Annotated in this window: 55 protein-coding genes (1 of these 55 only partly in view); 25 read left to right on the top strand and 30 right to left on the bottom strand. The window is 67.7% G+C overall.

Translation table 11 applies throughout. The features are described from left to right. The 5 genes from IQ292_RS13410 to IQ292_RS13390 all read right to left on the bottom strand — a co-directional run. Positions 1–326, bottom strand: partial view of an ATP-binding cassette domain-containing protein gene (locus IQ292_RS13410; protein ID WP_203310824.1) — the 5' portion only. 301 nt of this gene lie to the left of the window's left edge; the window shows 326 of its 627 coding nt (coding positions 1–326); the start codon lies at positions 324–326; its stop codon lies beyond the left edge, outside the window. Beyond that, on the bottom strand, positions 316–1,005 hold the full coding sequence (gene modB, locus IQ292_RS13405) for a molybdate ABC transporter permease subunit (protein WP_203310823.1): 690 nt from the start codon (positions 1,003–1,005) through the stop codon (positions 316–318). Before modB ends, IQ292_RS13410 begins: the two co-directional genes overlap by 11 nt. Positions 1,006–1,090: 85 nt before the next feature. Further along, positions 1,091–1,864: a molybdate ABC transporter substrate-binding protein gene (modA, locus tag IQ292_RS13400; protein WP_203310822.1), complete on the bottom strand. Its 774-nt coding sequence runs from the start codon at positions 1,862–1,864 to the stop codon at positions 1,091–1,093. Positions 1,865–1,869: 5 nt separating this feature from the next. Next, positions 1,870–2,628, bottom strand: a complete 759-nt coding sequence (locus IQ292_RS13395) for a hypothetical protein (RefSeq protein ID WP_203310821.1) — start codon at positions 2,626–2,628, stop codon at positions 1,870–1,872. A 39-nt stretch (positions 2,629–2,667) separates the two neighbouring features. Continuing rightward, positions 2,668–4,953 (bottom strand): S9 family peptidase, encoded by a 2,286-nt coding sequence (locus IQ292_RS13390; protein ID WP_203310820.1) that lies wholly within the window; start codon positions 4,951–4,953, stop codon positions 2,668–2,670. A 192-nt stretch (positions 4,954–5,145) separates the two neighbouring features. On the opposite strand from IQ292_RS13390, the gene IQ292_RS13385 reads away from it, so the two are divergent. The 6 genes from IQ292_RS13385 to IQ292_RS13360 all read left to right on the top strand — a co-directional run bounded on the left by IQ292_RS13385 (position 5,146) and on the right by IQ292_RS13360 (position 11,303). Then, the gene (locus IQ292_RS13385) at positions 5,146–5,805 is read left to right on the top strand and encodes a DUF6975 family protein (RefSeq protein ID WP_238941090.1); all 660 of its coding nucleotides are present in this window, start codon (positions 5,146–5,148) and stop codon (positions 5,803–5,805) included. 73 nt (positions 5,806–5,878) lie between these two features. Further along, entirely contained in the window at positions 5,879–6,727 is an 849-nt protein-coding gene (locus IQ292_RS13380) for an AAA family ATPase (protein WP_203310819.1), read from the top strand. Between the two features lie 262 nt (positions 6,728–6,989). Continuing rightward, positions 6,990–7,559 carry a CHAP domain-containing protein gene (locus IQ292_RS13375; RefSeq protein ID WP_203310818.1) on the top strand — a complete coding sequence of 190 codons (570 nt, stop codon included), beginning with the start codon at positions 6,990–6,992 and terminating at the stop codon, positions 7,557–7,559. A 220-nt stretch (positions 7,560–7,779) separates the two neighbouring features. Then, positions 7,780–9,684 carry a CocE/NonD family hydrolase gene (locus tag IQ292_RS13370; protein ID WP_203310817.1) on the top strand — a complete coding sequence of 635 codons (1,905 nt, stop codon included), beginning with the start codon at positions 7,780–7,782 and terminating at the stop codon, positions 9,682–9,684. A gap of 164 nt (positions 9,685–9,848) precedes the next feature. Then, positions 9,849–11,027, top strand: a complete 1,179-nt coding sequence (locus tag IQ292_RS13365; RefSeq protein ID WP_203310816.1) for a VWA domain-containing protein — start codon at positions 9,849–9,851, stop codon at positions 11,025–11,027. Between the two features lie 48 nt (positions 11,028–11,075). Further along, positions 11,076–11,303 carry a hypothetical protein gene (locus IQ292_RS13360; RefSeq protein WP_203310815.1) on the top strand — a complete coding sequence of 76 codons (228 nt, stop codon included), beginning with the start codon at positions 11,076–11,078 and terminating at the stop codon, positions 11,301–11,303. A 16-nt stretch (positions 11,304–11,319) separates the two neighbouring features. Here IQ292_RS13360 and IQ292_RS13355 read toward each other — a convergent pair whose 3' ends face one another. From IQ292_RS13355 to IQ292_RS13340, 4 genes are all read right to left on the bottom strand, one after another. Continuing rightward, complete coding sequence (locus tag IQ292_RS13355) at positions 11,320–12,405, bottom strand: anhydro-N-acetylmuramic acid kinase (protein WP_203310814.1); 1,086 nt, start codon at positions 12,403–12,405, stop codon at positions 11,320–11,322. 75 nt (positions 12,406–12,480) lie between these two features. Beyond that, the gene (locus IQ292_RS13350) at positions 12,481–15,006 is read right to left on the bottom strand and encodes a glycoside hydrolase family 31 protein (RefSeq protein ID WP_203310813.1); all 2,526 of its coding nucleotides are present in this window, start codon (positions 15,004–15,006) and stop codon (positions 12,481–12,483) included. A gap of 116 nt (positions 15,007–15,122) precedes the next feature. Continuing rightward, positions 15,123–15,524: a hypothetical protein gene (locus IQ292_RS13345; protein WP_203310812.1), complete on the bottom strand. Its 402-nt coding sequence runs from the start codon at positions 15,522–15,524 to the stop codon at positions 15,123–15,125. 215 nt (positions 15,525–15,739) lie between these two features. Further along, positions 15,740–16,381: a TetR/AcrR family transcriptional regulator gene (locus tag IQ292_RS13340; protein WP_203310811.1), complete on the bottom strand. Its 642-nt coding sequence runs from the start codon at positions 16,379–16,381 to the stop codon at positions 15,740–15,742. A 179-nt stretch (positions 16,382–16,560) separates the two neighbouring features. On the opposite strand from IQ292_RS13340, the gene IQ292_RS13335 reads away from it, so the two are divergent. Next, positions 16,561–16,959, top strand: a complete 399-nt coding sequence (locus tag IQ292_RS13335; RefSeq protein ID WP_203310810.1) for a hypothetical protein — start codon at positions 16,561–16,563, stop codon at positions 16,957–16,959. A gap of 51 nt (positions 16,960–17,010) precedes the next feature. On the opposite strand, the gene IQ292_RS13330 is transcribed toward IQ292_RS13335, so the two are convergent. Both IQ292_RS13330 and eno read right to left on the bottom strand, forming a co-directional pair. After that, entirely contained in the window at positions 17,011–17,331 is a 321-nt protein-coding gene (locus tag IQ292_RS13330) for an FtsB family cell division protein (RefSeq protein ID WP_203310809.1), read from the bottom strand. Between the two features lie 48 nt (positions 17,332–17,379). After that, a complete protein-coding gene (eno, locus tag IQ292_RS13325; protein WP_203310808.1) occupies positions 17,380–18,657 on the bottom strand; it encodes a phosphopyruvate hydratase in 1,278 nt (425 codons plus the stop codon). A 140-nt stretch (positions 18,658–18,797) separates the two neighbouring features. On the opposite strand from eno, the gene IQ292_RS13320 reads away from it, so the two are divergent. From IQ292_RS13320 to IQ292_RS13300, 5 genes are all read left to right on the top strand, one after another. Beyond that, positions 18,798–19,277: a hypothetical protein gene (locus IQ292_RS13320; protein ID WP_203310807.1), complete on the top strand. Its 480-nt coding sequence runs from the start codon at positions 18,798–18,800 to the stop codon at positions 19,275–19,277. A gap of 30 nt (positions 19,278–19,307) precedes the next feature. Then, positions 19,308–19,634 (top strand): phage holin family protein, encoded by a 327-nt coding sequence (locus tag IQ292_RS13315; protein WP_203310806.1) that lies wholly within the window; start codon positions 19,308–19,310, stop codon positions 19,632–19,634. Continuing rightward, positions 19,631–19,930, top strand: a complete 300-nt coding sequence (locus tag IQ292_RS13310; protein WP_203310805.1) for a DUF3618 domain-containing protein — start codon at positions 19,631–19,633, stop codon at positions 19,928–19,930. The genes IQ292_RS13315 and IQ292_RS13310 overlap by 4 nt, the downstream gene beginning before the upstream one ends. Positions 19,931–19,957: 27 nt before the next feature. Then, a complete protein-coding gene (locus tag IQ292_RS13305; RefSeq protein WP_203310804.1) occupies positions 19,958–20,341 on the top strand; it encodes a hypothetical protein in 384 nt (127 codons plus the stop codon). Between the two features lie 101 nt (positions 20,342–20,442). Then, a complete protein-coding gene (locus IQ292_RS13300) occupies positions 20,443–20,670 on the top strand; it encodes a DUF4170 domain-containing protein (RefSeq protein ID WP_203310803.1) in 228 nt (75 codons plus the stop codon). Between the two features lie 107 nt (positions 20,671–20,777). On the opposite strand, the gene IQ292_RS13295 is transcribed toward IQ292_RS13300, so the two are convergent. The 5 genes from IQ292_RS13295 to carA form a co-directional block, all read right to left on the bottom strand. Then, positions 20,778–21,551 (bottom strand): APH(3') family aminoglycoside O-phosphotransferase, encoded by a 774-nt coding sequence (locus IQ292_RS13295; RefSeq protein WP_203310802.1) that lies wholly within the window; start codon positions 21,549–21,551, stop codon positions 20,778–20,780. A gap of 25 nt (positions 21,552–21,576) precedes the next feature. Continuing rightward, complete coding sequence (greA, locus tag IQ292_RS13290; RefSeq protein ID WP_203310801.1) at positions 21,577–22,053, bottom strand: transcription elongation factor GreA; 477 nt, start codon at positions 22,051–22,053, stop codon at positions 21,577–21,579. A gap of 61 nt (positions 22,054–22,114) precedes the next feature. Continuing rightward, positions 22,115–25,459 carry a carbamoyl-phosphate synthase large subunit gene (gene carB, locus IQ292_RS13285; protein ID WP_203310800.1) on the bottom strand — a complete coding sequence of 1,115 codons (3,345 nt, stop codon included), beginning with the start codon at positions 25,457–25,459 and terminating at the stop codon, positions 22,115–22,117. Next, positions 25,460–25,711, bottom strand: coding sequence for a hypothetical protein (locus IQ292_RS13280; RefSeq protein WP_203310799.1), 252 nt, complete (start codon positions 25,709–25,711; stop codon positions 25,460–25,462). Positions 25,712–25,746: 35 nt separating this feature from the next. After that, the gene (gene carA, locus IQ292_RS13275) at positions 25,747–26,928 is read right to left on the bottom strand and encodes a glutamine-hydrolyzing carbamoyl-phosphate synthase small subunit (RefSeq protein ID WP_203310798.1); all 1,182 of its coding nucleotides are present in this window, start codon (positions 26,926–26,928) and stop codon (positions 25,747–25,749) included. Positions 26,929–27,074: 146 nt separating this feature from the next. On the opposite strand from carA, the gene IQ292_RS13270 reads away from it, so the two are divergent. Beyond that, on the top strand, positions 27,075–27,527 hold the full coding sequence (locus IQ292_RS13270; RefSeq protein WP_203310797.1) for a GatB/YqeY domain-containing protein: 453 nt from the start codon (positions 27,075–27,077) through the stop codon (positions 27,525–27,527). Positions 27,528–27,570: 43 nt separating this feature from the next. On the opposite strand, the gene mmsB is transcribed toward IQ292_RS13270, so the two are convergent. From mmsB to IQ292_RS13250, 4 genes are read right to left on the bottom strand one after another with little or no spacing between them, the layout of a single operon-like run. Further along, the gene (mmsB, locus tag IQ292_RS13265; protein WP_203310796.1) at positions 27,571–28,443 is read right to left on the bottom strand and encodes a 3-hydroxyisobutyrate dehydrogenase; all 873 of its coding nucleotides are present in this window, start codon (positions 28,441–28,443) and stop codon (positions 27,571–27,573) included. A gap of 30 nt (positions 28,444–28,473) precedes the next feature. Next, entirely contained in the window at positions 28,474–29,619 is a 1,146-nt protein-coding gene (locus tag IQ292_RS13260; protein ID WP_203310795.1) for an acyl-CoA dehydrogenase family protein, read from the bottom strand. Beyond that, positions 29,616–30,122 carry a hypothetical protein gene (locus IQ292_RS13255; RefSeq protein WP_238941089.1) on the bottom strand — a complete coding sequence of 169 codons (507 nt, stop codon included), beginning with the start codon at positions 30,120–30,122 and terminating at the stop codon, positions 29,616–29,618. Before IQ292_RS13255 ends, IQ292_RS13260 begins: the two co-directional genes overlap by 4 nt. A gap of 1 nt (position 30,123) precedes the next feature. After that, a complete protein-coding gene (locus tag IQ292_RS13250) occupies positions 30,124–31,656 on the bottom strand; it encodes a CoA-acylating methylmalonate-semialdehyde dehydrogenase (RefSeq protein WP_203310794.1) in 1,533 nt (510 codons plus the stop codon). Between the two features lie 88 nt (positions 31,657–31,744). On the opposite strand from IQ292_RS13250, the gene IQ292_RS13245 reads away from it, so the two are divergent. The 8 genes from IQ292_RS13245 (at position 31,745) to IQ292_RS13210 (ending at position 43,408) form a co-directional block, all read left to right on the top strand. Beyond that, positions 31,745–32,635: a LysR family transcriptional regulator gene (locus tag IQ292_RS13245; protein WP_203310793.1), complete on the top strand. Its 891-nt coding sequence runs from the start codon at positions 31,745–31,747 to the stop codon at positions 32,633–32,635. 287 nt (positions 32,636–32,922) lie between these two features. Then, on the top strand, positions 32,923–36,126 hold the full coding sequence (locus IQ292_RS13240) for an autotransporter outer membrane beta-barrel domain-containing protein (protein WP_203310792.1): 3,204 nt from the start codon (positions 32,923–32,925) through the stop codon (positions 36,124–36,126). A 52-nt stretch (positions 36,127–36,178) separates the two neighbouring features. After that, positions 36,179–36,727: an Lrp/AsnC family transcriptional regulator gene (locus IQ292_RS13235; RefSeq protein WP_203310791.1), complete on the top strand. Its 549-nt coding sequence runs from the start codon at positions 36,179–36,181 to the stop codon at positions 36,725–36,727. 386 nt (positions 36,728–37,113) lie between these two features. After that, complete coding sequence (dnaG, locus tag IQ292_RS13230) at positions 37,114–38,994, top strand: DNA primase (protein ID WP_203310790.1); 1,881 nt, start codon at positions 37,114–37,116, stop codon at positions 38,992–38,994. After that, positions 38,994–41,024 carry an RNA polymerase sigma factor RpoD gene (gene rpoD / locus IQ292_RS13225; RefSeq protein ID WP_203310789.1) on the top strand — a complete coding sequence of 677 codons (2,031 nt, stop codon included), beginning with the start codon at positions 38,994–38,996 and terminating at the stop codon, positions 41,022–41,024. The genes dnaG and rpoD overlap by 1 nt, the downstream gene beginning before the upstream one ends. 203 nt (positions 41,025–41,227) lie before the next feature. Continuing rightward, a complete protein-coding gene (locus IQ292_RS13220; protein ID WP_203310788.1) occupies positions 41,228–41,539 on the top strand; it encodes an iron transporter in 312 nt (103 codons plus the stop codon). Between the two features lie 20 nt (positions 41,540–41,559). Next, positions 41,560–43,083: a PepSY-associated TM helix domain-containing protein gene (locus IQ292_RS13215; protein ID WP_203310787.1), complete on the top strand. Its 1,524-nt coding sequence runs from the start codon at positions 41,560–41,562 to the stop codon at positions 43,081–43,083. Then, positions 43,076–43,408: a hypothetical protein gene (locus IQ292_RS13210; RefSeq protein WP_203310786.1), complete on the top strand. Its 333-nt coding sequence runs from the start codon at positions 43,076–43,078 to the stop codon at positions 43,406–43,408. Before IQ292_RS13215 ends, IQ292_RS13210 begins: the two co-directional genes overlap by 8 nt. A 69-nt stretch (positions 43,409–43,477) precedes the next feature. Here IQ292_RS13210 and rplS read toward each other — a convergent pair whose 3' ends face one another. From rplS to IQ292_RS13190, 4 genes are read right to left on the bottom strand one after another with little or no spacing between them, the layout of a single operon-like run. After that, positions 43,478–43,870 (bottom strand): 50S ribosomal protein L19, encoded by a 393-nt coding sequence (gene rplS, locus IQ292_RS13205; protein WP_043060011.1) that lies wholly within the window; start codon positions 43,868–43,870, stop codon positions 43,478–43,480. Next, positions 43,867–44,601, bottom strand: coding sequence for a tRNA (guanosine(37)-N1)-methyltransferase TrmD (gene trmD, locus IQ292_RS13200; RefSeq protein ID WP_203310785.1), 735 nt, complete (start codon positions 44,599–44,601; stop codon positions 43,867–43,869). The genes rplS and trmD overlap by 4 nt, the downstream gene beginning before the upstream one ends. After that, the gene (locus tag IQ292_RS13195; protein ID WP_203310784.1) at positions 44,598–44,975 is read right to left on the bottom strand and encodes a type II toxin-antitoxin system VapC family toxin; all 378 of its coding nucleotides are present in this window, start codon (positions 44,973–44,975) and stop codon (positions 44,598–44,600) included. The genes trmD and IQ292_RS13195 overlap by 4 nt, the downstream gene beginning before the upstream one ends. Then, the gene (locus IQ292_RS13190; protein WP_203310783.1) at positions 44,972–45,235 is read right to left on the bottom strand and encodes an AbrB/MazE/SpoVT family DNA-binding domain-containing protein; all 264 of its coding nucleotides are present in this window, start codon (positions 45,233–45,235) and stop codon (positions 44,972–44,974) included. Before IQ292_RS13190 ends, IQ292_RS13195 begins: the two co-directional genes overlap by 4 nt. A 54-nt stretch (positions 45,236–45,289) precedes the next feature. On the opposite strand from IQ292_RS13190, the gene IQ292_RS13185 reads away from it, so the two are divergent. Beyond that, positions 45,290–46,198: an NAD(P)/FAD-dependent oxidoreductase gene (locus IQ292_RS13185; protein WP_203311035.1), complete on the top strand. Its 909-nt coding sequence runs from the start codon at positions 45,290–45,292 to the stop codon at positions 46,196–46,198. Positions 46,199–46,784: 586 nt separating this feature from the next. On the opposite strand, the gene rimM is transcribed toward IQ292_RS13185, so the two are convergent. From rimM to ffh, 4 genes are all read right to left on the bottom strand, one after another. Then, positions 46,785–47,243, bottom strand: a complete 459-nt coding sequence (rimM, locus tag IQ292_RS13180; protein ID WP_203311060.1) for a ribosome maturation factor RimM — start codon at positions 47,241–47,243, stop codon at positions 46,785–46,787. A 25-nt stretch (positions 47,244–47,268) separates the two neighbouring features. Beyond that, positions 47,269–47,409 (bottom strand): hypothetical protein, encoded by a 141-nt coding sequence (locus tag IQ292_RS13175; protein WP_203310782.1) that lies wholly within the window; start codon positions 47,407–47,409, stop codon positions 47,269–47,271. Positions 47,410–47,555: 146 nt separating this feature from the next. After that, positions 47,556–47,969, bottom strand: coding sequence for a 30S ribosomal protein S16 (gene rpsP / locus IQ292_RS13170; protein WP_203310781.1), 414 nt, complete (start codon positions 47,967–47,969; stop codon positions 47,556–47,558). Between the two features lie 31 nt (positions 47,970–48,000). Next, the gene (gene ffh / locus IQ292_RS13165) at positions 48,001–49,527 is read right to left on the bottom strand and encodes a signal recognition particle protein (protein ID WP_203310780.1); all 1,527 of its coding nucleotides are present in this window, start codon (positions 49,525–49,527) and stop codon (positions 48,001–48,003) included. 918 nt (positions 49,528–50,445) lie between these two features. On the opposite strand from ffh, the gene mtaB reads away from it, so the two are divergent. From mtaB to IQ292_RS13150, 3 genes are all read left to right on the top strand, one after another. After that, the gene (mtaB, locus tag IQ292_RS13160; RefSeq protein WP_203310779.1) at positions 50,446–51,684 is read left to right on the top strand and encodes a tRNA (N(6)-L-threonylcarbamoyladenosine(37)-C(2))-methylthiotransferase MtaB; all 1,239 of its coding nucleotides are present in this window, start codon (positions 50,446–50,448) and stop codon (positions 51,682–51,684) included. Then, on the top strand, positions 51,681–52,619 hold the full coding sequence (gene ftsY / locus IQ292_RS13155; protein ID WP_203310778.1) for a signal recognition particle-docking protein FtsY: 939 nt from the start codon (positions 51,681–51,683) through the stop codon (positions 52,617–52,619). Before mtaB ends, ftsY begins: the two co-directional genes overlap by 4 nt. Before the next feature lie 124 nt (positions 52,620–52,743). Then, complete coding sequence (locus IQ292_RS13150; protein WP_238941088.1) at positions 52,744–53,421, top strand: inner membrane-spanning protein YciB; 678 nt, start codon at positions 52,744–52,746, stop codon at positions 53,419–53,421. 20 nt (positions 53,422–53,441) lie between these two features. On the opposite strand, the gene aqpZ is transcribed toward IQ292_RS13150, so the two are convergent. Together aqpZ and IQ292_RS13140 are read right to left on the bottom strand one after the other, a co-directional pair. Continuing rightward, positions 53,442–54,221, bottom strand: a complete 780-nt coding sequence (aqpZ, locus tag IQ292_RS13145; RefSeq protein WP_288936316.1) for an aquaporin Z — start codon at positions 54,219–54,221, stop codon at positions 53,442–53,444. A gap of 282 nt (positions 54,222–54,503) precedes the next feature. Beyond that, positions 54,504–55,109: a superoxide dismutase gene (locus IQ292_RS13140; RefSeq protein ID WP_203310776.1), complete on the bottom strand. Its 606-nt coding sequence runs from the start codon at positions 55,107–55,109 to the stop codon at positions 54,504–54,506. Positions 55,110–55,761 lie beyond the last annotated feature (652 nt).

Here is a 55,761-nt window from a genome sequence, read left to right as displayed (position 1 = left end):
TCGTCCAGCGTCGCCGTCGCCGGCGCACCGTACATCAGATTGGCGCGGACCCGGCGATGCGGAAACAATCGCGGCTCCTGGAAGACATAGCCCGCGCGGCGAGCCTGGGTCGGCACGTCGATCCCCGCCGCCGCGTCGAACAGCAGGCGCCCGCCCACCGCGATCCGTCCGCGATCGGGCCGCAGCAGGCCGGCCACCATGTTGAGCACGCTCGTCTTGCCGGCCCCGGATGGCCCGAACAGCACCGTCAGGCCTGCCCCCGCGGTCAGGGCGAGCGCTATGTCCGTATCGCCCAGGCGCCGTTCGATCGCGATGTCAAAGGACATGGAGACCCCGCCGCACCCGCCGCGCGAGACTCTCCGACAGGATGAGCGCCACCAGGCTCAGCAGGATGGCGATCCCCGACAGGCGCCAGACCATCGCGTCCCCCCCGGGCTGTTGCAGCGCCGAGTAGATGGCGAGCGGAAGCGTCTGCGTCTGGCCGGGCACGTTGGAGACGAAGGTGATCGTCGCGCCGAACTCGCCGATCGAGCGCGCGAACCCGAGCACGGCGCCGGCGAGCACCCCGGGCAGGCTCAGCGGCAGCGTGATCGTCCAGAAGACCCGGCCCGGCCCGGCACCCAGCGTCCGCGCCGCGCTTTCCAGCCGGCGATCGACCGCCTCGATCGACAGGCGCATCGCCCTCACCATCAGCGGCAGCGCCATCACCGCCGCCGCGATCGCGGCGCCCGTCCAGCGGAACAGCACGCTCGCCCCGAACAGGCGCAGGAGCGGCGCACCGAGCGGGCCTGCCGGCGCGAAGGCGAGCAGCAGCGCCCACCCCGTGACCACCGGCGGCACGACGAGCGGCAGGTGCACGACCGCGTCGAGCAGCACCTTGCCCGGAAAGCGCACGCGGGCAAGCAGCCAGGCGAGAGCGAATGCGATCGGCAACGTCACGACGATGGCGGTGCCGCCCACCTTGAGCGACAGGCCGACGATCGCCCATTCTTCCGGCGTCAGCATGCGGCCTGCCGCCTCCGCACGCGCCCCTCGTTTCGTCGCCCTCGACGACGGCCGGCCGTCCGACACCTCAATGGGAACGAAGGCCTCACCGCGGATCGACGAAGCCGAAGCGGTGGAAGATCGCGCGCCCCTCGCTGCCGATCAGGAAGCGGCGGAAGGCTTCGGCATCGGGATGCGTCGACGCCCGCAGCCGGGTGACGGGATAGGTGATCGGCGGATAGCTCGACGCCGGAAAGACGCCGGCGACCCGCACGGTCGGCGCGGCCTTGGCGTCGGTGGCATAGACGATGCCGAGCGGCGCCGCGCCGCGCTCGACAAGGGTCAGCGCCGCGCGCACGCTGTCGCCGCGCACCACCTTGGCCGCGACCGCGTCCCAGACGCCGAGCTTGCGCAACGCCGCCTCGCCATAGCGACCCGCGGGCACGGGCGTGTCGGCCATGGCGAGCGGTCCCGCCGCGAGAATCCTGGCGAGCGCGGCGCGTCCGAGCGGGATGCGGACCGTCGTTCCCCTCGCCGCGACGATCACCAGCCGGTTGCCCAGGAAGGTGGCGCGGCTCTGCGGGACGATCAGCCGCTTTGCCGCGAGCGCATCCATCCATTGTTGATCGGCCGAGACGAACAGATCCGCCCTGGCCCCCGCCTCCGCCTGCCGCGCGAGGGCGGACGAGGCGGCGAAACTGATCACGGGCCTCGGATGCCCCCGTTCCGCCCAGGCGTCCGCCGCCGCCGTCATCGACTCCTGCAGGCTGGCCGCCGCCAGCACCAGCGGTCCGGCCCGTTCCGCCGCCGCGCCGCTGCGTGCGCACACCAGCGCCGCGATGGCGGCGATGGCGCGCGCGACGATGCCGATCCGCATCATCAGGCTCACCGCGCGGGCGCGACGACGTAGCGATCGCCCACCCAGCGTGCGACCTGCCCCGCATCCCGTCCGAACCGCAGCGTGCCGCCGTCGCCCTGCGCCAGGTCGAAGCCCGATGGATCGGCGATCTGCTGCGCCACGACGGCACGGTGATCGGGATCGGCGCCGCGCTGCACGACCAGCCGATATCCCATCCCCGCCGCGACCCCGACGAGTGCCGCCGTGTCGGGCAGGCGATCGCCGTCGAAATCGCCCTGGAGCGTCACGACTGGCTCGTTCACCCCATCGTCGTAGACCGGAAGACGCCCGGCGTCGCTGACCGCATCCGCCCAGTCGGCGACCGCCCGGCGGTAGCGGACCACCGGGTCGCCGCCATAGAGCGACAGCGACAGGCGTCGCGCGCAGCCCGGCCGCTGCCGCTCGACCGCACAGGCGCCATGGACCACGCCGACCGCGACGACCTTGCCGCCCGCGACGATCAGCGCCCCCTTCTCTCCGCAGGCATCCTTGCGACAGGCGGTGAACAGCCAGCCGCCGGCGATCTCCCGCGGCTTGTCCCCCGGCCCGCCGAGAACCGCGAGCGCCTGCTCCGCCACGGGTGGCAGGCCGTCGCGGAGCAGGTTGGCGCGCTGCCCCGCGGTCGCGGCGCGGATACCCTCGACGACACCCGGCGCGGCGAGCAGGTCCGCGGTCGTCGCGCACGCCTGAGGCTGCGACAGGCCACAGGTTCCCGATACGGCGGCGGCAAGGGCGAGGAGGATCATGCGTCGAAGACCTTTCTTGGCGATGGCGTAACGCCCGGCTCAGCGCGGCGGCTGCGCCTGCTGGACCGCGGGTCGGTTCTTGACGGTCCTGTCGAGGAAGTCGAGGATCGTCGTCCACAGATGGTCGCTCACGCCGGCCCCCCCGACGCGGTGCGTCTGGCCCGGGTAGAACATCATCTCGAACGGCGTGTCGCTCGTCTGCATCCTCGCGGCGAACCGCGTCGAATTGTCGAGGAAGACGTTGTCGTCCGCCATGCCGTGCAGCAGCAGCAACGGCTCCCGGATCTTCGGCGCATCCGCGACCGCGGCGGCCGCGGCATAGGCCTTCGCGTCCCTCGTCGGATCGCCCATATAGCGTTCGGTATAGTGCGTGTCGTACAATTGCCAATCGGTGACGGGCGCCCCCGCCACCGCCGCGGCATAGACGCCTGGCGTCGTCTCGAGCATCTTCAGCGACATGTATCCGCCGTACGACCAGCCATAGGTCGCGATCCTGGACGGATCGACGAACGGCAGCGTCTTCAGATAGTTGGCGCCTGCCAGCTGGTCCTCTACCTCGACGCTGCCCATCGCATGGTAGATCTGGTTCTCGAACGCCCGCCCGCGATTGGGCGAACCGCGATTGTCGATCTGGAAGAAGATATAGCCGCGCTCGACCAGATATTGCGGCAGCGCGCCCTGCCAGCCGCGCGTCACCGTCTGGCTGCCGGGGCCGCCGTAATGCTGGAAGAACACGGGGTAGCGTCTGCCCGGCTCCAGCGGCGGCGTGATCATCTCCCAGTGCAGCACCGACCCGTCGGCGGCCTTGATCGTGCCGAATTGCGTCGGCCGGTGCCGCGCGAGATAGGGGTGATAGGGATGGCCATCGACCAGCGCATTCTCGTCGATCCAGGCAAGCCGCTTGCCGTCGCTGCCGGCCAGATAGACCTGCGGCGGCTGCGAGGGATTGGATCGCTGGACGATGACGCGGCTGGCCGCCGCATCCATCGTCGCTGCGTGGGTCCATCCGCGCTCGGTCAGGCGCGTGACCGGCCCGGGCCGCATATAGTCGACCGCATAGAGCTGCTGCTCCAGCACGTCGTCCTTGTTGGCGGTGAAATAGAGCCGCCCCCTGCCCTCGTCGACCCCGACCAGCGCGGTGACCACCCACGGCCCCTTGGTCAGCTGCGTCCACCGTCCGTCCGGTTGCCAGCGATACAGATGGCCGAAGCCGTCGCGCTCCGACCGCCAGATCATGCTGCCGTCCGCCAAGGGGCGATAGGCGTCGGAAAGGTTGATCCAGCTCCTGTCCGGCGCGCGCTCGGTGAACAGGACGCGCGCCTTACCCGTCGCGGGATCGACGGCGAGCATGTCCAGCGTCTTCTGGTCGCGGCTCTGGCGCTGGACCAGCAGCGTCGCCCCATCCGCCGCCCAGTCGACGCGCGCGAGATAGATGTCCGGATCGGCGCCGAGGTCGACCTTGACCCGTCCCGTACCATCCGGTCGCATCACGTAGAGATCGACCAGGACGTTGGGCGTTCCCGCCGCCGGATAGCGCTGCTGGTAGATGCTGGTGCCGGTCGCGCCGATCGACGCCCGGGTCGCGATATGGACGGGCGCCTCGTCGAAGCGCTCGACGGCGACGAATCTTTCGTCGGGGCTCCACCAATAGCCGGTACGGCGGTGCATCTCCTCCTGCGCGACGAACTCCGCCTCGCCGAAGTGCACGGTCCCCCCGCCGCCCGTCGTGATCGCGCGCGCCGGGCCGCCGGCCAGCGACTGTACCCAGAGGTTCTGGCCGCGCACGAAGCTGACGAAGCCGCCCCGCGGCGAAACGATCGGGTTGAGCGCCCCGCCCGGCGCGTCGGTCAGCCGCCGCACCGTGCCGTCGAGACCGGCCAGATAGAGATCGCCGTCGAGCGGCACGAGCACCGACTTGCCGTCGGGCGCGAAGTCATAGGCGACGATGCCCTTCGATCCGCCGATACGTTCGCGTTCGCGCTGCATCTTCTCGGCTTCGGACAGTTCGGCACCGCTGCCGACCTTGCGGCTGTCGACGAGCATCCGCTCCGCGCCGGTGCGCGTATCGCGCGCCCATAGGTCGGTGCGGTCGCGCTCGTCGGCGCGGGCGCGCAGGAAGGTGATCAGGCTGCCGTCCGGCGAGAGGCGCAGCAGGCGCGGCGGCGTGCCGGATAGGTCGGGGCTGCCGAAGACGCGCGCCAGCGTCAGGGCCGGCGCCACGACGGGTGCGGCCTGCCCGGCCTGCCCGGCCTGCGCGGCGGCGTCAGGACTCATGCCGCCCGTCGCGACCGATGCCAGCGCCATTCCCAGCATCCATAAGCGCATCCCATCCTCCGGTGATTTCGTGCGGGCGTTCATACGCAACGGTTCGGCGCCGTAAAGCATGGGTTTCGACAGGGTTACCGTCCTATCAACCGTGTCTTTACGTGCTTCGGTATAGATCGGGGTCCAGACAGGGCCTGCCGCGACAGTCAAAGGCTCGCGCGGCGGGTATTCTGCTCACATGGTCGGGGAAGTATGTTGGACACGGCGCGGACGGGATGGCACGCAAGTGCCTGGGACATGGTGGCGGCGTTCGGCATCGCCGACGGCAGTGCCGCGCATCCGCATGTCGCGCGCCTGCTCGACCCCCATGCGGCGCCGCGCGACCTTTCGGATGCGGTCCATGCGCTCTGCACCCTGCACGGCCATCATCCGGGCCTCGCCGCCGAGGCCCGCCAGCATTGCGCGCAGCCCGACGCCTGCGACTGGCTGGAGGCGATCGCGGACGCCTTCGTGCTCGAACGCGGCTATATCGCGCGCCTTGCCGCCGCCGCCGGCCCGTTGCCCTCGACCCCCGGGCAGGCGGAAAGCGAGGCGGCGCTGCTGACCAGCGGCCATGCGCTCGAGATGCTGGCACGGTCCGAACGTCGCGGCTGCGCCACCGGGGCGGTCGCCGCCCTCGTCCACGACTGGGCGACGATCCGCGGCTTGCTCGACCATGCCGCGACGCGATTCGGCATCGACGTGCAGCCGCAGGCTTTCCCCCCGCCGGCGTACACCGGCCGCGCGATCGCGATGCTCGCGGCGACCCCCGCGACGGAGCGTGCGGTGAGCTTCGGCGCGCAGCAGCTGCTCGCCCAGCATCGCGCGCTCTGGGATCTGCTCGAGGCCCGCGCGAGCGCCCGCGAGGGATGACCCGACAGCGCGCTTGCGCGCCCCCGCGCAAACCGCCTATCGCCATACCCGTTCTTCCAACGGGATATCGACCATGCAGCGTTTCGAAGGCACGCAAAGCTATGTCGCGACCGACGACCTGAAGGTCGCGGTCAACGCCGCGGTGACGCTGCGCCGGCCGCTGCTGGTCAAGGGCGAACCGGGCACGGGCAAGACGGTGCTGGCCTATGAGATCGCGAAGGCGGTCGGCGCGCCGCTGATCGAGTGGACGATCAAGTCGACGACCAAGGCGCATCAGGGCCTGTATGAATATGACGCGGTCGCCCGGCTGCGCGACGGCCAGTTGGGCGACCCCCGCGTGCACGACATCGCCAACTACATCCGTCGCGGCAAATTGTGGGACGCGTTCACGCAGCCCAGCCCGCCCGTGCTGCTGATCGACGAGATCGACAAGGCGGACATCGAATTCCCGAACGACCTGCTCCACGAGATCGATCGCATGGAGTTCCACGTCTACGAGACGGGCGAGACCGTACGCGCGACCGAGCGTCCGATCGTGGTCATCACGTCCAACAACGAGAAGGAACTGCCCGACGCCTTTCTGCGCCGCTGCTTCTTCCACTATATCCGCTTCCCCGACCGCGACACGATGCAGGCGATCATCGACGTCCATTTCCCCGGCATTCAGAAGATGCTGGTCGGCCGCGCGCTGGACCTGTTCTACGAGGTGCGCGAGGTGCCAGGCCTCAAGAAGAAGCCGTCGACCAGCGAACTGCTCGACTGGCTCAAGCTGCTGCTGCACGAGGACATGCCGCTCGAGGTGCTGCAGAACCGCGATCCGACCAAGGCGATCCCGCCGCTGCACGGCGCGCTGCTGAAGAACGAGGCGGATGTGATGCTGTTCGAGCGCCTCGCGTTCATGGCCAAGCGACAGGGCCGCTAGGGTCTGATCCGGCAAAGCGGGATCGGTGCGGTGCCGGCACCGCTTCCGCGTCGGCGGGTCGGGGTCCAGACCCGCAGGCGGGTCGAGGATCCTGGGACGGGCGCGCGCCCCTCGCATCCGCCATCCGCCTCTAAGCGCGCTAGATCATTACCCGATCGCAATGACTTACGGGCGTTGCAACTCATCGCACCGGCGCATGTTGAGCGCGCGTTAACCATAAAATCCAACCGTCCGGTCATCGCACGACGGCTATGCCGCTCGCATGCGGGGCGTATCTCCCAGATTCGGCGTGTTGGCCGCAACCCTGATCGCGGCGATGTCGGCGGCGCTGCCTGCCGCTGCCAGCAATCTGCTCGATTACGTCGGCCAATGCGTCCCCTTCGCACGCGCCGCCTCGGGCATTCATATCTACGGCGATGCCTGGACGTGGTGGGACCAGGCGCAGGGCCGCTACGCGCGCGGCCACGACCCGAGGGTCGGCTCGGTCATCGTCTTCGCCAAGACCGGCCGCCTGCCGCTGGGACATGTCGCGGTGGTGAGCCGGATCGTCGAACGGCGCGTCCTCATGCTGACCCACGCCAACTGGTCGCGGCAGAATGGCGAGCGCGGCCACGCCGAACAGGACGTGACGCTGTACGACGTGTCGCCCGACAACGACTGGAGCGAGGTCAAGGTGTGGTTCCGCGACAATGACGGGCTGGGCGGCAGCGTCTACCCGGTCAAGGGCTTCATCTACGCCACCGGCCGCCCCGCGCCCGGTCTGTCGTCGCGCGATCCCGATTATGTCGGCGCGCTGATCGACGCCTATGTCCCGGATGCGGGACGCCGCTAGGACCTGCCCATAGCGGATCGGGATCCGTCGACGCCGGGTGGATGATTTCGCCGTCCCCCACGTACGCCGGCCTGCCGCAGGAGGAACGGCCCATGACGCCGCTATGCGGCCGCCGTTCGTCCTATTCCGCAAGGTCGGCGGCCGACAATATGCGTTGACGACTTCCACCGCCCCCATGGCTGTGCCACGCTGTCCGCAACGTTTCGTTACAGGACCTGCCATGCGCCGCGCGATCGCCACCTCCCTCCTCGCCCTCGCGCTTGCCGGCAGTGGCCATGCGCAACAGCTCGGCTCCGACATTCCGAAGAGTTTCAAGGCGGTGGATGCGGACTTCGACTATGAACGGCGCAGCGTCGACATTCCGATGCGCGACGGGGTCAAGCTGCATGCGGTGATCGTCCAGCTGAAGGGGCTGAAGGACGCACCGATCATCCTGCAGCGCACGCCCTACGGCGCCGAAAGCGCCACCGAGCGCGAGGCGAGTTCGCACGGCGACATGGTGGTGCGCGCCTCCGACGCGGCGCTGCTCAAGGCGGGCTACATCCGCGTCTACGAGGACGTGCGCGGCAAATACGGATCGGAGGGCGAATACGTCAACGAACGCCCGCTGATCGGACCGCTCAATGCCACCAAGGTCGATCACTCCACCGACGCCTATGACACGATCGACTGGCTGGTGAAGAACCTGCCCAACACCAACGGGCGTGTCGGCATCATCGGCACCAGCTACGATGGGATGATGGCGGCGATGGCGCTGGTGAAGCCGCATCCCGCGCTCAAGGCGTCGGTGCCGATGAATCCCGTGATCAACACGTGGATGAACGACGACGACTTCCACGGCGGCGCCTTCCGCCTGATCGGCTTCGACTATTATTACGGCCAGGATGCCGCGAAGGGGAATGCCGGCGACCTGTGGCGCGACGCCTATGACGATTACGACGTCTTCCTGCGCGCGGGTTCCGCGGGCGATTTCGCGCGGGCGCACGGCCTGGAGCAGCTGCCCTGGGTGAACCGGATGATGGCGCATCCCGCCTATGACGCCTTCTGGCAGGCGCAGGCATTGGAGACCATCCTGCCGAAGCAGCCGCAGACGGTGCCGACCCTGTGGGTCGCGTCGCAATGGGATCAGGAGGACATCTACGGCGCGGTCGCCGCCTATCGCGCGGTCAGCAAGGTCGATCCGCGTCACGTCAACCATCTCGTCCTGGGCCCCTGGGCGCATGGCGGCGCGAACGGCGACGGCTCGACGCTGGGCGCGATCCGTTTCGATGCGGATACAGCCCTGTGGTTCCGTCGCGAGGTGCTTCTTCCGTTCCTCGACGCGCATCTCAAGACGGGCGGCGCGCCCGACAGGCTGGCCCCCGTCACCGCGTTCCAGACCGGCAGCAACCGGTGGCAGACGCTGCCGGCCTGGCCGCTCGCCTGCGAGCGCGGCTGCGCCAGACCGATGCAGCGGCTGTATTTCGCCGGCGGCGGCACGCTTGGCTGGACGGCGGGCGCCGCCGCGGGCGGCGACAGCTATGTATCCGATCCGGCCAAGCCCATTCCCTATCGGCTTCGCCCGATCCGCCCGACCTATGCGACCGGATCCACCTGGCGCCAGTGGCTGGTCGACGACCAGCGTCCCTTCTCCGACCGCACCGACGTCCTGGTCTACCAGACGCCGGTCCTGACCAAGGCGGTCGCGATCTCCGGCGCGGCGGCGGTCGATCTCGTCGCGGCGACGACGGGAACGGACGGCGATTTCGTTGCCAAATTGATCGACGTCTATCCGGCCGACTATAGCGAAAAGCCGGAGATGGGCGGCTATCAATTGCCCGTCGCGATGGACATCCTGCGCGGTCGCTACCGCGAAGGGTTCGAGACGGCCAGGCCGATCGCCGCCAATACGCCGCTCGCCTATCGCATCGTCCTGCCGCACGCGAACCACGTGTTCCTGCCGGGGCACCGGATCATGGTCCAGATCCAGTCGAGCTGGTTCCCCCTGTACGACCGCAACCCGCAGACCTTCGTCCCGACGATCATGGAAGCTAAACCGACGGACTATCGCAAGGCGACGATTACCGTCGGCTATGGCGGCGCGCAGGGCAGCTTCGTCGAGCTGCCGGTGGTCGACGCGAAATAGCGGAGCAGCAAGGCTGTTCAGTTAGCGCTGTCCTACATGGCGCGCGGATGGTATAAGGCGCGCATGGTCCGTACCCGGTCTTCGAATGGACTATCGTCCAAGAGGCGAACCTGTGCGACCTTTGTGACTTTTCGCGCGCCAAGCGCCTGTAAGGGCGCCTTTTCGTGTTCCTGAATTTTCTCGACGAATTACGTACCGCGGGCATTGCGGCGAGCATGAAGGAGCATCTCCTCCTGCTCGAGGCACTCGATGCCGAGGTGATCAGCCGCTCGACCGAGGATTTCTACTATCTCGCTCGCGCCACCTATGTGAAGGACGAGGGGTTGCTCGACCGCTTCGACCAGGTGTTCGCCAAGGTCTTCCGCGGCCTCGAGACGCGGTACGGCACCACCGCCGCCGACATACCGGCCGACTGGCTGAAGGCCGTCGCGCAGAAATATCTGACTCCCGAGGAGATGGCGAAGATCGAGTCGCTCGGATCGTGGGACGAGATCATGGAGACGCTGAAGCAGCGCCTCGCCGAGCAGGAGGGGCGGCACCAGGGCGGCAACAAGTGGATCGGAACCGGCGGCACCAGTCCCTACGGCAATGGCGGCTACAATCCCGAAGGGGTACGGATCGGCGGGGAAAGCACGCACAAGCGCGCGTTGAAGGTGTGGGAGCAGCGCGACTTCCGCAACCTCGACAACACCCGCGAACTCGGCACGCGCAACATCAAGGTCGCGCTGCGCCGCCTGCGCCGGTTCGCGCGCGAGGGGGCGGCGGACGAGTTCGACATCGACGGCACGATCGACGGCACCGCCCGACAGGGCTGGCTCGACGTGCGCATGCGCCCCGAACGGCGCAATGCGGTCAAGGTCCTGCTGTTCCTCGACGTCGGCGGCTCGATGGACCCCTGGGTCAAGCTATGCGAGGAATTGTTCAGCGCCGCGACGAGCGAATTCAAGAACGTCGAATTCTTCTATTTCCACAATTGCCCCTATGAAGGGCTGTGGAAGGACAATCGTCGCCGCTTCCAGGAGCGCACGCCGACGATGGAGGTACTGCACAAGTTCGGCCACGATTATAAGCTGGTCTTCGTCGGCGACGCGTCGATGAGCCCTTATGAGATCACCTATCCCGGCGGCTCCGTCGAGCATTTCAACGAGGAGGCCGGAGCGACGTGGGTGCAGCGACTGACCACCACCTATCCGGCGGCGGTGTGGCTGAACCCGATCCCGGAGGCGCAATGGGGTTATACCCAGTCGATCCAGATCCTACGCCAGCTGATGTCGGACCGCATGTACCCGCTCACCCTCGCCGGCCTCGACGCCGCGATGCGGGAGCTGACGCGCAAACGCTAGCCAGGCCATTTCGGACATGATAGCATCGTCGCTTACGGGAGAATTGCCATGCCGCTGATCCTCATCCTGGCGCTTCTCGGCACGGATGCCACGGCCGCGCGCTCGCCCTCGGCGAAGCCGTGCGTGAAAGTCGACGCGGAGCATATTCGCCGCGACGCACCGAAGCCGACGCTGCGCAAGCTCGGCGAACTGCCACCCGCCAAGCCCTTCTACACGGTGTTGCGCGAGATCGACGGCTGTCCGCAGAACGTCGTCGTGCCGGCGCGCGCGCGCTGAACGCGGGTCGACGCGCTCAGGGGTGGCTGACCACGCCGCCGGTCATCGCCTGCGGTACGCCCGTCGTACCGGGGAAGCTGATCGGCAGATCGTTCAGCCGCCGCACCGCCATATAGGCAAAGCCTTCGGCTTCCATGGCGTCGCCGTTCCAGCCCAGCGCATCGCTTGGCTCGGGTGTCAGGCCGGTACGGGCGGCGATCATCGCGAGCAGCGTCGGATTGTGTCGGCCGCCGCCCGCGACGATCAGCCGCCGGGGCCGCTCGGGCAGGTGCGACAGCGCGTCGGCGACCGATGCCGCGGTGAAGGCGGTCAGCGTCGCCGCGCCGTCCGCAGGCGACAGGCCGCGCGCCGGTTGAATGGTGAAGTCGTTGCGGTCGAGCGACTTCGGCGGAGGGAGGTCGAAATAGGGATGATCGAGCATCGCGGTCAGCACCGTCTCGTCGACGCGCCCCGCCGCTGCCAGCGCGCCATCGGCATCGAAACGCGCGCCGCTCTCCGCCTCGACCCAGCTGTCGATGAGGCCATTGGCCGGACCGGTATCGAAAGCGATCAGCCTCTGGTCGGCACCGACGAAGGTGATGTTGCCGACTCCGCCCAGATTGAGCACCGCCACCGGCTTCGGCAGCGCCGCCGTCAAAGCGGCATGATAGACGGGCAGCAGGGGCGCCCCCTGCCCGCCGGCCGCGACATCGACGCTGCGCAGGTCGCTGACCACCGGGATGCCGGTGGCGCGTGCCAGCACCGCACCGTCGCCGATCTGCCATGTCCAACCGCGATCCGGGCGGTGCGCCACCGTCTGGCCATGGTAGCCGATGACTCCGACATCCGACGCCTCGATGCCTGCATCGCGCAGCAGCTTGTGGACCGCCATGGCATGCGTCCGATCGATCAGTTCGCCGGCCGCCACCAGATCGGGACTGGCGCGGGGCCGATCGAAGGTCAGCGCCAGCGCGGTCGCGGCGGCAAGCTGCGCCCGCGCCGCGTCCGAATAGGGTTCGCCGCGAAAGGCGATGGGCCGCACATTTGCATCGCCATCGGTTTCGATCAGCGCCGCATCGATGCCGTCCAGCGACGTTCCAGACATCAGTCCGATCGCGAGCATGATCTTCGTCCTCCCCCTCCCGCCTGCACGGTCGCGGCCGACCTGTCGACCGCTTCCGAGCCGTGCCGTGTCCGATCAGCGGCGCGCGATGACCAATTCGCCCGCCTTGGCGGCATCGGGGATGTCGAAGCTGAGCGTACCGGCCGCCGGGTCGAATCGTGCCGACGACGCGCGCAGACCGCTGACCCGACCATCTCCCTGCCAGCCATGGACGACGAGTGCGATGCGCGACCACCAGGGCTTGAAGCGCCCCTGTCGCGTGTCGAACGCGATGCGCAGACCATCGGGTGTGACGGTGCAGCGCACCTGCTGCCGCAGGACCATGCCCTTGCGGAACGCCATCGAGTGGCCATCGTCGGCGTAGAGATCGCCGCGGCAATCGTCGCCGGGATAGACGTCGAGCTGCAGCGGCCCCTTTGGCGTCTCGCTGGTGCTCTGCACGAGCGGCTGGCGCGGCAGGATCGTCCCCGCCCGGACGAAGACGGGCAGATAGTCCAGCCGCGGCGTCACCGTCAGCCTATCGCCACGCGCGGTCGCTTCTCCGGTCGCCTGGCTCGCCGACTGGATCTGCCCCGCTTCCTGTTTCTCGGGCGTACCCGCACGCCGTCCGGTCCAGTAATCGTACCATCCGCCCGCGGGCAGGCAGACGTCATAGGCGATCGGCTGGTCGGGCCGCGGCGACGGGGCGACGAGCAGCGAGCGGCCGACGGTGAAGGTCCACGACTGATCGCACGACAGGCGCAGCGCGGAGGGATAGTCGTAGAAGACCGGGCGCAGGATCGGGTCGCCCAGACGGCTGTTCTGGTCTGCCAGCGCATAGAGATAGGGCATCAGGCGATAGCGCTCCTCGATGAACCGCCGGCGGATCGCCAGATGCTCCGGCCCGTCGACCCAGGGCTCGACCCGCGGCGTTCCCTTCGCCGAATGATCGCGGAACACGGGGTAGAAAGCGCCGATCTCGAACCAGCGGGTTGCCAGGTCCGCGCTGGGCCCGCCCGCAAAGCCCGTGACGTCCGCCGCGCCATAGGAGAAGCCGGAAAGGCCCAGGTTGATGATCTGCTGGACCGACAGCTTGAGATGATCCCAGGTCGCGAGATTGTCGCCCGTCCACGTCACCGCATAACGCTGCCCACCGGCGTAGCTGGCGCGTGTCATCACGAAGGCGCGCTCGTTCGGCGCCAGCTTCCGCAATCCGTCGTATGTCGCGCGCGTATTCTCCATGCCATAGACGTTGTGGATCTCGGCATGCGGCGCCGTGCGGGCTGCGAAATCGTCGCTCGCGATCCGGTGCATGACGTCGGGCGGCATCGTCTTGGTCGGCGTTTCAAAGATCGCCGGCTCGTTCATGTCGTTCCATGCACCGGCGACGCCGTCCGCGACCTGCTGCGCGAACAGGCCGCCCCACCAGTCGCGCGTCGATTTCTGCGTGAAGTCGGGAAACACCGATGGGCCTGGCCAGACCGGCGCGACATAGATCGACCCGTCCGCCCGATGCACGAACCGGTCGCCCCTGATGCCGCTGTCATACGGCGCATAGCCCTGGTCGGGCGCGCGCGCGACATGCAGGTCGGTGATGGTCACCACCTTGAACCCGTCCTTGCCCATGTCCCGGATGAGGCCCTTCATATCGGGGAAGGTCTGCGTATTGACGGTGAACGGTCGGTTGCGGTCCTGGAAATCGATGTCCAGCCACAGCACGTCGGTGGGGATACGCTCCTGCCGCAGCCGGCCTGCGACGCTGCGCAGCTCGTCCGCACTCATGTAGCTGTAGCGGGACTGCTGGTAGCCCAATGCCCATTGCGGCACGAGCGGAGCCTTGCCCGTCAGGTCGGTATAGCGGCGTACGACCTCCGCCGTGGTGGGGCCGGCGATGACATAATAGTCGACCGGACCGTCGGGCGCGCCAAAAGCCAGAACATTGTCGTCGCGGTGCCCGAAATCGAACCAGCTGCGCCAACTATTGTCGAAGAATATCCCGTAACTGCCGGCTGGGCCGCCGACGGCGATGAAGAAGGGAATCGATTTGTAGATGGGATCGTCGCCGCTACCGAAGCCAAATGCGTCGGTATTCCAGTCGACGAAGCTCTTGCCGCGACGGTCGAGGCCGCCGGTCTTGTCGCCCAGCCCGAAATAATGTTCCCCCTGCGGCATCACCTTGCGCAGCGTGAAGGCAGCGCCGTCGCGGGTGAAGGGCTGCGCGGCATCCGCGGTGATCACCTTGCCGGCCGGATCGGTGACCGTCATCCGGCCGTCGGGCGCGAAGGCGACGCGGAGCGCGGACGTGGCGAAACCGTCCGGCGTCGGCGTCACCCGAACGCGCTGCCTGCGGACATCCGCCTCGACCGCCCAGCTTGCGTCCTCCGGCATCGCGCCATCGCGGTCGATCCGCACGCGCAGGATCGAGTCGGTCAAGGCAACGACGCGCACCGTGCCGCCGGGACGGCGGACGGAGACGCCATCGGGCTGCGCAACCACCGACGCGGCGGCCGACCCGACCGGCGCCTGGGCCGCCGCGACCCCCGGCATGACCGCGAGCGGCGCGAGCGAAAGCAACAGGGCGGCGCGGCGCCGGGCAAGGGGCGCAAGGCCACGCGAAATCATGATCATCTCTCCCTGGGGATGGGTATGCTATGCTTCCCCAAGGAGTTGCGGGAGGAGAACCCGCGCGTCAACCACGGATGATGGCGGACGCGGCACGGGCCGGCGGACGCAGCCCGTCAGGCGCGCCGCTGCATCCCCGCTTCGCGCGCGATCGCGATCCCGTCGACGACGAGTTCGTAATGCGCGGGCGAATAGCCCGCCGCCAGGAACGACCGAACTTCCGCCGAGGGCACCGAATAGCCCCGACGCCAGCTCAGCACCGCGATCCGACGCAGCGCCTCCAGCTTCGGGTCGGCAAGCTGCGTGCTCGCCTTGATCCCGAACACCCATTCGATCAGCCGCGAGAGCGGCCCCGGACCGCGCAGCGACGACAGGCCGTCACCCCGCGCCAGCCCGATCACCGAGCGTTCGAGCTCGGTCAGCATCGGCTTGTCCTCGACGGGCGCGGCCAGCCGCTGCACCGCCGCCGCGCGGGCAAATCCGGCCATGCCGGGCTCTGCGAATGCCATATATGCCATGATCGACCTCCCTTCCCGCGTCCGACCGGGCGACCCCGCGCGCCACCACGGCGCACAGACCCGCTTGCGGTCCGACGGATGAACCTTGTGTATGAACGACTGGAACATCGGGCGGCTGATCCGCCGCCCCATCTTCTATACTGATCGGTATATAAGGCGGTTCATCCGCCGTCAATTGTTTTGTACCGATCGGTAGCAAAAAAATTTGCGGTGGATCAGCGACCCGGCCAGACCGCCAGGCTCGTCTCGACGAGCAAGGCCAAATCCTCACGCGTCGCCCCCGCCCCGGCCTGCACGGACATCCCCAAAAAGAGTGCGAACAGATAGCTCGTCAGGCCCACGGGATCGATGTGCGGCGGCAGGTCGCCCTCGTCCCGCGCCCGCGCGAACCGCTCGGTCAGCGCCGCCTGCGACGAGGCGCGGCGCGCGAGCAAGGCATCGCGGATCGACTGCGCCTCGGGTCCGCAGGCCATGGAATTGATCACGCCCATGCAGCCGTGCGGCTCGCCCCGGCCGGTCTGCGCATCGAGCGCGCCGCGCAGCAGATATTCCGCCACGCCGCGCGCCGTCGGCTGGTCCAGCGCACCCCGCATATAGGCAAGCTTTTCGGCCTCGTAGAGGTCGAGCGCCTTGTGAAACAGGGCCTCCTTGTTGCCGAAGGCCGCGTACAGGCTGGGGCGGGTTATCCCCATGGCCTCGGTGAGGTCGGTCAGGGAGGCGGCGTCATAGCCCTTCGCCCAGAAGACGCGCAGCGCCGCCGCGAGCGCGGCATCGGTGCAGAATTCGCGCGGGCGCCCCTTGGCAGGGGTGCACGGCGAAGCCGGCAGAGGCGACGGGGCGGCTAGAACGGTTTCCATATCGAGCGGTATATATATCGTCGTGGCGCATCCGCCAAGCCGTTCCGTCGGAACGGCCGCATCCCCTCCCGCCGTCTTGCCGGACGCCGGCGAAGCGCCGCAGCGCCACCGCCGACATTCCGGTCGAGGATATTCCGCGGCTTCGTCGCGTTGACGGGAACGACGCGAAGGAGAGCGACATGACCGATATCCGCAAGGTCGATCCGGGGCACGGCGCCGGCGGCGCGCCGTTCGATGACGAAAACGGTCGCTATGGCCAGGACTATCATCGGGATCGGGAAGCTGAGATGGGACGTGAACGCCCGAGCGGCACGGTGGGCGAGGGCAAGGACGCCGAATCGCATCCTGCCGAAGGCGGCGCGCGCCAAGCTGATATTCCCGCCGACAACGGGCGCCGCGCGTCGTTCGACCCACGGACCGGCGAGGTCCACGGCAGCGGCAGTTCAGCCGGCGGCGGCAGCGAAGGTGATGACTTCAGCAGCGACTCCGAGGCGGGCGACGGCTATCCCTTCACCGGCCGCGAGGGCACCGTGCAAAAGGCACCCGACGATCTGGGGCCGCCCCATTTCAAGGAGTGAGGCGCAGTCATGTCCCGCGTCGGCCGGACGCGGGGCTGCCCGTCGCGTTGCTCAGCGCAGCGGCACGATCACTTCGTTGGGATGCGCGACGTTCAGTTCCTTGCGGACCATCTCGTCGACCATGTCCGGATTGGCATGGTCGGGGTCGAGCAGCGCCACGCGGTTCTTCAATACCGCGCGCCGCTGATCCAGCAGCGCATATTGCTTCTCGCGCTTGGAAAGCTGTCGCTTGTAGTCGCCATAGGCCATGATGCCGTTCGGCCCCAGCACGGCATAGACGCCAAAGATCGCAACGATCGTGAGACCGACGGCAGGCAAGGCCGCGCGACGCATCGTCTTGCGAAAGGCAGAGGATTTCGTCGCGCGGGCCATGCATCCATCCTGATTCGGGCCGACTCGCGCGTCAAGCCCGTAAAAGCGTCAGGCCTTCAGAACGCTGCGCCCGGCATAACGTGCCACCGAGCCCAGCTCTTCCTCGATACGGATCAGCTGATTGTACTTCGCGAGCCGGTCCGAGCGCGCGAGGCTGCCGGTCTTGATCTGGCCGCAGTTGGTCGCGACCGCGAGGTCGGCGATCGTCGCGTCCTCGGTCTCGCCCGAGCGGTGGCTCATCACGGCGGTGTAGCGGGCGCGCTGCGCCATGCTCACCGCTTCCAGAGTCTCGGTCAGCGTGCCGATCTGGTTGACCTTCACCAGCAGCGAATTGGCGTAGCCGCCCTCGATGCCGCGCGCGAGGCGCTTCGGATTGGTGACGAACAGGTCGTCGCCGACCAGCTGGACCTTGTCGCCCACCAGGTCGGTCAGCGCCTTCCACCCTTCCCAATCGTCTTCGCTCATCCCGTCCTCGATCGAGAAGATGGGGTAACGACGGGTCAGATCGGCGAGATATTCGGCCATGGCGCCGCTCTCGAGCACCTTGCCCTCGCCCGAGATATTGTAACGGCCGTCCTTGTAGAATTCGGTCGCCGCGCAATCGAGCGCCAGCATCACGTCGTCACCCGGCGTGTAGCCCGCCTTCTCGATGCTCGCCATGATGAAGCCCAGCGCTTCCTCGGTGCTGGCGATGTTGGGCGCGAACCCGCCCTCGTCGCCGACACCGGTCGCAAGCCCCTTGTCGTGCAGCGCCTTCTTCAACGTGTGGAAGATCTCCGAGCCGCAACGGACCGCCTCGACGATGCTGTCCGCGCCGACGGGCACGATCATGAATTCCTGGAAGTCGATGGGGTTGTCCGCATGCTCGCCGCCGTTGATGATGTTCATCATCGGTACCGGCAGCACGTGCGCGGAGACGCCGCCGACATATTTGTACAGCGGCAGGCCCCGCGCGTCCGCCGCGGCCTTCGCCGCCGCCAGGCTGACGCCCAGGATCGCGTTCGCGCCCAGCCGGCCCTTGTTCTCCGTACCGTCGAGCGCGATCATCTTGGCGTCGAGCTCCGCCTGATCCTCGGCATCGTAGCCGACGAGCGCTTCGGCGATCTCGTCATTGACCGCATCCACCGCGCCATCGACGCCCTTCCCGCCCCAGCGGCTCTTGTCGCCGTCGCGCTTCTCGACCGCTTCATGTGCGCCGGTGGAGGCGCCCGACGGCACCGCCGCGCGACCGAAGCTGCCGTCCTCCAGCAGCACGTCGACCTCAACGGTCGGATTGCCGCGGCTGTCGAGAATTTGGCGGCCGTGGATGTCGATGATTGCGGTCACGTAACGATGCTCCTACCTTTTGGGGCGAGATACGGGCCGGCCTCTACCCCGCTCGCTGCATAGCGGCAATCTCCTATGGCCGGAGGGAACCGCCATCTGGCGGGGCGGGTTGAGGCGGTCGAACAACGAAAGGGTTCGTCATGTCCGACACCGACGCAAGACCGATGACCGACGCGGACGTGCTGCCCGCCTCGGACGGCGACACGCTCGACGCCGACACGTCCGGCACCGCGCAGAGCAAGACCGCTCAGGCCAAGCAGGCGATCAGGGACCAGGCCGACAAGTTCGGTGGGCAGGCCAGCGACCGCATCCGCACGCTGGCCGACACCGGCAAGGAAAAGGCCGGCAGCGCGCTCGACCAGCTCTCGCAGATGATCGGTGACGCCGCGGGTCAGGTCGACGAGAAACTGGGCGCGCAATATGGCGATTACGCGCGGCAGGCCGCGACGACCGTCTCGCGCTTCTCCGAGCAGGTGAAGGGCAAGGACGTCGACGATCTGCTCGAAGACGTCCGTGGTTTCGTCCGCGAAAGCCCGGGCGTCGCCGTCGGCGTTGCCGCTGCGCTCGGCTTCGCGCTCGCGCGGCTGGTGCAGTCGGGCCTCGACAGCAACAAGGGCTGAGCGTTCTTGGCTAGCACGGGGAACAGGCAGATGACCGAGGAGCCGGGCGTGGCGACACTGGTCGGCCAGCTCGTCGAGGACACACGCAATCTTGCCAGCGCGGAAATCGCCCTGGCGAAGGCGCGTGTCGGCGAACGGGTCTCGGCCTATAAGAGCGCCGCGATCTTCTTCGCCATCGCCGGGGTGCTCGCGCTCGCAGCCTTGGTGGCGCTGCTCGTGGGGCTCATCATGACGTTGACCCCGCTGATCGGGCCGGGCTTCGCAACCGCCGTGGTGGTCGTGCTGGTCCTCGTCCTCGCGGGCGTGCTCGGCATGATCGGGAAAGCCCGGCTCGCACCGGCGAAGGTGGTACGATGAGCAACCTTCCCGGCACCCGTCTTGCCGATGCCGAGGCGGAGGCGACCGCCGCGCGCGAACGGCTCAACACGACGCTCGCGCAGCTGCAGGTCAAGCTCGACCCGCGCACGCTGACGCGACAGGCGACGAAGGAAGTGGTGGACAAGAGCGCCGCCGCGGCGGCCGCGGGGATCGACACCGCGCGCCGCAATCCGGGCGCGGTCGCAGGCGCCACCGCCGTCGCCGGGCTCTTCCTCGCACGCCACAGGATCGCCCACCTGTTCCGCCGCAAACCCAAAACAGACCGCCGGGATTGACCGGCCACCGCGATAAAGGATCGACCCATGGCTCCCAATCACGAAACGCAAGGCCAGATCGCCGACATCGTCCACACGGCCGAAGACAAGGCGCGCGATGCCGCGCGCGCGCTCGAGGGAAACCCGATCGGGCTCGTCGCGGGCGGCCTTGCCGTCGGGGCGATCGCGGGCATCCTGATCCCGCGCTCCGCCAAGGAAAAGGAACTGCTCGCGCCGGTCGGACGGACGATCGCCGAGCGTGCCCGCTCGGCGGTCGGTGCCGCCCGGGAAGCGGGCTATCAGGCGCTTGACGAGCGCGGGCTGACGAAGAACGCGGCGCGCGATCAGGTCAAGTCGCTGTTCCAGGGGTTGACCGAGGCGGTCCAGACGGCCGGCTCCGCAGCCGCGGCATCGGCGCGGAACAAGGGATGACGCCTGCGCCCCGGCGGTCGACCCGCCGGGGCGGTCAAGGCCTTCAATATTGCGCTGCAACAGGCTAATGGGCGGCGATCCCTCCCTAGCCAGGATTTCGCATGAGCAAGCTTCACCTCGTCTTCGGCGGCCGCGTCACCGATCCGCGTACGCTCGATTTCGCCGATCCCGCCAGCCTCGAAGTCGTCGGGATCTTCCCCGATTATGCCAGCGCCGAGAAGGCGTGGCGCGCGGCCGCCCAGCGGACCGTCGACGACGCGGAGATGAAGTTCGTGGTCGTGCACCTCCATCGCCTGCTCGAGCCGGATCTGGTCGCGCCCACGGCGTAATCGCGCGCGCCGTCGAACGCCGTCGCCAGCCCGTTTCGATCGTTCGTGCCTCGGCGAGCCCGGCACGAACGGACAGCGCGGATCGCCCCCCGGCAAGTCCGATGGCGTCAGAACAGCTCGTCGAGACAGCGATGGAATTCGAGCCGTTCCCGATCGAGGGCGGCGATGCCGTAATTGGTCAGAAATCGCGCGGCAGCATCATCGCCGAATTCGCGCAAATTCTGCCACAGGATCGCGATGTCCTGATACCGGTCTGCAACGCCAAGTCGTCCGACGTCGATGCAGCCGGTAACGACCCCCGTGGCGTCGATCAGCACGTTCCCCAACGAATAGTCGCCGTGCGTGACGACGCCGTGGCGCACCGCCGGTCGCAGCGCAACCAGCCGCTCCCACATTTGATCGGCGGACCAGCCGGCATGGTCAGGGTCGAAATCCTCATGGTCGACCGTCCCTCCATCGATCAACCGGCGCGCGTGTGCCAGACGCACGTCCGCGCCGGCATCGAAGGGGCAATCGGCGATCGGCAAGGCGTGAAGGCGACGCAGGAAGTCGGCGAAGGCATCGATGACGGCGGGAAGCATGGCGGGATCGTGCGCGATCCAGTCATCGCCCGTCCGCCCGGCGACCGCCTCCGTCAGCAGCCACGCTTCGTCCGGCTCCCGCATGAAATGGAGCGGTGTCGCGCAGGGAAGGCGGCCGTGCAGCCAGAACAGCCGATGCGCCTCGTCGGCGACGTCGTCCGCGATGCGTTCCCGACCGAATTTGAGGTAACGCGCCGGCGCGTCGCTGCGCGTCAGGCGAAAGACGGTCGCCCCGGCTTCTCCGGAGAGAACCGGCTCGACCGACCAGCCCTCGATCAGGTCTTCGAGGGGACGCGGCACCGATTGCGACACGCCCCCGCCCCGATCAGATGAACTCGATCTTGCTGACCAGATAATAACGGTCGCCCGCGGGCACGGCGACTTCGACCTCGTCCTCGACCTTGCGACCGATCAGCGCGCGGCCGAGCGGCGAGTTGTAGCTGATCCGGCCGGTCTTCGCGTCCGCCTCGGTCTGCCCGACGATCTGGTATTTGACGGGCTTGTCGTCCTCGTCGAGCAGGGTCACGGTCGCACCGAACACGACCTTGTCGCCCGACAGATCCTTCGGATCGATGATCTGGGCGCGGCTGAGCTTGTCCTCGATATCGGCGATCGACGCCTCGATCTGGCCCTGGCGCTCCTTGGCCGCATGATATTCCGCGTTTTCCGACAAGTCGCCGTGCGCGCGCGCTTCCTCGATCGCGTCGACGATCTGGGGACGCTCGACTTTCAGACGCTTCAGGTCCTGGGTGAGCTTGTCATAGCCCTCCTGGAGCATCGGCATCTTTTCGACGGTGGCCATAGTCTCGTGTCCCCAAATTCCCTTGCCCCCGTGCGGGCCGGTTACCCGGCCCGCCCGCACGTCACGCCATTATGTCGGAGGATCGATGGTGCGACTGCGAATAGTAGGATTGCAGGGGCCGTACTTCAAGGGAGGCGGTCCCGATCGCCTTGGCGACCTGGAGACTGGCGGGCGCGGTGGTGAAATAGGGGATCTTCTGCCCCAGCGCCGCCTGGCGGATCGGCTTGGAATCCTTCAGGCTCTGCCACCCTTCCGTGGTGTTGAAGATCAGCGTCACCTCACCGTCCATGATCCGGTCGAGGATGTGCGGACGCCCTTGCGCGACCTTGTTGACCTTCTCCACCTCGATGCCGGCGCGGGTCAGGTAATCGGCCGTCCCGCCTGTCGCCAGGATGTGGAAGCCGCGCGCGACGAGTTCGCGTACCGCGGGCACGATATGCGGCTTGTCGGTGTCCTTGACGCTGACGAACGCCGTGCCGCCGGTCGGCAACACGGTGCCCGCGCCGAGCTGCGACTTCATGAAGGCGGTGGTGAAATCGGGGTCGATCCCCATGACCTCGCCGGTGGACTTCATCTCGGGCGACAGCACCGGGTCGATGCCGGGGAAACGGTTGAACGGGAACACCGCTTCCTTGACCGCATAATGATCGATGTGGCGGTCGATCGTCGGCAGGTCCTTCAGCTTCTCGCCGGCCATGACGCGGCTGGCGATCTTGGCGATCGGCGTGCCGATCGCCTTGGCGACGAAGGGCACGGTACGCGACGCGCGGGGATTGACCTCGATGAGGTAGACCACGCCGTCCTTGACCGCGAACTGGATGTTCATCAGCCCCCTAACGCTCAACGCGCGCGCCAGCGCCTCGGTCTGGCGCTCGATCTCGGCGATCACCTCGGCGGGCAGGCTGTACGGCGGGATCGAGCAGGCGCTGTCGCCCGAATGGACGCCCGCCTCCTCGATATGCTGCAGCACGCCGGCGACCACCACGTCGTCGCCGTCGCAGATCGCATCCACGTCGACCTCGATCGCGTCGCGCAGATACTGGTCGATCAGCACGGGGCTGTCGCCCGACACCTGCACCGCGGTCTGGATGTAATCGTCGAGCTGCTGGATCGAATCGACGATCTCCATCGCGCGGCCACCCAGCACGTAGCTCGGCCGCATCAGCACGGGGAAGCCGATCCGCTCGGCCGCCGCCACCGCCTCGTCGCGGCTGCGCGCCAGGCCGTTGGCGGGCTGCTTCAGCCCGAGCTTGTTGACCAGCGCCGCGAAGCGTTCGCGGTCCTCCGCCAGGTCGATCGCGTCGGGGCTGGTGCCGAGGATCGGGATACCCGCCTTTTCCAGCGCGCGCGCCAGGTTGAGCGGCGTCTGGCCGCCGAACTGGACGATGACGCCGACCAGTTCCCCGCGCGACTGCTCGACGTGCAGGATCTCCAGCACGTCCTCGGCGGTCAGCGGCTCGAAATAGAGGCGATCGGACGTGTCGTAATCGGTGCTCACCGTTTCCGGGTTGCAGTTGATCATGATCGTCTCGAAGCCTGCATCAGCCAGCGCGAAACAGGCGTGGCAGCAGCAATAGTCGAACTCGATCCCCTGCCCGATCCGGTTCGGCCCGCCGCCCAGGATCACGATCTTCCTGCGATCGGACGGCTGCGCCTCGTTCTCGGGCTCGCCGAAGCTCGGCGCCTCATAGGTCGAGTACATGTACGGCGTCTTCGCGTCGAACTCCGCGGCGCAGGTATCGATGCGCTTGAACACGGGACGCACGCCCAATTTGTGGCGATGCTCGCGCACCTCCTCCTCGGTGACGCCGCCGGTCATCGCCTTGACCGCTTCGTGGATCAGGCCAGATCCGCGCGCAATGCCGCGCGCCATGCCGCGCAGGTTCGCGGACTGAAGCGCCAGCCACGCCAGCCGCTTGTCGCTGAAGCCCATCGCCTTCAGGCGGCGCATACCCGCCGCGTCGATCGGCAGGCCGTTCTTGCAGACCTCTTCCTCCGCCGCGACGATCTCCGCCAGCCGCTCGACGAACCAGGGGTCGAACTTCGCGATCGCGTGGATCTCGGCGACAGTGAAGCCCTCCCGAAGGGCCTGCGCCGCGACCAGCAGCCGGTCGGGGCTCGCCACCGCCAGCGCCGCCTCGATCTCCTCGCGCGGGGCGCCGGACAGGCGCTCGACGCGGTTGAAGCCGGACAGGCCCGTCTCCAGCCCGCGCAGCGCCTTCTGCATCGACTCGTGGATGTTGCGGCCGATCGCCATCACCTCGCCGACCGACTTCATCGCGGTGCCGAGCACGGCTTCGGCGCCCTTGAACTTCTCGAAGGCGAAGCGCGGAATCTTGGTGACGACATAGTCGATCGTCGGTTCGAACGACGCCGGCGTCGCACCGGTGATGTCATTGTCGATCTCGTCGAGCGTATAGCCGACCGCCAGCTTGGCCGCGACCTTGGCGATCGGGAAACCGGTCGCCTTGGACGCCAGCGCCGAGGACCGCGACACACGCGGGTTCATCTCGATGACGATCAGGCGGCCGTCCTTCGGATTGACCGCGAACTGGACGTTGGAGCCGCCCGTCTCGACGCCGATCTCGCGCAGCACCGCGATGCTGGCGTTGCGCATGATCTGATATTCCTTGTCGGTCAGCGTCAGCGCCGGCGCGACGGTGATCGAATCGCCCGTATGGACGCCCATCGGATCGATATTCTCAATCGAGCAGATGATGATGGCGTTGTCCGCGCGGTCGCGGACCACCTCCATCTCATATTCCTTCCAGCCGAGCAGCGACTCCTCGATCAGCACTTCGGTGGTCGGCGACGCATCCAGGCCCTTGCGGACCATGTCGACGAACTCGGACCGGTTGTAGACGACGCCGCCGCCGGTGCCGCCGAGCGTGAAGCTGGGACGGATGATCGCGGGCAGGCCGACCTGCTCCAGCCCGGCCAGCGCCTCCTCGACCGTGTGCGCGATCGCCGAGCGGGCGCTTTCCAGCCCGATCCGGGTCATCGCCGCCTTGAACTTCTGGCGATCCTCCGCCTTGTCGATCGCTTCGGCATCGGCACCGATCATCGTCACGCCGAACTTCTCCAGCGTGCCGTCGTGGAACAGCGCCAGCGCGGTGTTGAGCGCGGTCTGCCCGCCCATCGTCGGCAGGATCGCGTCGGGGCGCTCCTTCTCGATGATCTTGGCGACCACCGCCGGGGTGATGGGCTCGACATAGGTCGCGTCGGCGCCTTCCGGATCGGTCATGATCGTCGCCGGATTGCTGTTGACGAGGACGATGCGGTAGCCCTCCTCGCGCAGAGCCTTGATCGCCTGCGTGCCCGAATAGTCGAACTCGCACGCCTGGCCGATGACGATCGGCCCCGCGCCGATCACGAGGATGGAGGAGATGTCGGTGCGTTTTGGCATCTACTTGGCCTTAGCTTTAGCTTTGTTCTTTTCCCACATGACGACGCCGAGCTTGTCGGTCGCCCCTGGGATTTTGTCGATTTCCGCTCGCACGCACCCCATGGCCATGAAGTTGTCATCGGGTGAAGCGAACAGAAGAATATGCTCATCCTTGAGGACAAGCCTGCCGACAGGAAGGCTGCATCTCTTCGAAATCGCATCGAGGTCGACCTGGCTTTGCGCAGACGCATGGTTCGAGATCGATAAGATCAAGAGTCCGCTCGCACCAAGGAGTGAACGTAGCAGCCTCAACGCAATGATCCCACGAACCGCTCGAACAGATACAGGCTGTCCTGCGGGCCCGGGCTCGCCTCCGGGTGATACTGGACACTGAACGCCGGGCGATCGGTCAGTTCGATCCCGGCGTTCGACCCGTCGAACAGCGACACGTGCGTCTCGCGTGCGTTTGCCGGCAGCGAGTCCCGCTCGACCGCGAAGCCATGGTTCATGCTGGTGATCTCGACCGCGCCGTCGCTCAAGCGCTTGACCGGATGGTTGGCGCCGCGATGGCCCTGGAACATCTTGGTCGTGCGCGCGCCGACCGCGAGGCCGAGCAGCTGGTGGCCGAGGCAGATGCCGAACAGCGGCTTTCCCGTATCGAGCAGCTGGCGGATCACCGGCACGGCATACTCACCCGTCGCGGCGGGGTCGCCGGGGCCGTTCGACAGGAAGACGCCGTCCGGGTTCTGCGCCATCACGTCGTCGAACGTCGCGGTGGCGGGCAGCACGGTGACCTTCGCCCCCGCCTGGACAAGGTTGCGGAAGATGTTGTGCTTGCTGCCGTAATCGATCGCGACGACGTGCGGGCGCTCGCCCTCGGCGACGCGATCATAGCCGAAGCCGAGCCGCCATAGGCCGCCTTCGCGCGTCTCGCCCCAGGCGTAATGCGTCTCGGTGGACACATCCTTGGCAAGGTCCATGCCCTCCAGCCCCGGCCAGGCGCGCGCCATCTCCAGCAACGCATCGAGGTCGAAGTCGCCGTTCGGGCTGTGCGCGACGACGCCGTTCGGCGCACCGCCAGCACGGATGCGGCGGGTCAGTGCGCGCGTGTCGATGCCCGACAGGCCGATGCGCGCATGCCGCTTCATCCAGCCGTCCAGCCGCTCGACAGCGCGGAAGTTGGACGGTGCGTTCACGTCCTCGCGAACGATCATGCCCAGAGCGTGCGGGGCGTCCGCCTCGATATCGTCGGGATTGGCGCCGACGTTGCCGATATGGGGGAAGGTGAAGGTGATGATCTGCCCCGCGAAGGACGGGTCGGTCATGATCTCCTGATAGCCGGTCATCGCGGTGTGGAAGCACACCTCGCCGACCGCCTGTCCTTCCGCGCCGAAACCGCGACCCCAGGCCACCTCGCCGTTGGCGAGAACCAGAACCCCCGTGGCGCCTTCCGGCTTTTCGGGCATGACGATGGGCTTGGCGTCGGCCATGATGCGGCGGGCACTCCTTATGGGTCGAACAGCAATGTCGCTAAGCCGCGCCCGCTACCCCTCGTATACCCCGCCGTCAACCGGGTGACGTGGCGGCGCGTCTGCGCTACAGTCTCCGCTTTCCCATTCGAACGAGAGCATTTCGCATGATCCGCGACGACATCAAGGCCGCCCAGATCGCCGCCATGAAGGCCGGCGACAAGGACGCACGCGCCGCGATCAGCCTGATTCAGGCCGCGATCAAGAACCGCGACATCGAAGTCCGCACGCAGGGCCCCGTCGCCGACGACGACGCGCTGGTGGTCGAGGTGCTGCAGAAGATGGTCAAGCAGCGCCGCGAATCGATCGCCATGTACGAAAGCGGCGGCCGCCAGGAACTCGCCGACGCCGAGAAGGCGGAGGTCGCGGTGATCGAGCGGTTCCTGCCCGCGCAGATGAGCGAGGACGAGACCAAGGCCGCGATCGAGTCGATCAAGGGGGACCTGGGCGCGACGGGCATGAAGGACATGGGCCGCGTGATGGCCGAGCTGAAGGCGCGCCACGCCGCCAGCCTCGACATGAGCAAGGCGAGCGGCTGGGTAAAGGCGGCGCTGTCCTGACGATCGCAGGCGTCAGGTCGGAGCCCTGCCGCCTCCTGTCGCGTCAGAGGGTGCGGATGATACCGGAGAAGTCGGTGCCGCCCTCGCCCTTCGCGACGAACGCCTCGTAGAGTTCGGCCGCACGGCTGCCCATCGGCGTGGCGGCACCCGCGTCCGCGGCCGCCTCCATCGCCAGGCGCAGGTCCTTGAGCATCAACGCAGCCGCGAACCCGCCCTGATAGTCGCGATCGGCGGGGGTTTCCGGCCCGACGCCGGGCACGGGGCAATAGGTCGTCATCGACCAGCTCTGCCCCGAGCTTACCGACGAGATGTCGTAGAAGGTCCGCAGGTCCAGACCCAGCCGCTCGGCGAGCCGGAATGCCTCGCAGGTCGCGACCATCGTCGCGCCGAGCAGCATGTTGTTGCACATCTTCGCCGCCTGTCCGGCGCCGCTTCCGCCGGCATGGATCACCGTCTTGCCCATGTCCGCCAGGAACGGTTGCGCGCGCGCGAAACCGTCGTCGCTGCCGCCGACCATGAAGGTCAGCGTGCCGGCCGCCGCCGCCGCGATCCCGCCGGACACGGGCGCATCGACCGCGAGGAGACCGTTCGTCGCCGCCTGCTCCGCCAGCCGCCGCGCGGTCGCGACGTCGATCGTCGAACAGTCGATAAGGATCGCCGAGGGCGCGGCCCGGCCGAATACCGCCTCTGCATAGACGCCTTCGACGTGTTTGCCGGCGGGCAGCATGGTGATCACCGCTTCCGCCCCCTCGACCGCCGCGGCGGCGTCATCGGCCGGCAGGCAACCCGCGGCCCTCGCCTTGTCCAGCGCGTCCGCGCTGAGGTCGAAGGCGCGCACGTCGTGCCCCTTCTTCGCCAGGTTCGCGGCCATGCCGCCACCCATGTTGCCCAGACCGATGAACGCGACCCGTGCCATATCTGCCTCTCCTTATCGTTATCGGCGGCGTTACTGCCGCAGCAGGTCGCGCCCGACGATCATCCGCATCACCTGGTTGGTACCCTCCAGGATCGAATGGACGCGCAGGTCGCGCCAGAACCGCTCGATCGGATAATCCTTGAGATAACCGTAGCCGCCATGAAGCTGCAGCGCGCGATCGACGATCGCCGAGCCGCTGTCGGTCGACAGCCGCTTCGCCATCGCGGAGAAGCGCGACTTGTCCGGCGCATTCGCGGTCACCTTTGCCGCGGCGAGGTAGAGCAGCGCACGCGCCGCCTCCAGGTCGGTCGCCATGTCGGCAAGCATGAACTGCGTGTTCTGGAAGTCGGCGACGGGCTGGCCGAACTGCTGCCGTTCCTTGGTATAGCGGATCGCCTCGTCCAGGCAGCGCTGCGCCCCGCCCAGCGAACAGGCGCCGATGTTGAGCCGCCCGCCGTCGAGCCCCGCCATCGCGATGCGGAACCCCTCGCCCTCCGCGCCGACCAGATTGGCGACGGGCACGCGGCAATCCTCGAAGATGACCTGCGCGGTCGGCGAGGCATTCCAGCCGAGCTTCTTCTCGGGCGCGCCGAACGACAGGCCGGGCGTGTCCTTCTCGACGACGATCGCGCTGATCCCGCGGCTTTTCTCCTCTCCCGTCCGCACCATGCAGACGTAGAGGTCGTTGTAGCCCGCGCCGGAGATGAACTGCTTGGTCCCGTTCAGGACGTAATGATCGCCGTCGCGCCGCGCGCTGGTCTTCAGCGCCGCCGCATCCGAGCCGGAGCCGGGCTCGGTCAAGCAATAGCTCCCGATCGTCTCCATCGTGACGAGGCCGGGCAGGTAGCGCGCCTTGACGTCCGCCGAGCCGAAACGGTCGATCATCCAGGCGGCCATATTGTGAATCGAGATGAAGGCGCTGGTCGCCGGACAGCCGTAGGCCATCGCCTCCATCACCAGCGCCGCCTCCAGCCGCCCGAGCGCGATCCCGCCCGATTCCTCGCTGACGTAGATCGCGCCGAAGCCGAGCTCCCCCGCCGCCTTCCACACGTCGACGGGATAATGGTGCTTCTCGTCCCACTCCGCCGCGACCGGCGTGATGCGGTCGGCGGTGAAGCGGCGCGCGAGTTCCTGGATTTCGCGCTGGTCGTCGGTGAGGTCGAACTGGTTCGTCATGCCGGGCACTTCTGGTAACGGGTGGCGCCGACGCGGTCGGCGGGGGCGGTGACATCGCGGACGAGGACGCGACCGTCGTCCTTGAGCGTCAGGATCGTGGGCTCGGACCAGCTCATCCCCTCGCCGCTCATCGGCAGGTCGAACAGGATGCGGTCCGCGCCCTCGCGGCGAATCCGCGTCGCGGTGCCGCGCGATTCGTAGAAGGAGAGCCGGTCGCCCGCAATCGTCAGCAGCCCCTTGGCGTCGGCGCGCTTGGGGTCGCAGTCGTTCGCAACCATGCCCCACCGCCCCTGGAAGGCGGCGGGGATCGCCTTGAGCGCGACCGGCGACGGCAGTGTGACGGGCAGCAGCGCGTTGTCGGGATCTTCGGTCAGCTTCGCCGGTGGTTCCGCCTGGGCGGTCGCGGCTTGCTGGCTGTTGTTGCCCGCCCCGCCCCCGCCTCCGCAGGCGGCGACCGGCAGGGCGAGCATGAGGGCGAGGCAGAGCGTCGGAGCGCGCATCATCCTACCCCATGGTCGGAATGACGAAGGCGTCCTGGATGCGGCTCGGGCCGCCATCCTCGCTACCCGGCGACAGGGCGGAGCCGTCGGGCCAGCGTTGCGTCACCGTCTTGACCTTGGTCCAGAAGCGCACGCCCTCGGTGCCGTGCTGGTTGACGTCGCCGAACGCGCTCCGCTTCCAGCCGCCGAAGGTGTGATAGGCGACCGGCACCGGGATCGGCACGTTGATGCCGACCATCCCGACATTGACCCGCGCCGCAAATTCGCGCGCGGCATGGCCGTTGCGGGTGAAGATCGCGACGCCGTTGCCGTACTGGTGCTCGCTCGGCAGGCGCAGCGCGGTCTCGAAGTCGGGCGCACGCACGATCTGGAGCACGGGACCGAATATCTCCTCCTGGTACGAGCGCATCTGCGGCGTCACGCGGTCGAGCAGCGTCGGCCCCACGAAGAAGCCGTCCTCATGGCCCTGGAGCGTGAAGCCGCGCCCGTCGACCACCAGCTCCGCGCCCTCGTCGACCGCGGTGCCGATCCAGTTTTCGACGCGCGTCTTGTGCGCGGCATTGACCACCGGTCCGTAATGCGCCTCCGCGTCGGTCGACACGCCGACCCGCAGCGCGCGGATCGCCGGCACCAGCTTGTCGCGCAAGGCGTCCGCGGTCCGCTCGCCGACGGGAACGACGACCGGCAGCGCCATGCACCGCTCCCCCGCCGAGCCGAAGGCCGCGCCCGCCAGATCGGCGACGACCTGGTCGAGGTCGGCGTCCGGCATGACGATGCCGTGGTTCTTGGCGCCGCCCATCGCCTGGACGCGCTTGCCCGCCTCGACGCCGCGGCGATAGACGTAATGCGCGATGTCGGAGGAACCGACGAAGCTGACCGCGCTGATCGCGGGATGGTCGAGGATCGCGTCGACCATCTCCTTGTCGCCATGGACGACCTGCAGGATCCCCTCGGGCGCGCCCGCCTCCAGCATCAGTTCGGCAAGGCGGACCGGCACCGACGGATCGCGCTCGCTGGGCTTGAGGATGAACGCATTGCCGCACGCGATGGCGACGCCGAACATCCACATCGGGATCATCGCCGGGAAGTTGAACGGCGTGATGCCCGCGCCGATACCCAGCGGCTGGCGCATCGAATAGACGTCGATCCCCGGCCCCGCGCCCTGCGTATATTCGCCCTTGAGCACGTGCGGGATGCCGCAGGCGAATTCGATCACCTCCAGCCCGCGCTGGATGTCGCCCTTGGCGTCGGCGATCACCTTGCCATGCTCGGACGAGAGAAGATGCGCGAGGCTGTCCATCTCGCGCTCGACCAGCTCCTTGAAGCGGAACATGACGCGCGCGCGCCGCTGCGGGTTGGTCGCGGCCCAGCCCGGCTGCGCGGCCTGCGCGGCGGCGATCGCCCGGTCCAGGTCCGCCTGGCCACCCAGCGACACGCGCGCCTGGACCTGGCCGGTGTTGGGATCGAAAACGTCGCCGGCGCGGGCAGCGGAACCGCCGCCGGCATGCCCGACGATGAGATGGTCGATCTGACGCATGACTCTCTCCTTTTGCGCCAAGCTGCCGCGAAACGCACCCCGCGACAACCGCTGGACGCGCAGCCCTGGCCTGCAATAGTGCAGCCAGATGAACTGGGACGACCTGCGCATTCTCCTTGCCGTCTCGCGCCACGGCCTGATCGCGCGCGCGGCGAGCGAACTTGGGACGGACCCGACGACGGTGAGCCGCCGGCTGCAGCGGCTGGAAAAGGCCTGCGGCCAGACGCTGCTGGAACGCCATCGCAGCGGCCCCAGGCTCACCGCGGCGGGCCGGCGGCTCGCCGACAGCGCGGCCGCGATGGAAGCGGCGTCGCTGGGCGGCGGCGCGGCGGACCCGCATGCAGGCCGCTCCGTCGTCCGCGTCAGCACGGCCGAGGGATTCGGCACGTGGTTCGTCGCCGAGCATCTCGCCTCGTTCCTCGAGGCGCATCCGTCCGTCCATGTCGAACTGGTCGCGTCGAGCGGCTTTCTCAGCCCCTCGCGGCGCGAGACCGACATCGCCATCCTGCTTGCCAAGCCGCGCCGGGGCCCGCTGATGATCCGGAAGCTCAGCCCTTATGTGCTGCGCCTCTACGCCAGCCGCGACTTCCTCGACCGCGCCGGCCCGGTGACGCAGGTGGTGGACCTGCGCGCCCACCCGTTGGTCGGCTATGTCCCGAACATCCTCTATGCCCCGGAACTCGACTATCTCGACGAGATCGGCGCGGGCCTGAGCGCATCGGTGACGTCAAGCAGCATCAATGCCCAGCATCGCCTGGTCGCAGCCGGCGCGGGGATCGGCGTGCTGCCGTGCTTCATCGGCGACATGGATGCGAGGCTCGTCGCCGTCCTGCCTGACCGCGCGATCGAGCGCGCCTTCTGGCTTTCCGTCCACCGCGACGTCCGCGAGCGCCCGCAGGTCCGGCAATTCCTCGACTGGCTCGCCGAGGTCGTCGCGCGGCACAAGGGGCTGCTGCTCGGCTACGCCTCGCGACGATAGGCGGCCGCCGGCCGGCACGCGGCATGGTGCGCGCGCGATGGTGGCGCGGGTCGATCTGCTTCCAGAGTATACGATCTGCGGCAACGAGTTTCCGCCATCGGCGCGGTTTGAGCAAACCCCTGCTCATTCCGTCATCGCAACGACCAAGAATTGAGAAAAACATTTCCTCTCCGCGATCCTAATGTTCGGCGTCACGCAACGGGGGATTCGGCAGCAGGTGAATACACCCGCGCCGAATATCGGTGTCGTGCGATATATTGGGGGATTAAATGAAGAGATCGAAGTCTTTGCGGCGTCTTCTCGTGACGTCCGCCGCAGCCGTGTCGACCTGCGCACTCACCGGTCCGGCCTTTGGCCAGGCGGCATACGAGTCGTGGTGGTACAAGGACGGCACACTGTATCAGACCGGTCAAGAAACCGGATGGGAGGGCGACTTCCTCGAACTCTTCTTCGCCGAGGCGGCAAAGCGCGGCATCACGATCAATCGTGTCGTGCTGCGCGACAATCCCGGCGGCTTCGCCGTCGGTGGCCTGCAGATGGCCGATTTTTTCTTCAAGCACAACACGACCGTGGTGATCGACGGCGGCTGCTATTCGGCATGCGGCTTCGCGCTGATCGGTTCTCCCACTCGCGGCATCGCCGATGCGTCGCAGCGGCCGACCATCTACGACGGGTTCGGCCCCGCGACCATCATCGGCTTTCACGGCGGTTCGGCGGCAGGGCAAGTCCTTTCCTCCGAATGGCAGGACGCGTTGCTGGACTATCTGTCGGAGCCGCTGGCCAGGCTGCCGCAGTCGCTGCGCGACCGTATCGTATACGCCGTCCACCATATGAAGGATTCGCAGGCGTTCCTGCGCTATCAGGATCCCGCGGGGAATCTGGAGGGCAATCCCGTCACATCCTACTGCGATACCGGCGCCGGCTGGCACAGCGGCACCCTGTCCGGATGCATCACCTACAACGGCGTCGACATGCGCAACGACGGGCTGATCAACATGCCCGGCTATCAGACGATGGATGATATCCTGAAGGTCACCACCAAGGTGAAGGGCGATCTGAACCCCTATTTCAACGCCGGGACCATGGACGACTTCTTCAAGGGGCAATACGGACAGATCACCATCGATACCGGCGGCCAGTGGGATCTGGATACCCGCAGCGGCGCCTGGACCGTCTGGGTCAAGCGCGGCGTTCTGAACATCCAGAAGGGCGGCTATCTTCACAACGGACAGATCGTCGCCGACCGGGGCACCATCAACCTGGATGGCGGCACCATCACCACCAACAACGAGGAAAAGCTTTACGCGAACTTCGACCCGGGCCTTCTGGGGCCTCTGTTCGTCCTCAAGAATCTCGCAACGCTCTCCGGTTCGGGACGAATCGCCGGCTACAGCATCCTCGCGGGAACGATCCTTCCGACCGCTCTCGAATTTCACCTGCCTTCGAGCGATGTTGAATCCCCCATTCAGGCCGATATCAGCGGCCTGCCCCGTTACAGGACCGAATTGCGCCCCACGTCGCAGACGATCTTCCAGGTCGCTCCGACGACGACGAAGGCGGCCCTCACCAACTATCAGGAGCGTGTCTGGCTCAATTTCGAGGCGCGACTGAAGGATGGAGGCGATCCGACTAACCTTGGAGACTACATCAACGTCCTTCGTTCGTACAACGTCGTGGCGCCGATCGGCATCTTTGACGGCGCAACGGTCGGTGCCAATTTTGCCCGTGGCTTCTACCGACCGGGCCAGGTCATCCCTCTGATGCAGGGCGTGGTCGACTCGCGCGACAAGCCAATGCCACAGGTCTGCATCGATGCCGTCAAGGTCGGCTATCCACCATGCTTAATGGAGGGGGCCGGAACGACCATCCCATCCTACGGCTTACCTTATGTCATTCCAAGTTTCTTTTTCGGCCGCTTCGGCAACTTCCTCCGCGATGGAGAGAAGGTCGCTCTTGATCCGACCAAGCTCTCGCAGGTCGTGACCGCGAAGAAGGGCAGCATGCTCGGCTTCGATCTCGTCTATACACCGATGGATGCCGTCAAGGGCTTCACGCCATCGCTGCAATACGTCGACATCGACGACGGCTTCTCGTCGCTGTCGCTGGTGGCGCGGCCGGCGTTCGAGGATACGTCGGTGTTCGCCAATGCGGCGTCGGGCGACGGGCTGGGCAAGGCACTGCGCACCGCCTCCTATCTGTCGACGCCCGGCAATGCGGAGCTGCTCGGCGCGCTGCAATTCTCCACCTTCGACCAGGCACGCGCCGCCTCGGGCGACCTGCGCGGCGACGGCCATGCGACGCAGGTGCTCGCCGACCGCGCGATCCTCGACAGCGTCGCGCAGGTGCAGGACAGCCGCATCGCCGACCTGCGCGGCGGCCGCTTCGACACGCCCACGGTCGCGGGCGAGGTCAGCGCGACCGCGCTCTCGCGCATCCCCGGCACCACCGATGCCGCCATCGGCGCGCTCGTCGATGCCATTCCCGACACGCCCGCCGCGCTGGCCGGCGCCGGCGACGTCAATCTGGCACAGGCCGTCGACACGGCGCCCGCTCAGACCGCGCCCACCCAGACCGCGGACAGCGCGTCGGACACCGCGTCCGCCCCGACCGATGCCGCGGCCGGCGAAGCCACCGCGTCCGGCGCGCGCACCGGCCGCAGCTGGGCGCGCGTGCTCGCGGGCCGGACCAAGGTCGGCGCCGGCGGCGGCGTGCGTGCGCTGCGCTCCGACTATGTCGGCGTCGTCATGGGCTATGACGTCACGCCCAACGACGGCGACGTCTCCCTCGGCGGGTCGCTGTCCTACGTCACCGCCGATTCGGCCGCGGGCGGCTATGCCTATCGCGACCATCTGAAGGGCTATGGCGCCAGCGTCTTCGGCGTCGTGCGCCACAAGCTGGGCTCGGTCGCGCTGCAGGGCTCGGTGACGCGCATCGACCATGCCAGCAACCGCCTGGTCAGCGGCATCGACGGCATCGCGGGCGTCAACCGCGGCACGCTGTCGCGTACCGCCGTCTCCGCGCAGCTCGACAACGTGCTGAGTGCAAAGGGCAAGAAGGGGCTGACGATCGACGCCTACATCCCCGTCGTCACCTATCGCTCGCTGTCGGGCGGCAGCACCGTGGAAAGCGGCTCGCCCGCCGCCCTGGCGGTGGCCGGCACCACCTTCCAGTCGGTCCAGGTCGGCGCCGGCGGCGGCATCGCCTATCGCATGCCGCTCAAGGGCCAGGGTTCGATCACGCCCTTCGCCCGCGTGTCCTACAGCCACGAACTGGGCGACACCAACGCCGCGCTGTCCGGCGCCTTCGCGACCCAGGCCGACGTGCCCTTCGCGATCCGCTCGCAGACGCTCGGCCGCGACGCTGCGCGCATCGCCGCCGGCGTCACCACCGCCGCCTCCGACCAGCTGAAGATCACGCTCACCTACCAGGGCGCCTTCCGCGACAACCTGCGCGACCATGCCGGCCTGATCGGTATTGCCGCGCGGTTCTGATCGGTCCACAACCGACTCATCGGGAGCAATGACACGACGCAGGGGTAGAACCATGGTCCGGCACCACAAACTCTCCACTCCGGACCCCGTTCTGCCCCTCGCCGTCCCCCCGCAGCGATCAACGCGGGACGACGAGGTGCGGCGCCTCGACCGGCTCGAGGTGGCGATCCTGAAACAGCTTCAGAAGGATTGCGAGATCAGTCTGGCGGATCTCGCGGAACGGGTCGGCTCGACCCCGACGCCCTGCTGGCGACGCATCGACCGTATGACGCGTGAAGGCATCATCCGCCGGAAGGTCGCGCTGCTCGACCCGGCCAAGCTCGGCCTGAGCGTCCAGGTCTATGTGATGATCAAGATCGACGCCGACGGCCGCCTCAACCTGGACGAAGTCTCGGAGCAGCTGTGCCGGATGGACGAGGTCGTCGAATGCCACATGCTGATGGGCTCGTTCGATTTCCTCCTTCGCGTGATGGTCGTGGATATGGAGGAATACCTCCAATTCCTGCGCGATAAGCTCAACAAAGTGCCCTATCTGTCGGAGGTCAGCAGCATCGTCTCGCTCAAGCAGGTGAAGAGCGTGACGGAAGTGCCGCTGATGTGATCGCGTGGTTGGCGGAAGGTTCGTTCAGCTATACCGTGCGTCGGACGGGCCGGATGCCGCTCGTCCCGGCCAGGCAGTCTCGCGATGCGGCCGATCGCTCCTCCAGCGGGTATGCTCCGCTTCCTACGCGACCGCGCGCGCGGTCGAGGCGCCCGTCCGATGGATACGGTTCCGCTCGACCGAATCGCCGCATTCTGACAAATGCATGCGATGGTTCCATTCGCGTATCCCGGGAGGCATGGCAAAGTCGGCATGCGTGCGTCCTCTCGGGACCGCCGGCGCGCCCGCGAGCGCCGCGGCCCGGTGAGGCGCGAAACGCGGCAGCGCGCGCCGATGATCGGCACGGCGGACCGGGCACCGGCAGCGCGCATCGTCACGGGTGCGGCATGAGCCTTTCGCCCGCCTTCCTCGACGAGCTGCGCGCGCGCACCTCGCTGTCGGCGCTGGTCGGCAAGACGGTCAAGCTCCACAAGGCCGGGCGCGAGCACAAGGGATGCTGCCCGTTCCATAACGAGAAGACGCCGAGCTTCTACGTCAACGACGACAAGGGCTTCTACCACTGCTTCGGCTGTTCGGCGCATGGCGACGCGATCCGCTGGATGACCGACCAACGCGGCCTGCCGTTCATCGATGCGGTCAAGGAACTGGCGCAAGCGGCCGGCATGGAGATGCCGGCACAGGATCGACGCGCCGCGCAGAAGGCGGAGAAGGCCAAGGGTCTTCACGAGGCGATGGGCGATGCCGCCAGCTGGTTCAGCGAGCAGCTGAACGGCATGGAGGGGGCGGACGCGCGCGCCGTGCTGGCGAAGCGCGGCGTGTCCGCGCAGACCGCACGCGCGTTCGGCATGGGCTATGCTCCCGACAGCCGCGGCAAGCTGAAGGCGGCGCTCAAGGAATATGGCGATCCGGCGCTGATCGACTGCGGGTTGCTGATCCAGGTCGAGGGCAAGGAGCCCTATGACCGGTTCCGCGGCCGGCTGATGATCCCGATCCGCGACGCGCGCGGCAGGACGATCGCCTTCGGCGGTCGGGTGATCGGCGATGGTGAACCCAAATACCTGAATTCGCCGGACACACCGCTGTTCGACAAGGGGCGCACGCTCTACAATATCGATCGCGCCGCGCCGGCCGCACGCAAGGCGAACCGCGTGCTCGTCGTCGAAGGCTATATGGACGTGATCGCGCTCGCCCAGGCGGGTATCGCGGAGGCTGTCGCGCCGCTGGGCACCGCCTTGACGGAGCACCAGCTGGAACGGCTGTGGCGGATGGTCGACGTGCCGATCCTATGCTTCGACGGCGATGCCGCGGGGCAAAAGGCAGCGCTGCGCGCCGCCGGCCGCGCGCTGCCCCTGCTCGCCCCGGGGCGCAGCCTGCGCTTCGTGACGCTGCCGCAGGGCCAGGACCCCGATGATCTGGTCAAGGCCGGTGGCGCGGGCGCGATGGAGGCGTTGCTGGCGGAGACCCAGCCGCTGGTCGATCGGCTGTGGCAAAGCGAACTTGCCGCCGAACCGCTCGACACGCCCGAACAGCGCGCGGGGCTGAAACAGCGGCTGCACGATCTCGCTGCGACGATCGCGCATCAGGGCGTCCGCATCGAGTATGAGAGCGAGTTCAAGCGCCGCTTCTACGAGCATTTCAAGCCGCAGCCGCGCGCGTACGTCCCCTTCGATCAGCGGCCACGCGGCAGGCGCGACGCCAAGGGCAATTGGAAACAGCCTGCGGCCCCGGTCACCGACGATGCCAAGGCGATCCGCGCCGTCGGCCTCGACCGCGTGCTCGCGAAGGCGGTGCTCGCCGGTCTGATCCGCCACCCGGTGGAGATCGCACGGCATATGGAGGTGCTGGGCAGCCTCCGCATGGCGGACGGCGCCCTTGGCCGATTGTTCGAAGCGGTCGTCGACGTCGCGCTCGAGGACAGGGCGCTTGATAGCGCAGCCTTGCGTACCATATTGGCGAACAGCGGTTTCGATTCAGTCGCGAGCGACCTGCTGAGAGCCGATACGATGCCCTATTCGTTTACGCGCAATGGCGGTGATCCGGTGCGTGCCCGGGCCGATCTGGACGAGGCGATCGCGATCCTGGTCGCTCAGCCGGAAGTGGAACAGGCGCTGGGAGAAGCGACGGCGGCGATGCAGCGGCATTTCACCGACGATGCGTTCGAACGGCAGGTGGCATTGGTGAAAGAGAAACAGGCGTTGGAGCTTCGACTTGCAAATCTGGTGCAGTCGAACGAAGACGCCCGAGCATTTGGGTCCGAGGACAATTGATGGCGAAGGCGAACATGGCGGCGGACGCGACCGATACGGCTGATACGGGCGACGCGCCGCTGATCGACCTGAACGATGCGTCGGTCAAGAAGCTGATCGCGCGCGCGAAGAAGCGCGGGTACATTACCTACGACCAGCTGAACGAGGCGATCCCGCAGGGCGAGATGTCGAGCGACCAGCTCGAGGACATCATGTCGGCGCTCAACGAGATGGGCGTCAACATCGTCGAGAATGAAGAGCAGGGCGAGGACGGGGAATCCGAGGAGGATTCCAACGACGGCGACGAGGCGACCGAGGTCGATTCCGACGGCGCCGGCGGTCCTGCACCGGAAACGAAGAAGAAAGAGACGGTCGATCGCACCGACGATCCTGTTCGCATGTACCTGCGCGAGATGGGTGCGGTCGAGCTGCTGTCGCGCGAAGGCGAGATCGCAATCGCCAAGCGTATCGAGGCTGGTCGCGACACGATGATCCTCGGCCTGTGCGAATCGCCAATCACCTTCAACGCGATCATCGACTGGTCGACCGCGCTCAACGAGGGCACGATGCAGTTGCGCGAGATCCTCGATCTCGACGCGATGCTGTCCAAGGGGCCATCGGCCGAGCAGGTCGAGGGTGCCGAGGACGATAGCGGCGAGATCAGCGAGAGCGCCGCAGGCCCCTCCTTCAAGGAAGAGGAAGAGCCCGAGGAGGTTTCTGCCGACGAGGACGAGGAAGGCGGCGAGCGCCGTCCCCGCGCCACCGAGGACGAGGACGAGGACAATACCCTCAGCCTCGCGCAGATGGAGGAGACGCTCAAGCCGCAGGCGCTCGAGAAGTTCGCCAATATCACGGCGATCTACAAGAAATTCGCCAAGGTGCAGCAGAGCCGTCTCGATGCCATGGCGGCGGGTGCCGAACTGTCGGCGGCCGACGAGCGCAAGTACCAGAAGCTGCGCGAGGATCTGACGGCGGAGGTCGAAAGCGTCCAGTTCCATCAGGCGAAGATCGAGTATCTCGTCGACCAGCTCTATGCCTACAACCGACGCCTGACCGCGCTCGGCGGGCAGATGCTGCGCCTCGCGGAGCGGCACAAGGTCAGCCGTAAGGACTTCCTCGACCGCTATATGGGACAGGAACTGGACGAGAACTGGCTCGACACGGTTCGCGGCCTCGACAAGAAGTGGGGCAATTTCGCAGCGAACGAGGCGGATGCCGTCGATCGCATTCGCACCGAGATCAGCGATATCGCCCAGCAGACCGGCATGGCGCTGAGCGAGTTCCGCCGCATCGTCAACATGGTCCAGAAGGCGGAGCGCGAGGCGCGGATCGCCAAGAAGGAGATGGTCGAGGCGAACCTCCGGCTCGTCATCTCGATCGCCAAGAAATACACGAACCGCGGCCTGCAGTTCCTCGACCTGATCCAGGAGGGCAACATCGGCCTGATGAAGGCGGTCGATAAGTTCGAGTATCGCCGCGGTTACAAGTTCTCGACCTACGCGACCTGGTGGATCCGCCAGGCGATCACCCGCTCGATCGCCGATCAGGCGCGGACGATCCGCATCCCGGTCCATATGATCGAGACGATTAACAAGCTGGTCCGCACCAGCCGCCAGTTCCTGCACGAGCAGGGCCGCGAGCCCACGCCCGAGGAGATGGCGGAGCGCCTGAGCATGCCGCTCGAGAAGGTGCGCAAGGTGATGAAGATCGCGAAGGAGCCGATCTCCCTCGAAACGCCAATCGGCGACGAGGAGGATTCGCACCTCGGCGACTTCATCGAGGACAAGAATGCGGTCATTCCCGTCGACGCGGCGATCCAGGCGAACCTCAAGGAAACGGTCACCCGCGTCCTCGCCTCGCTGACCCCGCGCGAGGAGCGCGTGCTGCGCATGCGCTTCGGTATCGGCATGAACACCGACCACACGTTGGAGGAAGTGGGCCAGCAGTTCTCGGTCACCCGCGAACGTATCCGGCAGATCGAGGCGAAAGCCCTGCGCAAGCTCAAGCACCCGAGCCGCAGCCGCAAGATGCGCTCGTTCCTGGATCAGTAACGCCCTCCGTCCGGCTTTCGGTCGGATGAGCTACGAACAGCGCCCGCCCGGTTGATGGACCTGGCGGGCGTTCGTTTGTCCGGACCTACGACAGGATGCGCGCACTGGCACTGAGGCCGTCACAAAGGCACTTTCGCTATTGCAAGTTATTCGCATTCTTCGTTAGACGGCTTGTGTTCGCCGCAAGGAATGCTCCCTTCCCCATGATCGTCGATCGCCAGCATCCACCTCGACGCCCGCTGGGCGCAGCGTGGCTTGCGATCTCGGCACGCGCGTTCACTGCCCTTGTCGGAGGCTATTTGGCGGCGGCAGCGCTCGCGACCCTGCTCGCACGGCTGCTGCCGGGGACGAGGGCGGAGGCGACATTGTGGGCACTGCTGCTCAGCCCCCTGCTGTACGTCATTGCAGGCCTCTGGGCTTTTCACGAGCCGAGGCTGACCCGGGTCGTTGCGATCATATGGGGCGGCACGCTCCTCGCCGATGGCGCGCTTGCACTGCTTGGCATGCGGTCGTGACCATGTCGCTGCGTCGAACAATGGCATGGATTCACGGCTGGCTGGGCCTGCTGGCAGGGTGGCTGCTGTTCGCCATGTTCCTGACGGGCACCGCCAGCTATTTCAGGCCGGAGATCACGCGCTGGATGCAGCCGGAACTGGCTATGCGCCCCGTCTCGGCCCCACACGCAGCAGCGGCCGCAGTGTCCTACCTTCAGCGCGTCGGTTTCGACGATCCCTTATGGTACGTCTACCTTCCCGATCCGCGGACCAACGTCACCCGCGTGTTCGCGCTTCCCGCGTCGAAGCCGGGTGCGCCCCGCCACGATCAGGACCTGGTGCTCGATCCAGCGACAGGACAGCCGGTCCGTGCGCGGGAGACACTGGGCGGCGAGCATTTCTACCGCTTCCATTTCCAGCTCCAGCTTCCCTATCCGCTGGGCCGATGGGTCGCCGGGACGTGCGCGATGTTCATGCTGGGCGCGATCGTGTCGGGCGTCATCACCCACAAAAGGATCTTCGCCGACCTGTTCACGCTACGCTGGAACAAGGGGCAGCGCAGCTGGCTGGATGCGCATAACGTCTCTGCCGTTCTCGCCCTGCCCTATCATGCGATGATCACCTACACCGGCCTGCTGACGCTGATCGCCATGTACATGCCCTCGCCGATCGCCACCAATTACGCGAGGCCGGCCGATTTCGATCGGGAGGTATATGGTACGCCAGCCGAGATCGCGCCGACGGGTCGCCGTGCACCGCTGGTTGCCATCGCGCCGCTTGCCGACAATGCGGCGCGGCGCTGGAAAGCACCGCCGGCGACGATGATCGTGCAGCATCCCAATGACGCGGCGGCGCGGGTCACCTTCATCCGATCGACGCTCGGCACCCTCGACGCCGGCGCGGCGACGCTGACCTATTCCGGCGCGACCGGGCAGCTGCTCGGCCGAACCGGCGGCGGGGCGGGCGCCGCGGCATCGACGGCTGGCACGATGCTGGGCCTCCATGTCGCGCACTTCGCCGGACAGGACCTGCGCTGGGCCTTGTTCTGTCTGGGACTGGCCGGGACGGCGATGGTCGGCACGGGGCTGCTGCTCTGGACGGCGGCGCGGCGGCGGGCGGGCGCGGTGCCCTTTCCGGGCCTGTGGCTGGTCGAGCGGCTCAATATCGCGACGATCGTCGGCACGCCGATCGGCATGGCGGCCTATCTGCTGGCCAACCGCCTGATCCCCGCCGGGGCACCGGGACGCGCCGACATGGAGGTGCAGGCGATGTTCTGGTCTTGGGGCGTGATCGCGGTCGCCCTTTGCGCACGCCCGGTCCGACGCGCCTGGACCGAGGGGTTGGCCTGCGCAGCCGCCGCCTTTGCCGCAGTCCCGCTGGCCAACGCGCTCACCACCCATCACGGCCTGCCCGGATCGCTGATCGAGGGGGATTTGGTCTTCGCCGGCTTCGACGCGGCGATGATCGCGGTGGCGTCGCTGTTCGCGCTGGCGAGCTGGCGCTCGCTGTCGACGGGGAAGCCCCTCCCCTCGAAGCGTGTGCGACAGGGAGCGGACCGTGCTTGAGACCGCGGTCATCACGGCCTGTGCCTGGCTGTTGCTGGCGGGAGCGTCCTTTCGGCATCGGCATGCGATGGGCGAACCGGGGCGGCGGGCGATCCTGCTTCTCCGCCTCGGCGGCTGGACGATCCTGGCAGCGGCGCTGATGCGAAGCGGCACCGACATCGGCGGCGAGCGCATCGTGCGGATGCTCGCGGCGGCGTCGCTGTCCGGAGGGGCGGTAGTGCTGGCGCTGTCGGTGCGGCCGGCGGTGGTGCTGGCGCCCATACGCCTGCTGCTGGGCCTGTCGCGCCGCAACGAGGCGACCAGCGTCGCCGCCGCCTCGCGCTGACACGAAAAGGGCGCGGGAGGCATCCCCCCGCGCCCTCTCGCTACCCTGCCGGAAGGACCGGCGGCCCGATTACTCGGCGGCCGCGGTGCCCTTGGCGGGACGCGTGTCGCGACGCTCGGCGATACGCGCCGACTTACCGGTGCGGCCACGCAGGTAATAGAGCTTGGCGCGACGCACCGCACCCTTGCGGACCACCTCGATCGAATCGATGTTCGGCGAATAGAGCGGGAAGACACGCTCGACGCCCTCGCCGAAGCTGATCTTGCGGACGGTGAACGAGGAGCCCATGCCCTTGTTCGAGCGCGCGATGCACACGCCCTCGTAGTTCTGGACGCGGGTACGCTCGCCCTCGACGACCTTCACGCCGACCTTCAGCGTGTCGCCAGGACGGAATTCGGGGATCGCGCGCTTGGCGGTCAGCTTTTCGATCTGCTCGGCTTCGAGCTGCTGGATCAGGTTCATGTCACATCATCCTTCATGCGCCGCGCGCCAGAGGGAGACTGGACCCGAGCGCCCTCATGGCGCTCCCATAAGTCCGGCCTCCTTAGCCGTGTGTCGGTCTCGGCCATCGACTGACGCCAGGCCGCGATCCTCGCATGATCCCCCGATCGCAGCACTTCGGGGATCGTGCGCCCTTCCCATTCATAGGGGCGGGTATATTGCGGATACTCGAGCAGCCCCGTTTCGAAGCTCTCGTCATCCCCGCTGGAAGCCGCGCCCATTACGCCGGGAAGCAGCCGGATGCAAGCGTCGAGCAGCACCAGCGCCCCCATCTCGCCCCCCGACAGGATATAGTCGCCGATCGAGACCTGCTCGATGTTGCGCGCCTCCAGCAGCCGTTCGTCGAACCCCTCGAACCGGCCGCACAGCACGACGACGCCCGGGCCGGCGGCGAGCTGCCGCACCCGCGCCTGGGTGAGCGGCGCGCCGCGCGGGGTCATGGCGAGGACGGGCCGGCCATCGGCGACGCTATCCACCGCCGCGGCAAGCACGTCGGCGCGCAGCACCATCCCCGCCCCGCCGCCCGCCGGCGTATCGTCGACCGACCGATGCCTGTCGGTCGCAAAGTTACGGATCTGCACCGCCTCGCACGACCAGCCGCCCTCACGCAGCGCACGGCCGGCGAGCGACACGCCAAGCGGGCCGGGGAACATCTCCGGGTACAAAGTGAGGACAGTCGCGGCGAAGGTCATTGCGTCCAGTTTTCCACGGCGAGATCGGGAATGTCGGCGAAGTCGGCTTCGTTGTTGGTCACAATCGTCATGCCGAGCGCCAAGGCGTGCGCGGCGATGAGCCGATCGAGCCGCCCCCGCCTGAATGGAATCTCTGGAAAGCGACGGGCCTCCGCTACCGTGAAGGGCAGCGGCGCGATGACGTCGAGCAGGCGACTCAACGCGGCTTTTTCCCGGGCATCGACGATGCCGTACAGCGTTTCCGCCACGCACAGCGCTGATGTCGCCACGGTCCCCGGCTCATGCTCTTCGACACGATCGCGAAGTCGTTCGCTGACCCCGCCGATGAGATAGACGAGGATGTTGGTGTCAAGAAGGTATCGCGGGTTCGTCATGGGCGAAGCAGCTTGCCTTCCCAATCCAGGTCGCGTGGCGCCATCTCCAACCGCTCGGCCGGCCTGATCCCCGGACACGAACCCCAGATGCCGGTCAGGTCGATCTTCTTCGCCACGACCGGCGCCGGTTCGGCGACGAAGCCGCCCTGCTCCTCGCGCAGCACCATCTCGTCGCCTTCCTTCAGCCCCAGTGCCTTGGGCAGGCGGAGCGCCACCGAATTGCCCGATTTGAACACCTTGGCGCGATATTCGTTACCCATGGCGACCTCCGTATCTACAGGATGTATATACATGCGTGCAGCGGTTCAAGCGTGATGGACGATTGCATCATCATCGGCGCCGGCCCGGCCGGACTGACCGCCGCCATCTATCTGGCGCGGTTCCATCTTTCGATCCGGCTGTTCGACAGCGGATCGAGCCGCGCGGCGATGATCCCGTGCACGCACAACCACGCGGGCTATCCGGAGGGGATCGCGGGCAAGGAGCTGCTGCGGCTGATGCTCGCGCAGGCGGAGCGCTACGGCGCGGTGCGCGAGCCGGTGAAGGTCGTCGCGATCGAGCCGGACGGCGACGACTTCATCGTGCGGACCGATCACGGCACCTATCCCGCGCGTACCGTGCTGCTGGCGACCGGCGTGGTCAACCACCGCCCCGCGGGGCTGTTGCCGGAGGTGCACGACCCGGCGCTGGAACGGGGCCTGCTTCGCTATTGCCCGATCTGCGACGGATATGAGGTGACCGATCGGCGCGTCGGGGTGATCGGTACCGGCGACCATGGCATGCGGGAGGCGCTGTTCCTGCGTGGCTATACGCGCGACGTGACGCTGATCGCGCCGGAGGCAGGTCACGAACTGGACGACAGCTGTGCGCGGGCGCTCGACGAGGCCGGTATCGCCAGGGTCGACGGCCCGTGCGGCGGCTGGGCTATCGAAGGCGCGCAGCTGGCGCTCGATACCGCCGGCGGGCGCATGGCGTTCGACAGCATCTATCCCGCGCTCGGCTCACGCATCCGGTCGCACCTGGCAGTGGCAGCGGGCGCCCGCGCCAATGACGAGGGATGCCTGGAGGTCGACGATCACCAGCGCACCAGCATTCCTGGCCTGTTCGCGGCGGGCGATGTGGTGAAGGGGCTGGACCAGATCAGCCATGCGATGGGCGAGGCCGGGGTCGCAGCGACGACGATCCGCAACCTGCTGAACGAAAGGCGGCCGATCCGAAGATGACAAAAGCTTTAGAAAGTCGCAGTGTTTAGGGGTCGGCAGATGATCGAAACGCGGCGTTTTCAAGCCTTTGGCGGATCGAAAAGTCACAGGTCCGAGTCGGCCATATCTGCCGAGCGACGGCAGCTTTTTTGCGGCGTCTTCGCCCATGTGGCCGGAAAGCGGGCATGGACGCGGATACACTCGGCAAAGGCTCGCCCACGATCGCGGGCATTCTGACCCACCCTCGGCGAAATGACGGACGCCGCGCCTCGCGGACTATGCGCTTCGCCCAGATCATAGCAGGAGCCGTGGAGTGTGCCCCGGACATGTCGGCGATCACGCGCTTTTGGAGCGGGATGACATCGGGTCGAACCACGCCGTCATTGCGAGCTTAGCGAAGCAATCCAGGCCTTGCTGGTCCGGCTCTGGATTGCTTCGCCACGCTCGCAATGACGGATCAATGGTATGTCATCATGCTTTAGACCGGGCGCCTGCCACCGCCTTTCCGAAAGCAAGGCGCTTGTCGTAGGCCGACGATGAGAAAGAGGCGGACGTGCCGGTTACGACGCCTGCCAAGATATGGCAGAAATGGACGTTCTTGTCCAGCCTATTCGACGTAGGCAGGATCGACGACGAGTCGCTCCGCATTCCATTCGGGCACGGCCTCGGGACGCATCGGCACCATGAAGCGCTTGCCCGTTGGCCGTTCGATCTCGAGCACGTCGCCCGCGCCGAAATTCTCGACCAGAACGATCGTGCCGAGCGGCTCGCCATCGGGGGTCTGCGCGGCGAGACCGATCAGGTCGGCGTGATAATATTCGCCCTCCCCCAGCGGCGGCAGCGCGCTGCGCGGCACCGTAAGCTCGGTGCCCCGCAGCGCCTCGGCGGCGGTGCGGTCCGCGATCTCGGCGAAACGGGCGATCGTGCCGTTAGGCCCGCCCTGCGCCGACTTGAGCGTCAGCGCGCCGCCGTTGAACTGGCGATAGCCGGCGATATCGTCGGCGAAGACCTTCAGCCGCACCTGGCCATGGATGCCGTGCGCGCCGACGACGACCGCGAGGGTCACGGTCGGCGTGCCGCCTGACGCGGATTCAGCCTTGGGGGCTGCCTTCGTCGCCGGCGGGGGCGGAGTCGTCGCCTTCGGCGGGGTCGGTGCTCGAGACCCCTTCGTTGCTGGCGTCTTCATCGTCCTCCGGCGCGGTGCGCGGGTCGGGAAAAGGGTCGTTGGCCATGATGCGCTCTCCTAAGTCAGGAGCGCTAACGCATCATGGCGCAACGGGATGCCTGATGCGGTACCGACACCCGCTGCAGCGCAGCGGGGCGCAATGCGCGGCACCGTAGGGACATCCGCCGCGCGCGGCGGATGTCCGACCGGCAATTACTCGGCGGTCGCGTCGGCGGCGGTCGCCTCTTCGGCCGGCGCGGCGTTGGCGGCGGCTTCCGCCTCCTGCTGCGCCTTCAGCTTCTCGGCACGCTCCTCGGCGCGCTCGGTCGCCTTCTCGCCCGGCTTGCCCTTGTTGGGGTTGCTGCGCGCGGCGCGCTCACGCACGCCGGCGGCGTCGAGGAAGCGGGCGACGCGGTCGGTCGGCTGCGCGCCGTTCGACAGCCAGTGCTTGGCGCGCTCGGCGTCCAGCACGATGCGCTTCTCGTCGTCCTTGGCGAGCAGCGGGTTGTAGTTGCCGATCTTCTCGATGAACTTGCCGTCGCGGGGGCTGCGCGCATCGGCGACGACGATGCGGTAATAAGGACGCTTCTTCGAGCCACCACGCGACAGGCGAATGCTGAGTGCCATTTTACTAGTCTTTCCTTGCTAAATCAGTTGTTTATTTCTTGTTCTTCAGAAAATTCTCGAACCCTGGCGGCAGCTTGGGCATGCCGTCCGGCCCTGCCCCGCCGCCAAGGCCGGGGAGTCCCCCGCCCGCCTTGTTCATCATGTCGCCAAGGTCGGCGCCGCCGATCGCATTGCCGAGCCCGCCGAGACCGCCCATCGGGCCGCCCTTGCCGAGCATCGCCATCATGCCTTTCAGCCCGCCCATCTTCTTGATCTTCTTCATGGCGGTCGACATTTCGAGGTGCATCTTCAGGAGCTTGTTGACCTCCTGAACCGTCGTGCCGGACCCCTTGGCGATGCGGATCTTGCGCTTGGCGTTGATCAGGGCGGGGTTGGCGCGCTCCTTAAGCGTCATCGAGCCGATCATCGCCTCGAAGTGCACAAGCACCTTGTCGCCGCCCGCCTGCGCCACGGCATTCTGCGCCTTCTTCATCCCCGGCATCATGCCCGCGAGCGCGCCGAGCCCGCCCATGCGGCGCATCTGCGCGAGCTGGCCGCGCAGGTCGTTCATGTCGAACTGGCCCTTCAGGAGCCGCTTCGACATGCGCTCGGCGTCTTCCTGCTGGATCGACTCCGCGGCGCGCTCGACAAGGCTGACGACGTCGCCCATGCCGAGGATGCGGCCGGCGACGCGCGAGGCGTGGAAGGCCTCGAGCGCGTCCATCTTCTCGCCCGTGCCGGCGAACTTGATCGGCTTGCCGGTGACGGCGCGCATCGACAGCGCGGCGCCGCCGCGCGCGTCGCCGTCCATGCGGGTCAGCACGACGCCGGTCAGCGGCACCTGCGCCGAGAAGTTCTGCGCGACGTTGACCGCGTCCTGACCGGTCAGCGAGTCGACGACGAGCAGGATCTCGTGCGGCGTGGCGATATCCGCCACCGCCTTCATCTCGTCCATCAGCGCCTGGTCGACGTGGAGGCGACCGGCGGTGTCGAGCATCAGGACGTCATAGCCCTGCAGCTTCGCCGCCTGCATGGCGCGGCGGGCGATGTCGACCGGCTGCTGACCGGGCACGATCGGCAGCGTCGCCACCTCGATCTGCGTGCCAAGCGTCGCGAGCTGTTCCTGCGCGGCGGGGCGGTTGACGTCGAGCGACGCCATCAGCACCTTCTTGCGGTCGCGCCCCATCGCGCCCGCGCTGAGCCGCCTGGCGATCTTGGCGGTCGTCGTCGTCTTGCCCGAGCCCTGCAGGCCGACCATCATCACGACCGCGGGCGGCGTGACGGAAAGGTGCAGTTCGGCGGCCTCGGGATCGTCGCCGCCGAGCATCTCGACCAGCGCGTCGTTGACGATCTTGACGACCTGCTGCCCCGGCGTGACCGAGCGCAGCACGTTCTGGCCGACCGCTTCCTCGGTGACCTTGTCGACGAACTGGCGCGCGACCGGCAGGGCGACGTCCGCCTCGAGCAGCGCGACGCGCACCTCGCGCATCGCAGCGCGCACGTCGGCCTCGGTCAGCGCGCCACGGCCGCGCAGGCGATCGAAGACGCCGCCAAGCCGGTCGCTCAGACTGTCGAACATCGCCTCAAAACCCCATACATACGCACAACGCAAAAGACGCCGGCGGACGAAACCTCGTCGGCCGGCGTGCGCTCATGGCGCTTGCCTTTCACGTCCCGCGATCGGAACGAGGCGTGCGCTTAGGGGAAAAAGGCGGCGGTGGCAAGTATCGGGATGCCGGCGCGTGCGCCCGCAGGCTTGTGCCGTATCTCCGGCTTCCTTCGTCATCCCGCCTTCCTTCGTCATCCCGGCGGAAGTCGGGATCCATGGACGCCAGGCGGCGGCGAGGTTTCGAGCCCCACGAGCCGATCGCTACCATGGGTCCCGGCGTTCGCCGGGATGACGAGGGAGAGGCAGGCGCCCCTCCAACACCCAAACCGCCATCCCCGCGCAGGCGGAGATCCAGAAACGTGACGTCGTGGAAAGAGCCGCACGGCCAGCCATTCTGATCCCCGCCTGCGCGGGGACGACGGTAGCGGTGAGCGCTACGGGCAAGCGGGGGGCGACGGTTACGGGGCAAGACTACCCATACGCCACCCGCACCCTCGTCGCCGCCCGGCTTCCTTCGCAGTCCCGGCCTCCCTCGTCATCCCGGCGGAAGCCGGGATCCATGGATACGGGGCGGCGGCAAGGTTTCGAGCCCCTCGAGCCGATCGCTGCCATGGGTCCCGGCGTTCGCCGGGATGACGCGGGAAGTGAAGGCGGCGCCCCCTCCATCCAAATCGTCATCCCCGCGCAGGCGGGGATCCAAGTAACGTGACGTTGTGAAAAGAGCCGCACGGCCAGCCAGTCTGGATCCCCGCCTGCGCGGGGATGACCGGGGATGACCGCGGTGGCGCGCACGACGGGCAAGTTGGGATGACGGGACGGCACGAGGATGTCCGGGGGGCCGCATCCACTGCATGGACTTACCCCGCCGCCGCCACTAGATCGCGGCGCATGTCTGTTCCCGCGCCAGAGGTCATATCCCTCGGCTGCCGCCTCAACATCGCCGAGAGCGAGACGATCGCCGCGCTGGTCGCCGGGCGCGACACCGTGGTGGTGAACAGCTGCGCGGTGACGAATGCCGCCGTCAAGGCGACGCGCGCCGCGATCCGCAAGGCGCGGCGGGCGCGCCCGGGCGCCGAACTGGTCGTCACCGGCTGCGCGGCGCAGATCGATCCGGCGGGCTTCGCCGCGATGGCGGAGGTCGACCGGGTGATCGGCAACGCCGAAAAGCTGCTGCCCGCCGCCTGGGCAAGCGCGGCGCCGGTGGTCGTCGGCGACATCATGCAGGTGCGCGAGACCGCGCCGCATCTCGCGGCGAGCTTTTCCGCGCATGCGCGCGCCTTCGTCGAGGTGCAGAACGGCTGCGACCATCGCTGCACCTTCTGCGCCATCCCCTTCGGCCGCGGGCCGAGCCGCTCGGTACCCGCGGGCGCGGTGGTGGAGCGGATCGCCGGACTCGTCGCGGCGGGGCACGGCGAGGTGGTGCTGACCGGCGTCGACCTGACCAGCTATGGCCACGACTTGCCGGGCAGCCCGACGCTGGGCCTGCTGGTCGAGCGGATCCTGCGCCATGTTCCCGCGCTGCGCCGCCTGCGGCTGTCGTCGCTCGACTCGATCGAGATCGACGAGAGGCTGGCGGAGATCGTCACCGGCGAGGCGAGGGTGATGCCGCACGTCCACCTGTCCTTCCAGGCGGGCAACGACCTGATCCTCAAGCGGATGAAGCGGCGGCACAGCCGCGCGCAGGCGGTGGCGATGGTTGCGGCGCTCAAGGTCAGGCGGCCGGAGATCGCGATCGGCGCGGACCTGATCGCGGGCTTCCCGACCGAGGACGAGGCGATGTTTGCCGATACGCTGGCGCTGATCGGCGACGCCGACATCGTGCATGCGCACATCTTCCCCTATTCGCCGCGCGCGGGCACGCCGGCGGCGCGGATGCCGCAGGTCGCCCCCGCCGCCATCAGGGACCGGGCCGAGCGGCTGCGCGCGGCGGCGGCTCGGCGCAGGGCGGCGTGGCTGGCCGGGCTGGTCGGCAGCACGCAGGATGTGCTCGTCGAGCGGCCGGGCGAGCGCGGCCATGCCGGCAATTTCGCCGATGTCGCGCTCGCGCAGACCGCCGCGCCGGGCGCCATCGTTACGACGCGCATCACCGGCGCCACCGACACCCACCTCATCGGACGGACGATATGAGCACCACCCCCTCCTGGCACGAACGCCTGCTCGGCGGATTCCGCAAGACGTCGGACCGGCTGGTCGGCAACCTCGCCGGCCTCGGCGGCGCGCGGCTGGACGATGCGACGCTGGACGACATCGAGGAGGCGCTGATCGCCTCCGACCTCGGCCCCGAGACCGCGGGCCGCATCCGCACCCGGCTGGCGGAGGGGACGTTCGAGCGCAACATGGAGGAACTCGGCATCCGCCTCGTCGTCGCGGAGGAGGTGGAGAAGGCGCTCGCCAGGGTCGCGACGCCGCTGGAGATCGAGGCCTTTCCACGGCCGCAGGTGATCCTGGTGATCGGCGTCAACGGATCGGGGAAGACGACGACGATCGCCAAGCTCGCGCATCTCCTCATGGAACAGGATTACGGCGTGATGCTGGCGGCGGGCGACACGTTCCGCGCCGCCGCGATCGGGCAGCTGGCGACCTGGGCGAGCCGCGTCGGGGTGCCGATCGTCACCGGCCCCGAAGGCGGGGACGCCGCCGGCGTGGTATGGGACGCGGTCAAGAAGGCGACCGAGACGGGCATCGACGTCCTCATCGTCGACACCGCCGGCCGCCTGCAGAACAAGCGCGAACTGATGGACGAGCTGGCCAAGATCCGCCGCGTGCTCGGCCGCCTCAACCCCGCCGCCCCGCACGACGTCGTGCTCGTCCTCGACGCGACGACGGGGCAGAACGCGCTGAGCCAGATCGAGGTGTTCAAGGAGGTGGCGGGCGTCACCGGCCTCGTCATGACCAAGCTGGACGGCACCGCGCGGGGCGGCGTGCTGGTCGCGGCCGCGGAGAAATACGGCCTGCCGATCCATGCGATCGGCGTCGGCGAAGGGATGACCGACCTGAGGCCCTTCGACCCCAATGAGGTCAGCCGGATCATCGCCGGCGTCGATGCGGGTGTGAAGAAATGAGCGCGCCGGCCTGGCTTTCCAGCCCTTTCCCTCGGACCTCCCCGCCCCGCGCGCCGCGACCGCTTGCCCGGACGGCGACGCCGCGGCGCAACCACATCCGGCAACACGACAAGGCGATGACGGCATGAGCAAGGCGCCCGCATCCTCTCCCGGCCTGCGCATGGGCATCGAATACGGGCCGCTGCTCGTCTTCTTCGCGGCCAACTTCCTGTTCCCGTCCGGCATCGCGATGCGGCTGGTCGGGGCGTCGACCACCTTCCTGTCGGACATGGACCGCGCGGGCGCGCTGGTGATCGCGCGGGTGATCGTCGCGACCGTCGCCTTCGTGCTCGCGACGGTCGCGGCGATGGTCGTGTCGCGGGTCAGGCTCGGCCGGGTATCGCCGATGCTGTGGATATCGGGCGCGTTCGTCGTGCTGTTCGGCGGCCTGACCGTCTACTTCCACGACCCCAAGTTCATCCAGATGAAGCCGACCTTCGTCTACGGCATGTTCGCCGCGGTGCTGGGCTATGGCCTGTTCAGCGGCCGCCCGCTGCTGGAGGGGCTGCTCGGCGCCGCCTATCCGGGCCTGACGGCGGAAGGCTGGCGCAAGCTGACGCGCAATTGGGCGTTGTTCTTCCTGTTCATGGCCGCCCTCAACGAGGCGGTGTGGCGCTCGACCAGCTGGGATTTCTGGGTCGGGTTCAAGCTGTGGGGCGCGATCCCGCTGACCCTGCTTTTCGCCTTCGCCAACATCCCGATGCTGCTGCGCCACGGTCTGACGACGGACGACGCGACGACGACGCTACCGCCGCAGGAATGATCCCGCAGCGGTAGTCGGAATCAGGCGACCGTGACCTTGCCGTCGTCGATCAGCCGCTCGACCGGCTGATCGCTGATCGGACCGGGCGACTGGTCCTCGCGGCTGTGGGCGAAGAGCCAGCGCGCGCCAAGCCCCGCGACCACCGCGCCGCCGATGGGCGCGACCCAGAACAGCCACAGCTGCGACAGTGCCCAGCCGCCGACGAACAATGCGGGCCCCGTGCTGCGCGCCGGGTTGACCGACGTATTGTCGATCGGAATGGCCACCAGGTGGATCAGGGTCAGCGCCAGTCCGATCGCCAACGGCGCGAACGGTCCCGACGAGCGCTGGTCGGTCGCGCCGAGGATGACGACGAGGAAACCGGCGGTCAGCAAGGCCTCCGCGAGGAAGGCCGTCGCCATGCCGTAATGGCCGGGCGAATGAACGCCATAGCCGTTGGCGGCAAAGCCGCTCGCGACCAGATCGAAGCCGGGCGCGCCGCCGGCGAGCAACGCGAGCGCGGCGCTGGCGAGGACCGCACCGACGAGTTGCGCCGCCACATAGCCCGGCACGTCGCGCGCCGCAAAGCGACCCGCCACGGCCAGACCGATGCTGACGGCGGGATTGAAATGACCGCCCGAGATGAAGCCGACGGCAAAGGCCATGGTGAAGACGGTCAGGCCGAAGGCGAGCGCGACCCCTGCCATGCCGATGCTGCCGGGCAGCGTCGCGCCGGCGGCCAGTACCGCCGCGCCGCAGCCACCCAGCACCAGCCAGAAGGTGCCGATCGCCTCCGCGGCGAGGCGGCGCGCGGCGGCGATCGGCCGCGGGCGGTCGGCGGCCGTTCGGACGTCCGACTGAGCGGGAAGCGAAAGTGTCTGGTGCACGGTGATCCTGCCTCCTTTCGGCCATGGAACGCCAAGGACATCGTGGCGAACCGGCACGGTGATCGGCGGCAAACGCGTCCGGTTCGGCCCCGTTCCTGGTATCCTTGCACCCTTTGCCAGAGACAAATGCACCATGGTCGCCCCGATGCGCGGCGCACGAAAAGGGGCGCCGCCATGACGGCGACGCCCCTTCTCATCGTCTTGGCTTTGCGAGGATCAGGCCGCGTCGAAACGCTTGCCGGCCTCGTCCCAATTGACCACGTCCCACCACGCCTTGAGATAGCCGGGGCGGTCGTTCTTGTAGGTCAGGTAGTAAGCGTGTTCCCACACGTCGTTGCCCAGGATCGGCGTGCCACGCTCCTCGACCACGTCCATCAGCGGGTTGTCCTGGTTCGGCGTCGCCGTGACCTTCAGCGATCCGTCGGCGGTCTTGATCACCCAGGCCCAGCCCGACCCGAACTGGCCCGCGCCCTTGGTGTTGAAGTCTTCCTTCAGCTTGTCGAGGCCGCCATAGGCGTCGATCGCGTCCTTGAGCGCGCCCGACGGCTGGGTCGAACCCTTGGGGCCCATGATCTTCCAGAAGAAGTCGTGGTTCCAATAGCCGCCGCCGTTGTTGCGAACGAGCGCGGGCTGCGACGAGATGGTCGCCAGGATGTCCTCGATCGACTTGCCGGCGAGCGACGGGTCCTTCTCGACGCCCTCGTTCAGCTTCGCGGTATAGGCGGCGTGGTGCTTGTCGTGGTGAAAGGTCATCGTCTCCTTCGAGATGACCGGCTCGAGCGCGTCATAGTCGTAGGGGAGCGGCGGCAGTTCGAATGCCATGGCTTTGGCCTCCTGTTAGGGAAAGGGGTTCGCGCGCGTCAACGCAGCAGGCGGGTTAATGCTCCGGCGCCGTTTCGCAAGCGTGATGATCCTTGCGGAGCGGATGATCTTTGGAGCGGCGATCGAGACGACAGGGACGTTGCCCTCCCCTTCGTCATCCCGGCGCAAGCCGGGACCCATGGTAGCGGTCGGCGCGAGGGGGTCGCGACCTCGGTCGCACACCGTGTCCATGGGTCCCGGCGTGCGCCGGGATGACGGAGAGGGAGTGGGCGGGCTTTTCCCACGTTCGTCATTCGCGCGCAGGCGGGAATCCAGCGATGCTGACGGCGCGGCTCCATCGTGGGACTGCGCGTCTGGGTCCCCGCCTGCGCGGGGATGACGCTCTTGGAGAGGTGCGAGACCGACAGCGATACTGGCCCGGAAGCCGAGACATGCCCTCTCCGTCGTCATCCCGGCGAACGCCGGGACCCATGGTTGCGGTCGGCGCGAATGGCGCGCGACCTCGGCCGCACACCGTTTCCATGGGTCCCGGCGTGCGCCGGGACGACGAGGGGGAGTGGGCGGCGCGTCCTCCTGTTCGTCATTCGCGCGCAGGCGGGAATCCAGCGATGCTGACGGCGCGGCTCCATCGTGGGACCGCGCGTCTGGGTCC

Source organism: Sphingomonas beigongshangi, from assembly GCF_016820445.1.
Taxonomy (GTDB): Bacteria; Pseudomonadota; Alphaproteobacteria; order Sphingomonadales; family Sphingomonadaceae; genus Sphingomonas; species Sphingomonas beigongshangi.
The sequence above is the reverse complement of the archived record's forward strand: the minus strand, read 5'-3'. Positions and strand labels throughout refer to the sequence as shown.

What these genes read in the sequence shown, in the direction of transcription:
- modB (WP_203310823.1), bottom strand. Translation starts at nt 1,005, where the DNA reads ATGCTGACGCCGGAAGAATGGGCGATCGTCGGCCTGTCGCTCAAGGTG.
- modA (WP_203310822.1), bottom strand. Translation starts at nt 1,864, where the DNA reads ATGATGCGGATCGGCATCGTCGCGCGCGCCATCGCCGCCATCGCGGCG.
- IQ292_RS13395 (WP_203310821.1), bottom strand. Translation starts at nt 2,628, where the DNA reads ATGATCCTCCTCGCCCTTGCCGCCGCCGTATCGGGAACCTGTGGCCTG.
- IQ292_RS13390 (WP_203310820.1), bottom strand. Translation starts at nt 4,953, where the DNA reads ATGCGCTTATGGATGCTGGGAATGGCGCTGGCATCGGTCGCGACGGGC.
- IQ292_RS13385 (WP_238941090.1), top strand. Translation starts at nt 5,146, where the DNA reads ATGTTGGACACGGCGCGGACGGGATGGCACGCAAGTGCCTGGGACATG.
- IQ292_RS13380 (WP_203310819.1), top strand. Translation starts at nt 5,879, where the DNA reads ATGCAGCGTTTCGAAGGCACGCAAAGCTATGTCGCGACCGACGACCTG.
- IQ292_RS13375 (WP_203310818.1), top strand. Translation starts at nt 6,990, where the DNA reads ATGCGGGGCGTATCTCCCAGATTCGGCGTGTTGGCCGCAACCCTGATC.
- IQ292_RS13370 (WP_203310817.1), top strand. Translation starts at nt 7,780, where the DNA reads ATGCGCCGCGCGATCGCCACCTCCCTCCTCGCCCTCGCGCTTGCCGGC.
- IQ292_RS13360 (WP_203310815.1), top strand. Translation starts at nt 11,076, where the DNA reads ATGCCGCTGATCCTCATCCTGGCGCTTCTCGGCACGGATGCCACGGCC.
- IQ292_RS13355 (WP_203310814.1), bottom strand. Translation starts at nt 12,405, where the DNA reads ATGCTCGCGATCGGACTGATGTCTGGAACGTCGCTGGACGGCATCGAT.
- IQ292_RS13350 (WP_203310813.1), bottom strand. Translation starts at nt 15,006, where the DNA reads ATGATTTCGCGTGGCCTTGCGCCCCTTGCCCGGCGCCGCGCCGCCCTG.
- IQ292_RS13345 (WP_203310812.1), bottom strand. Translation starts at nt 15,524, where the DNA reads ATGGCATATATGGCATTCGCAGAGCCCGGCATGGCCGGATTTGCCCGC.
- IQ292_RS13340 (WP_203310811.1), bottom strand. Translation starts at nt 16,381, where the DNA reads ATGGAAACCGTTCTAGCCGCCCCGTCGCCTCTGCCGGCTTCGCCGTGC.
- IQ292_RS13335 (WP_203310810.1), top strand. Translation starts at nt 16,561, where the DNA reads ATGACCGATATCCGCAAGGTCGATCCGGGGCACGGCGCCGGCGGCGCG.
- IQ292_RS13330 (WP_203310809.1), bottom strand. Translation starts at nt 17,331, where the DNA reads ATGGCCCGCGCGACGAAATCCTCTGCCTTTCGCAAGACGATGCGTCGC.
- IQ292_RS13320 (WP_203310807.1), top strand. Translation starts at nt 18,798, where the DNA reads ATGTCCGACACCGACGCAAGACCGATGACCGACGCGGACGTGCTGCCC.
- IQ292_RS13315 (WP_203310806.1), top strand. Translation starts at nt 19,308, where the DNA reads ATGACCGAGGAGCCGGGCGTGGCGACACTGGTCGGCCAGCTCGTCGAG.
- IQ292_RS13310 (WP_203310805.1), top strand. Translation starts at nt 19,631, where the DNA reads ATGAGCAACCTTCCCGGCACCCGTCTTGCCGATGCCGAGGCGGAGGCG.
- IQ292_RS13305 (WP_203310804.1), top strand. Translation starts at nt 19,958, where the DNA reads ATGGCTCCCAATCACGAAACGCAAGGCCAGATCGCCGACATCGTCCAC.
- IQ292_RS13300 (WP_203310803.1), top strand. Translation starts at nt 20,443, where the DNA reads ATGAGCAAGCTTCACCTCGTCTTCGGCGGCCGCGTCACCGATCCGCGT.
- greA (WP_203310801.1), bottom strand. Translation starts at nt 22,053, where the DNA reads ATGGCCACCGTCGAAAAGATGCCGATGCTCCAGGAGGGCTATGACAAG.
- carB (WP_203310800.1), bottom strand. Translation starts at nt 25,459, where the DNA reads ATGCCAAAACGCACCGACATCTCCTCCATCCTCGTGATCGGCGCGGGG.
- carA (WP_203310798.1), bottom strand. Translation starts at nt 26,928, where the DNA reads ATGGCCGACGCCAAGCCCATCGTCATGCCCGAAAAGCCGGAAGGCGCC.
- IQ292_RS13270 (WP_203310797.1), top strand. Translation starts at nt 27,075, where the DNA reads ATGATCCGCGACGACATCAAGGCCGCCCAGATCGCCGCCATGAAGGCC.
- mmsB (WP_203310796.1), bottom strand. Translation starts at nt 28,443, where the DNA reads ATGGCACGGGTCGCGTTCATCGGTCTGGGCAACATGGGTGGCGGCATG.
- IQ292_RS13260 (WP_203310795.1), bottom strand. Translation starts at nt 29,619, where the DNA reads ATGACGAACCAGTTCGACCTCACCGACGACCAGCGCGAAATCCAGGAA.
- IQ292_RS13255 (WP_238941089.1), bottom strand. Translation starts at nt 30,122, where the DNA reads ATGATGCGCGCTCCGACGCTCTGCCTCGCCCTCATGCTCGCCCTGCCG.
- IQ292_RS13250 (WP_203310794.1), bottom strand. Translation starts at nt 31,656, where the DNA reads ATGCGTCAGATCGACCATCTCATCGTCGGGCATGCCGGCGGCGGTTCC.
- IQ292_RS13245 (WP_203310793.1), top strand. Translation starts at nt 31,745, where the DNA reads ATGAACTGGGACGACCTGCGCATTCTCCTTGCCGTCTCGCGCCACGGC.
- IQ292_RS13235 (WP_203310791.1), top strand. Translation starts at nt 36,179, where the DNA reads ATGGTCCGGCACCACAAACTCTCCACTCCGGACCCCGTTCTGCCCCTC.
- dnaG (WP_203310790.1), top strand. Translation starts at nt 37,114, where the DNA reads ATGAGCCTTTCGCCCGCCTTCCTCGACGAGCTGCGCGCGCGCACCTCG.
- rpoD (WP_203310789.1), top strand. Translation starts at nt 38,994, where the DNA reads ATGGCGAAGGCGAACATGGCGGCGGACGCGACCGATACGGCTGATACG.
- IQ292_RS13220 (WP_203310788.1), top strand. Translation starts at nt 41,228, where the DNA reads ATGATCGTCGATCGCCAGCATCCACCTCGACGCCCGCTGGGCGCAGCG.
- IQ292_RS13215 (WP_203310787.1), top strand. Translation starts at nt 41,560, where the DNA reads ATGGCATGGATTCACGGCTGGCTGGGCCTGCTGGCAGGGTGGCTGCTG.
- rplS (WP_043060011.1), bottom strand. Translation starts at nt 43,870, where the DNA reads ATGAACCTGATCCAGCAGCTCGAAGCCGAGCAGATCGAAAAGCTGACC.
- trmD (WP_203310785.1), bottom strand. Translation starts at nt 44,601, where the DNA reads ATGACCTTCGCCGCGACTGTCCTCACTTTGTACCCGGAGATGTTCCCC.
- IQ292_RS13195 (WP_203310784.1), bottom strand. Translation starts at nt 44,975, where the DNA reads ATGACGAACCCGCGATACCTTCTTGACACCAACATCCTCGTCTATCTC.
- IQ292_RS13190 (WP_203310783.1), bottom strand. Translation starts at nt 45,235, where the DNA reads ATGGGTAACGAATATCGCGCCAAGGTGTTCAAATCGGGCAATTCGGTG.
- IQ292_RS13185 (WP_203311035.1), top strand. Translation starts at nt 45,290, where the DNA reads ATGGACGATTGCATCATCATCGGCGCCGGCCCGGCCGGACTGACCGCC.
- IQ292_RS13175 (WP_203310782.1), bottom strand. Translation starts at nt 47,409, where the DNA reads ATGGCCAACGACCCTTTTCCCGACCCGCGCACCGCGCCGGAGGACGAT.
- rpsP (WP_203310781.1), bottom strand. Translation starts at nt 47,969, where the DNA reads ATGGCACTCAGCATTCGCCTGTCGCGTGGTGGCTCGAAGAAGCGTCCT.
- ffh (WP_203310780.1), bottom strand. Translation starts at nt 49,527, where the DNA reads ATGTTCGACAGTCTGAGCGACCGGCTTGGCGGCGTCTTCGATCGCCTG.
- mtaB (WP_203310779.1), top strand. Translation starts at nt 50,446, where the DNA reads ATGTCTGTTCCCGCGCCAGAGGTCATATCCCTCGGCTGCCGCCTCAAC.
- ftsY (WP_203310778.1), top strand. Translation starts at nt 51,681, where the DNA reads ATGAGCACCACCCCCTCCTGGCACGAACGCCTGCTCGGCGGATTCCGC.
- IQ292_RS13150 (WP_238941088.1), top strand. Translation starts at nt 52,744, where the DNA reads ATGAGCAAGGCGCCCGCATCCTCTCCCGGCCTGCGCATGGGCATCGAA.
- IQ292_RS13140 (WP_203310776.1), bottom strand. Translation starts at nt 55,109, where the DNA reads ATGGCATTCGAACTGCCGCCGCTCCCCTACGACTATGACGCGCTCGAG.